Source organism: Paenibacillus endophyticus (assembly GCF_014192395.1).
Classification (GTDB): Bacteria; Bacillota; Bacilli; order Paenibacillales; family Paenibacillaceae; genus Pristimantibacillus; species Pristimantibacillus endophyticus.
This window is the reverse complement of sequence record NZ_JACHXW010000001.1, coordinates 403,700-461,370: the sequence shown is the minus strand read 5'-3', so window position 1 is coordinate 461,370 and position 57,671 is coordinate 403,700. Positions and strand designations below refer to the sequence as shown.

At 49.7% G+C, this 57,671-nt stretch carries 42 protein-coding genes, 1 pseudogene and 1 riboswitch (2 of these 44 running past the window's edge); of the genes and pseudogenes, 3 read left to right on the top strand and 40 right to left on the bottom strand.

Translation table 11 applies throughout. The features are described 5' to 3' along the window. From FHS16_RS31550 to FHS16_RS01920, 13 genes and pseudogenes are all read right to left on the bottom strand, one after another. Positions 1-144, bottom strand: the 5' portion of a protein-coding gene (locus FHS16_RS31550; RefSeq protein WP_312890748.1) for an IS3 family transposase. The gene continues 132 nt to the left of window position 1, outside the view; 144 of the gene's 276 nt are visible here — the first part of the coding sequence; it begins with the start codon at positions 142-144; its stop codon lies beyond the left edge, outside the window. A gap of 704 nt (positions 145-848) precedes the next feature. Beyond that, a pseudogene (locus FHS16_RS01975) lies at positions 849-1,694 on the bottom strand (formylglycine-generating enzyme family protein). Between the two features lie 184 nt (positions 1,695-1,878). After that, positions 1,879-2,415 (bottom strand): chromate transporter, encoded by a 537-nt coding sequence (locus FHS16_RS01970; RefSeq protein ID WP_312890746.1) that lies wholly within the window; start codon positions 2,413-2,415, stop codon positions 1,879-1,881. Between the two features lie 11 nt (positions 2,416-2,426). Beyond that, a complete protein-coding gene (locus FHS16_RS01965) occupies positions 2,427-3,080 on the bottom strand; it encodes a chromate transporter (RefSeq protein WP_183558120.1) in 654 nt (217 codons plus the stop codon). Between the two features lie 524 nt (positions 3,081-3,604). Then, the gene (locus FHS16_RS01960) at positions 3,605-3,952 is read right to left on the bottom strand and encodes a hypothetical protein (RefSeq protein WP_221226229.1); all 348 of its coding nucleotides are present in this window, start codon (positions 3,950-3,952) and stop codon (positions 3,605-3,607) included. A gap of 78 nt (positions 3,953-4,030) precedes the next feature. Continuing rightward, complete coding sequence (locus tag FHS16_RS01955) at positions 4,031-5,002, bottom strand: ABC transporter permease (RefSeq protein ID WP_183558118.1); 972 nt, start codon at positions 5,000-5,002, stop codon at positions 4,031-4,033. Continuing rightward, positions 4,995-5,906, bottom strand: a complete 912-nt coding sequence (locus FHS16_RS01950; protein ID WP_183558115.1) for an ABC transporter ATP-binding protein — start codon at positions 5,904-5,906, stop codon at positions 4,995-4,997. The genes FHS16_RS01955 and FHS16_RS01950 overlap by 8 nt, the downstream gene beginning before the upstream one ends. Next, positions 5,903-6,697: a GDSL-type esterase/lipase family protein gene (locus tag FHS16_RS01945; RefSeq protein WP_183558113.1), complete on the bottom strand. Its 795-nt coding sequence runs from the start codon at positions 6,695-6,697 to the stop codon at positions 5,903-5,905. Before FHS16_RS01945 ends, FHS16_RS01950 begins: the two co-directional genes overlap by 4 nt. A gap of 33 nt (positions 6,698-6,730) precedes the next feature. Beyond that, entirely contained in the window at positions 6,731-7,459 is a 729-nt protein-coding gene (locus FHS16_RS01940; RefSeq protein WP_183558111.1) for a uracil-DNA glycosylase family protein, read from the bottom strand. A 29-nt stretch (positions 7,460-7,488) separates the two neighbouring features. Further along, entirely contained in the window at positions 7,489-9,270 is a 1,782-nt protein-coding gene (locus FHS16_RS01935) for a glycerophosphodiester phosphodiesterase (protein ID WP_183558109.1), read from the bottom strand. A 251-nt stretch (positions 9,271-9,521) separates the two neighbouring features. Beyond that, on the bottom strand, positions 9,522-14,093 hold the full coding sequence (locus tag FHS16_RS32180) for a rhamnogalacturonan lyase family protein (RefSeq protein ID WP_183558107.1): 4,572 nt from the start codon (positions 14,091-14,093) through the stop codon (positions 9,522-9,524). Positions 14,094-14,354: 261 nt separating this feature from the next. Further along, positions 14,355-16,496, bottom strand: coding sequence for a right-handed parallel beta-helix repeat-containing protein (locus tag FHS16_RS01925; protein WP_183558105.1), 2,142 nt, complete (start codon positions 16,494-16,496; stop codon positions 14,355-14,357). Positions 16,497-16,717: 221 nt separating this feature from the next. Continuing rightward, positions 16,718-20,431, bottom strand: coding sequence for a DUF4430 domain-containing protein (locus FHS16_RS01920; protein WP_183558103.1), 3,714 nt, complete (start codon positions 20,429-20,431; stop codon positions 16,718-16,720). Between the two features lie 152 nt (positions 20,432-20,583). Next, positions 20,584-20,784, bottom strand: a riboswitch (cobalamin riboswitch). Positions 20,785-20,886: 102 nt separating this feature from the next. On the opposite strand from FHS16_RS01920, the gene FHS16_RS01915 reads away from it, so the two are divergent. Beyond that, positions 20,887-21,213 carry a YnfA family protein gene (locus tag FHS16_RS01915; protein ID WP_183558100.1) on the top strand — a complete coding sequence of 109 codons (327 nt, stop codon included), beginning with the start codon at positions 20,887-20,889 and terminating at the stop codon, positions 21,211-21,213. A gap of 11 nt (positions 21,214-21,224) precedes the next feature. On the opposite strand, the gene FHS16_RS01910 is transcribed toward FHS16_RS01915, so the two are convergent. The 16 genes from FHS16_RS01910 to FHS16_RS01835 all read right to left on the bottom strand — a co-directional run bounded on the left by FHS16_RS01910 (position 21,225) and on the right by FHS16_RS01835 (position 43,869). Continuing rightward, on the bottom strand, positions 21,225-23,210 hold the full coding sequence (locus FHS16_RS01910) for a methyl-accepting chemotaxis protein (RefSeq protein WP_183558097.1): 1,986 nt from the start codon (positions 23,208-23,210) through the stop codon (positions 21,225-21,227). 530 nt (positions 23,211-23,740) lie between these two features. Then, a complete protein-coding gene (locus FHS16_RS01905; RefSeq protein ID WP_183558094.1) occupies positions 23,741-24,436 on the bottom strand; it encodes a PepSY domain-containing protein in 696 nt (231 codons plus the stop codon). Positions 24,437-24,558: 122 nt separating this feature from the next. After that, positions 24,559-25,254, bottom strand: coding sequence for a PepSY domain-containing protein (locus FHS16_RS01900; RefSeq protein ID WP_183558091.1), 696 nt, complete (start codon positions 25,252-25,254; stop codon positions 24,559-24,561). Between the two features lie 135 nt (positions 25,255-25,389). Then, positions 25,390-26,748, bottom strand: a complete 1,359-nt coding sequence (locus FHS16_RS01895; RefSeq protein WP_183558088.1) for a sensor histidine kinase — start codon at positions 26,746-26,748, stop codon at positions 25,390-25,392. Further along, positions 26,745-27,443 carry a response regulator transcription factor gene (locus tag FHS16_RS01890; RefSeq protein ID WP_183558085.1) on the bottom strand — a complete coding sequence of 233 codons (699 nt, stop codon included), beginning with the start codon at positions 27,441-27,443 and terminating at the stop codon, positions 26,745-26,747. Before FHS16_RS01890 ends, FHS16_RS01895 begins: the two co-directional genes overlap by 4 nt. Positions 27,444-27,701: 258 nt before the next feature. Then, a complete protein-coding gene (locus FHS16_RS01885; protein WP_183558082.1) occupies positions 27,702-29,066 on the bottom strand; it encodes an ABC transporter substrate-binding protein in 1,365 nt (454 codons plus the stop codon). Between the two features lie 353 nt (positions 29,067-29,419). Beyond that, on the bottom strand, positions 29,420-30,403 hold the full coding sequence (locus tag FHS16_RS01880; RefSeq protein WP_183558079.1) for a carbohydrate ABC transporter permease: 984 nt from the start codon (positions 30,401-30,403) through the stop codon (positions 29,420-29,422). Further along, positions 30,400-31,293, bottom strand: a complete 894-nt coding sequence (locus tag FHS16_RS01875) for a carbohydrate ABC transporter permease (RefSeq protein ID WP_246431532.1) — start codon at positions 31,291-31,293, stop codon at positions 30,400-30,402. The genes FHS16_RS01880 and FHS16_RS01875 overlap by 4 nt, the downstream gene beginning before the upstream one ends. Further along, complete coding sequence (locus FHS16_RS01870) at positions 31,293-33,521, bottom strand: DUF5696 domain-containing protein (RefSeq protein WP_183558076.1); 2,229 nt, start codon at positions 33,519-33,521, stop codon at positions 31,293-31,295. The genes FHS16_RS01875 and FHS16_RS01870 overlap by 1 nt, the downstream gene beginning before the upstream one ends. Beyond that, entirely contained in the window at positions 33,514-35,529 is a 2,016-nt protein-coding gene (locus tag FHS16_RS01865) for a YIP1 family protein (RefSeq protein WP_183558073.1), read from the bottom strand. The genes FHS16_RS01870 and FHS16_RS01865 overlap by 8 nt, the downstream gene beginning before the upstream one ends. Before the next feature lie 27 nt (positions 35,530-35,556). Further along, a complete protein-coding gene (locus FHS16_RS01860) occupies positions 35,557-36,414 on the bottom strand; it encodes a carbohydrate ABC transporter permease (RefSeq protein WP_183558071.1) in 858 nt (285 codons plus the stop codon). A gap of 3 nt (positions 36,415-36,417) precedes the next feature. Further along, positions 36,418-37,392, bottom strand: coding sequence for a carbohydrate ABC transporter permease (locus tag FHS16_RS01855; RefSeq protein WP_183558069.1), 975 nt, complete (start codon positions 37,390-37,392; stop codon positions 36,418-36,420). Further along, on the bottom strand, positions 37,389-40,355 hold the full coding sequence (locus tag FHS16_RS01850) for an extracellular solute-binding protein (RefSeq protein WP_183558066.1): 2,967 nt from the start codon (positions 40,353-40,355) through the stop codon (positions 37,389-37,391). The genes FHS16_RS01855 and FHS16_RS01850 overlap by 4 nt, the downstream gene beginning before the upstream one ends. After that, positions 40,352-41,482, bottom strand: a complete 1,131-nt coding sequence (locus FHS16_RS01845) for an ABC transporter ATP-binding protein (RefSeq protein WP_183558063.1) — start codon at positions 41,480-41,482, stop codon at positions 40,352-40,354. The genes FHS16_RS01850 and FHS16_RS01845 overlap by 4 nt, the downstream gene beginning before the upstream one ends. A gap of 277 nt (positions 41,483-41,759) precedes the next feature. After that, entirely contained in the window at positions 41,760-42,614 is an 855-nt protein-coding gene (locus FHS16_RS01840) for an NAD-dependent epimerase/dehydratase family protein (RefSeq protein ID WP_183558060.1), read from the bottom strand. 31 nt (positions 42,615-42,645) lie between these two features. After that, positions 42,646-43,869 (bottom strand): enolase C-terminal domain-like protein, encoded by a 1,224-nt coding sequence (locus tag FHS16_RS01835; protein WP_183558057.1) that lies wholly within the window; start codon positions 43,867-43,869, stop codon positions 42,646-42,648. 264 nt (positions 43,870-44,133) lie between these two features. Here FHS16_RS01835 and FHS16_RS01830 point away from each other — a divergent pair, with 264 nt between their 5' ends. Continuing rightward, positions 44,134-44,373 carry a thioredoxin family protein gene (locus tag FHS16_RS01830; RefSeq protein ID WP_183558054.1) on the top strand — a complete coding sequence of 80 codons (240 nt, stop codon included), beginning with the start codon at positions 44,134-44,136 and terminating at the stop codon, positions 44,371-44,373. Between the two features lie 99 nt (positions 44,374-44,472). Here the strand turns inward: FHS16_RS01830 and FHS16_RS01825 are convergent, their stop codons facing one another. Continuing rightward, positions 44,473-45,363 (bottom strand): LysR family transcriptional regulator, encoded by an 891-nt coding sequence (locus FHS16_RS01825; protein ID WP_183558051.1) that lies wholly within the window; start codon positions 45,361-45,363, stop codon positions 44,473-44,475. Positions 45,364-45,476: 113 nt separating this feature from the next. Here FHS16_RS01825 and FHS16_RS01820 point away from each other — a divergent pair, with 113 nt between their 5' ends. Continuing rightward, positions 45,477-46,175 carry an MOSC domain-containing protein gene (locus tag FHS16_RS01820; protein WP_183558048.1) on the top strand — a complete coding sequence of 233 codons (699 nt, stop codon included), beginning with the start codon at positions 45,477-45,479 and terminating at the stop codon, positions 46,173-46,175. A 13-nt stretch (positions 46,176-46,188) separates the two neighbouring features. Here the strand turns inward: FHS16_RS01820 and FHS16_RS01815 are convergent, their stop codons facing one another. The 10 genes from FHS16_RS01815 to FHS16_RS01770 form a co-directional block, all read right to left on the bottom strand. Next, the gene (locus tag FHS16_RS01815) at positions 46,189-47,247 is read right to left on the bottom strand and encodes a Ger(x)C family spore germination protein (protein WP_183558045.1); all 1,059 of its coding nucleotides are present in this window, start codon (positions 47,245-47,247) and stop codon (positions 46,189-46,191) included. Beyond that, on the bottom strand, positions 47,234-48,313 hold the full coding sequence (locus FHS16_RS01810; RefSeq protein WP_183558042.1) for a GerAB/ArcD/ProY family transporter: 1,080 nt from the start codon (positions 48,311-48,313) through the stop codon (positions 47,234-47,236). The genes FHS16_RS01815 and FHS16_RS01810 overlap by 14 nt, the downstream gene beginning before the upstream one ends. Continuing rightward, positions 48,306-49,640: a spore germination protein gene (locus FHS16_RS01805; RefSeq protein ID WP_183558039.1), complete on the bottom strand. Its 1,335-nt coding sequence runs from the start codon at positions 49,638-49,640 to the stop codon at positions 48,306-48,308. Before FHS16_RS01805 ends, FHS16_RS01810 begins: the two co-directional genes overlap by 8 nt. A 202-nt stretch (positions 49,641-49,842) precedes the next feature. Then, positions 49,843-50,499 carry an HAD family hydrolase gene (locus tag FHS16_RS01800; RefSeq protein ID WP_183558036.1) on the bottom strand — a complete coding sequence of 219 codons (657 nt, stop codon included), beginning with the start codon at positions 50,497-50,499 and terminating at the stop codon, positions 49,843-49,845. Positions 50,500-50,733: 234 nt separating this feature from the next. Next, entirely contained in the window at positions 50,734-52,887 is a 2,154-nt protein-coding gene (locus FHS16_RS01795; protein WP_183558033.1) for a carbohydrate-binding protein, read from the bottom strand. Between the two features lie 196 nt (positions 52,888-53,083). Next, a complete protein-coding gene (locus FHS16_RS01790; RefSeq protein ID WP_183558030.1) occupies positions 53,084-53,236 on the bottom strand; it encodes a hypothetical protein in 153 nt (50 codons plus the stop codon). 103 nt (positions 53,237-53,339) lie between these two features. Then, positions 53,340-54,890 (bottom strand): extracellular solute-binding protein, encoded by a 1,551-nt coding sequence (locus FHS16_RS01785; RefSeq protein WP_183558027.1) that lies wholly within the window; start codon positions 54,888-54,890, stop codon positions 53,340-53,342. Positions 54,891-54,946: 56 nt separating this feature from the next. Further along, positions 54,947-55,831, bottom strand: coding sequence for a carbohydrate ABC transporter permease (locus tag FHS16_RS01780; protein ID WP_183558024.1), 885 nt, complete (start codon positions 55,829-55,831; stop codon positions 54,947-54,949). A gap of 31 nt (positions 55,832-55,862) precedes the next feature. Continuing rightward, positions 55,863-56,789, bottom strand: a complete 927-nt coding sequence (locus FHS16_RS01775) for an ABC transporter permease (RefSeq protein ID WP_183558022.1) — start codon at positions 56,787-56,789, stop codon at positions 55,863-55,865. Between the two features lie 210 nt (positions 56,790-56,999). Beyond that, positions 57,000-57,671, bottom strand: the end of a protein-coding gene (locus tag FHS16_RS01770; RefSeq protein WP_183558019.1) for an ABC transporter substrate-binding protein. 672 nt of this gene lie beyond the right edge of the window; 672 of the gene's 1,344 nt are visible here — the last part of the coding sequence; the start codon falls outside the window, past its right edge; it ends in the stop codon at positions 57,000-57,002.

The window sequence follows — 57,671 nt, the reverse complement described above, 5'->3', positions numbered from 1 at the left end:
ATATGGATTTGCTTGTCGTACTTTGGCAACTAAGTTATATTTGCGCATAAGTCTTCGAATTTTCTTATGATACATGACAACATCATCTTCCCGTTCCAGATGCATTTTAATCGTGAGGGCACCCGCTTTAGCGTTAAGAGCCACGAAGTGTTCCTTAATGAGTTCGTAATCCTGCTCGTCCGCGTACTCACGATCTTGCCTTGACGGTTCCGCCTTTACCCACCGAGAGTATCCACTTCGGCTTACCCCTGCAAGGTTGCATAAATACCCGGTTAGGCCTTTTATATTGTAATTTCGAATAGTAGCTTCGATGAGCTCAAAGGTCTCAGAAGGTGTTAGCGATCGCGCTTCATCTTAGCTTCAGTACGTTTAAGCTTCTCTTCTGGGGTCAGCTCCTTAGAAGTGTGCCGGCCTGTACTAGCTCTGCCTCTGCGATCCATTAACAATCCCTCCTCTCCGTAGCTTCTTTACGAGCTCCTCCAACGGTTTAGTCATTTGTGAGGGTTATTTGTACCGATGACAACAACGTCAAATCCAGCATCAAGGAAAATTTGCATAGGTGCGCTGCCACTCTCGTAAGATTGGACTGCGTGAAGTTTAAACTCAGGTGTATATGAAATGGATTTCTCCGATACGTGAACGACATTGGGATTAGACTCAAGTAATCTCATTTGTGATGGTGTGAAACAGCTACGTTTAGTCATGATGTTAGTATCCCTCGTTCGATTTAGTAAATTTAATTTAAACACAAAAACCCGAAAGATGGGCACTTTTTTTAAAGTGTCTATCTTTCGGGTCACAGTTCAAGGTGGCGCCACTCTTATCGCTTGTTAATCATCCAGCTATCTTTAGATATCCATCACTACTCGAAAACCGCAATTCCCAGTCGAGCTGTCTGGCGTGTTTGAGCTTCGTGCCGCTACCCGATAACGGTTGCAATAGGAGCGATGGCACAAGTATGAACCGCCTCTCATCGACCGGTTGCCAGTCTCATGCAAGCAGCGGGGCTTAATGTTTGAAGTTTGCCTGTGATAATCGGGACTGAACCAATCCGCGCACCATTCCCATACATTTCCTGATACATTATACAAGCCATAACCGTTTGGTTCGAATGACCGTACAGGAGCCGTTCCGACAAAACCGTCGCTTGCATTGTTTTTAACCGGAAACTTCCCCTGCCAGATGTTGCACATATGCTTGCCGCCTGGCTTTAGCAGATCTCCCCAAGGATAGGTTTTGCCCTTTAAACCGCCGCGTGCCGCATACTCCCATTCCGCTTCCGTCGGCAATCTTGTACCCGACCATTCACAGAAAGCCGCTGCGTCATTCCATGAGACATGGACTACAGGGTGATCCAGCCGATTCTCAATGCTTGAATCAGGTCCCTCCGGGTGATTCCAACTTGCTCCCGCTACGACTAGCCACCATGGGACATGCTGCGGTACGTTCTTGATATTATTCAACGTTTCAACGGATACAAGCAGGTGAAACACAAACGATCATCCGAATTGCTCCGCTTCCGTACGGTAGCCGGTTGCCTTCACGAAAGCTTGAAATTGAGCATTCGTCACCGCGCACGTTGACATTCGGAACGAGTCAAGCTCGACGCTTCGAACCGGACCTTCCCCGTCACTTGGAAACCCTTCGTTTGCAGTCGTTCCCATATCAAAGCTGCCAGCAGGGATGACGACCATGTCCAAATTCAGACCCGATCCAGCAACGGCAGCTGATAATCCTTTTGGGGTCAGCAATTCCACGGTTTCTATGCGTTCCACGTCTACAAGCTGCCTATTTGCAGCGCAACAAGTTTTCAAATGATCCATTTATACCTAACTCTCCTCACAGAAACGAATTCAAACTTGATTCAGCCTCATTCTTTTAATATAGAATAATCCCTGCTGCACCTGCTGCAAGAAGGACAACAATCGGATAAAGCTTATACTTGAACATGGCATACAAACAGCCGAAGCATATCAAAAGCGTAACGAATGTCATCCACGTGAAGCCGGTCTCGTCCCCGCTCAGAAATCCAAAATTGAGGGCCGCATAAATGATGAGCCCCGTTATAATCGGCCGAAAGCCATAAAAAACCGAACGAAACCACTTGCTATTATTAAATCGAAAAAACATCGAAGCAAGTAAAATCACTGCGATGAGCGAGGGTAGAATCATGCCTAACGTCGTCACCAACGCCCCAGCTAAGCCTGCCGTTTTATACCCGACTAGAGTCGCGCTATTCGTTGCAATCGGACCAGGAGTCATGCCGGCAAGCGAAATCATTTCCTGCAATTCACTGCTCGTCATCCAGCCATGGGATTCGATTTCATATTGTATCATCGGAATAACGGCATACCCACCTCCAAATGAAACGGAACCGACCTTCAAGAAGGTAAAGAACAATTCCCAAAGCATCATCTAATCCCCTTTCAAATATAATATTCAGGTTCCAGCATGGTCTTCGCACTACTCCCTGCTTTCTCAGTGTTTACGCTGAGGCCGACCAACTCCTTGCCTCTTACGATGACCAAACCAATGACTAGTCCGAAAAGAATTACAAATAGCGGATTCTTGTGCAGCAAAAGCATGGCGAATAGCGCTGCGGCCATCACGCATGCTGTGGAAATGTCAAATACCGATATCTTGGCCATACGATAGGCTGCCATTAGAATCATAGCAATGACAGCAGCATGAATGCCTCTAAGCGCAGCTTCCACCTTAGGCTCATTACGCAAATAAAAATACGCATAGCTAATTGAAATCACAATAAGAAATGTGGGTAGTGTAAGACCTGCAATCGCAGCAACGGCACCTGTGATGCCCGCTTTCCGATAGCCGATGAGCGCAGCCGCATTCACGGCTACCCCTCCCGGGGCTATCCCTGCCATAGAGAGCATATCTGCCATTTCCACCTCTGTAAACCATTGGCGCTTTACAACGATCTCCCTTTCTATTAGAGGCATCATCGCATAACCTCCACCAAAACTAGCGGGAGCGATTTTGAAAAATGCAAAGAAAAGTTGAGCCAATCGACTAATTGCTGCAAGGAAAATTTTCACTATGACCGCCCCTTTCCCATTCATCTTACCACCTTTAACCCATTTTGGTATAAAGTTTTTTTTATGGCAGGGATTAATTAAATTTATTAATCGTTATGTATTAGTATCCCCATAAAACATTTATGTTTACTTACTATTGACCTTCAGTCTAGAACGATACACTGCTTTGCATTACGTAAAAAGGAAACGTACATCCCACTGTTTGCAGGTCATTTTCGTTCACTCTTTGCTTATGTCTCCAAACAAAAACGCGTATAAGCAGCATAAAATACGAATCGTTAATTCCATAAATCCCCACCTATTTAATAAGTTCTTTGAAAGAATTCGCTGGTTCGCTTGCCGTCATCAGGTTTCCGGGATGTACTCTCATTGAAAAAAGGGCGCCTTCGCCATCTAACGGCAAAAGCACCCTGCTTTTATTTTTTTAATATTCGTATTTATTCGTATTTACTCGTATTTATCCGTATTTATTCGTTTTTAATTCACTTTTATTCGTTATTAATTCCTTATTCATACACTCCAACTGCGCTTATACGCAGCTCATGCCCTTACTTCTTATCCACCTGAAGCAATCGCACGGTCTTCGTCGCGTACGTATCCTTTATCCGTTCCTCAGAAATGACATTCAGCTTGAGCAGGCTCGCGATTTTGGACGTATCGGGCTTCGACAGCATCCGCCAGAGCTCGGGATCAGGAAGCGCCTCATACAGTTTATTCTCATCGAATTCCTTGCGCTCCTGCACCACGATTTTAACTTTGTGGCTGCCGATCTCCAGCTCCCCTGCCTCCTGCTCAGTCAAATACGCTAAAATTTGATTGCGCAGGTCAGAGAGCTCCTGCTCTATTTCTTTTTGCTTTTGTTTTTGCTGATAATATCTGCGTACCGTCTTGTCCATGTCGATCACGCTCCTCTTCTATTACATGCATATGAAGAGAGCCGCCAATTTAGGACAGGACAACATCAGCAAATACGGTTAATAAATATCCTTTCGCATGAAAACGGTAAAGGAAACGAGCAGCGAGCCCAGCATCCATACTGCCAACACGGACAGCGAAAAGCCAAGCGTCATGCCCTCAATAGGAGGCGCCGAGCCGCTGACATAATCCATCAAGCCGAGATTGACCATAAACAAATATTTGGCCGACTCCCACGAGGACACCATATTGCTCAGAATAGCTCCTGATATTAAGCAAGCCAGCATCGTACCCATGCCTGCCGCACTGCTCCGCATCAGAATGGACAGCATGAACGACAGCGTGCCGACAACAACCGAAATAAACCAAGCGAGCCCGAACTGCTGGATAATATATTGCCACTGGGATACAAGGCGCACGCCTGAGATATCCAGCTCCCCGCCTTGCGAGGAGAAGCCCGTCAGTACGGGAGCCGCCCAGCCTTGGTTGCCGAACATGACGGCCGAAACGATGTACGAGAGGGAGCCGAATAAAAAAATAACGACCGAGACCGATAAAATAAGCGCGATATATTTGCTCAACAGAATTTTGAATCGGCTCACCGGACGGGTTAGAAGAAGCTTAATCGTGCCCATACTTCGCTCGGATGACACGATGTCTACCGCGATAATCATGACGAGCAGCGGCAGGAACAGCTCCGCGGAGTTTTGCACGAACCCTCTAATAAAGGTTGGAGCGCCCGGCTCCGAGGGATTCACGTCATTGTCCAAATAATACTGGGATTGCTTGATTTGAATCTGGATTTGCTCGCGCCACTGGCCCGAGCTGCTGAGCCGATTCTGCATATCGACGATTTGCTGCTGCAGCTCCGTGCGCCAGTCCACCGTGCCAAGCCGCTCCCGAATGGATTCGGCTTCCTTCGCCTGCGCGTATGTGAACATGGAGAGCAATACGACAATGATGACGGCAATAACCACGAAGCGGCGTTTCCCAACCAGCTTGGTCATTTCATTCTGAACCAGATTAATCAATCGATTCGCCTCCTGTCAGCTCAAGGAACAGATCCTCAAGCGCCGGCAGCTTGCGGTTCATCTCCAGCACGCTTACTCCGCCTTCAACCAGCCTTCGATTCCATTCTCCAACCTCATGCTCAATATACGGTGTCGTAACCGTATCCTCTGTCTCATTGACAATCGATGCAAGTTCCCGCAATATTGCCTTTCCTTGCTCAATCGGCTCTAACCGCCAGACGAGACGCTCTTCGCTCGACAATAGCTGTTGAACCGAATCGACGCGAATAATTTCACCCTTTGAAATAATCGCAACCCGGTCGCACATCAGCTGAATTTCATGAAGCAAATGGCTGGATACGAGCACCGTTAACCCTTCCTCTTCCGCCAAAAAGCGAATAAAGGCGCGCATCTCCCGAATGCCGGAGGGATCGAGTCCGTTCGTCGGCTCATCGAGAATGAGCACATCCGGCTTGCCCAGCAGCGCCTGGGCAATGCCAAGCCGCTGCCGCATGCCTAGCGAATACGTGCTTACCTTGTCATTCATGCGATCCTGCATGCCGACCAAGCGCACGACCTCATCAATCCTAGCCTGCGTGATTCCGCTAATCATCACCGCGAAGTGGCGCAGATTGTCCATGCCCGTTAAGAATGGATACAGCTCCGGGTTCTCGACAATGCAGCCCAAATGCCTCATCGCCTTCGTAAAATGCTTCGCAATATCCAGCCCGCATATATGTATCGTACCTGAGGTAGGCTTGATCAACCCGACCAGCATCCGAATCGTCGTCGTTTTCCCCGCGCCATTCGGCCCTAGAAAACCGAATACTTCTCCCCGTTTCAGCTCGAAGCTCAAATCCTTGATGATCGTCCGTTTGCCAATGACCTTCCGCAGCCCCTGCACCGATAATGTAATGTCGCTCATCGTTGTCCTCCTTCTCCGGCTCCGGCAATTAATGCGGCTACCCGTTCCGCCATTAGCGCGTATCCCTTCTCGTTCGGGTGGAAATGATCCGTAAACAAAAAGTCGTTTACATTCTGCTGGAATAGATCGTATGTAGGAACGTAAACGGTTTTCGCATCCTTGGCGAGCAATTCAGACGCTTTGAAATTCCAGCCTCGAACGACGCCGGACAACAGCTCGCCATTCTCAAATTCGACGAATGGATTGTACAAGCCAAGCAAATATACGGTTGCCTCCGTATTCACAGCACGCACGCCATCGAGAATAGTCTGCAGCTGCAGAAGATAAGCATCCTCCAAGCTAGTTATGCTTGCTTCAGAAACATCAGACAGCGTCTGTCCCCCAAGAAAAAGGTCATTGCCCCCAATGGTCATAAGGATAATATCCGCTTGTCCAAGCTGGCGCCCGATTTCCTTCTCCTTCATTTGCTCGGCGAGCAGCGGCGCGGTTAATCCTTTGATGCCCAAATTGATCAGAGATATTTCCTTGCCCGCTTCTTTAAGCCGGTCGCTCACATAGCCGACATACCCTTTGCCTTCAATATCGCCCGTGCCTCTCGTTAAGGAATCGCCCAACGCGACGATTTTCAGCGCGCCAGTCTCGTCAACCTGATCCTCCTCAGCGGAAGACAAGGGCGCCGAGCTAGGCGTGCCAAGCATATAATCCTTTAACGTCCAGCCTAATCCGAATAACCATAACAGACATGTTAATAGCGCAAAAACAGTTATAAAACGAACCCTTTTGCTGTGCATCCTCCATGATTCCCCGCTTTCAAATATGATCCTCTAGCTGCCAAACCAGTCGCTAACCTTCTGCTGCATCGTTGCCTTGTGCTGCTCGAACTGCTTTTTGCGGTGTCCGTTGGCACCGGAAGGATGCGGCATATCAAACAAGCAGCGTTCTCCGTTCAACCAGCCCTTTGAGACAAAAGCTTGTACAACCTCCGATACGGCTTTGCCGAGCGGTATGATCAGTGCATCCTTCACTTCCTGAAGCTCAGGCAGAAGGATGCTCTCGGCGTAGCGGTAGAGCAGCTCCGATTTCAGAATTGGCGGGCTATGCCCGGTATAGTTTTTTCCCTGCTGGAACACCGGATAGCGAATGGCAGAGGTCGTATGCAGCAAATCTCTCCGTTCCTCGAACAACGCGCGGCAGCTTGGTATTCCCAGGCGATCCGAGAGGGCGATCGCATCAAGCATTTCGATTAGGTTGCTTCTCATCGAGCCCGCAAAGCTCCCAAGCTTCTTGGCACGCTGATCAATGAGCGTAAGCGGCACTCCGCTAAGCAGATCGTCGCGCGCGCTTCGTATAGCGATCTCCATCTGGGTGAAGCCCGGCGTAATGCCGATGATCATGACCTTCGCTTCAGCATTCACATATTCATACGGCACGTAATAAATCGACATATTCGGCTGCTCGTCAAGGAGCAGCTCCTCCACAAACAGCTGCTCCTTAGTCAAGCTGCCCGGTGGGAGCGACATAAGGAACGCTTTGTATGTTTCAATTTGAGTCATCTGCCCCGCTCCCTTCCCTAATCTCGCCATTACATTTTAACCTCTACCAAATTATGGGCGCGTGCTGGATAATCTGTAATAATGCCGTCAATCTCGAATTTAAGCACTTCCCTTAAATTGCGCTCGCTGTTCACCGTCCACACCCATACCTCTCGGCCTTTTTTATGCGCGCGCTCAACAAACGCCTCGGTCAGCATTACCTGCTCAATCGTATAGAAATCCACATCAAGCAGGGAAAGATCACCCACTGCAAAATAAAGAATTTGTCCAATCTTGATATCCGGATTCAGTGACCTTATCTGCTGGAGCGTCTGCCGATCGAAGGATTGGATATAACAATCCTCGATCATATCGAATTGTTCGATCAGCGTTACGACCGCCTTAGCCAGCTCCTCGCCAGCGCCGTATGGCTTCAAATCCACGATCAGCTTCGCTTTTCCCTGCACCTCCGCCAACACTTCAGCCAGCATAGGAATCCGGTCTATTTCATCGCCTTCTTCGCTGCCCGGTCCGATGCTTAGACTTGCGACCTCATCATAGCTTAGCTCGCTCACCTGCTTCGACACGCCAGCCATACGCCGCATATTATAGTCGTGGTGAAGGACGACAACACCGTCCTTCGTTAGCTGGACATCGATCTCAACAGCATCGACGCCCTGTTCCACCGAGCTTCTGACTGCCCGAAGCGAGTTCTCCGGCGCAGCCATGGAATCGCCGCGGTGCGCCGATAAGAGCACGCTCCATTTGACATAAACCAGATTATCATTCGCTGCATAGCTGACTGCAAGGGCCAAAGCCAGATAGACAGCCGTTATGGTAAGGTATAAGACACGCGTGCGGCTTCTTCTCTCCAAGTAGGCGAACAAGCGCTTCTCTAGCGGTCCGAACCATCGGCTCTTATACAAGCGAAGCTGATCGAACGGCTTTACGCCAGGCTGTCGGTTGAACTGGTAATACAGCCTGGTCAGGAAAATCATATTAATGGGCACGAGCAGTAGCGTAAACATATAGGTAAGAACGGTCGAGAGCGTTAATGAATATTGATTCGTGATGAACTTCAACACATTGTTGTCGAGCCAAGAAGGCAAATACGCGATGGATGAGATGGTCATAAAGCCGAGTGAAAACACAAGCGCATTGAGCAGAAACAAATTGATGAAAATCGACAGCCTTTTGCCCTTCGTCAGCACTAGGCTGCTTCTGATTGCTGCGCGAATCGATTTATTCTCGATCATAATGAAGTGAAGAACAAAAATCCATCGCAGCACAGTGTACAGCCCCGCCAATAACAATGCGCCATACAACGCGAGCATCATCATCGATGAGCTCATAATACGGCTATTGAAGAAGATCGGTACGTTAAATTGGGCGTAAAGGGAAGATGAAAGCGGTGAATCGATGAACGGGAAAATAATCAGCAAGAAAAATACGAGCTGGATAATACCGAAACCAAACAGCTTGGGGGTTTGCCGAAGCGTCGTGAGAAGCGCGTCTGAGATGAGCACCTTTTTCCCAAAATAATGCTGCTGGGCGATCGTGATTATGACGCCGAATTCAATAAACAGCACGAGCATCGCCACGAAACAAATGGCAATTAATCCGCCGACGCCTGCATAGCTGAGGCCGATTTTGTAAAACTCGCCGTTCAGCACCGAGCCCGATCCGACCACCCGGATAATCCGGTTAAATATAAATGAGATAATCGGGATAATGACAAAGCTGGTAAGCAGCATGAACAAATATTCGAATACCAAATGTTTTTTGTACGTGTCTCGGAAATCCCGAATACTTCGCCCTAGACGTTGTAGCATGAACATTCATCCTATTCCTTTTGTTGTCAAAAGCACGGAGGCAAGCGGCATATCCAAATGTCTCCACTTTCTATTATAGCGATGACCCCACCCCCGCGTCGAATCGACCCCTGAATCAGCAAAAAGCATCCAGCTTCTTCGCATTGAAGAAGCTGGATGCTTGAACCTTTATTCCACTCTCATGACAGAGTCATGACGCTCTCCTCCAGGAAGCCGAGGAGGAGCAGTAGAACCGTGAGTGTCCGTTATTTCTACGAAATCGAAAGCTGAATCAGCTTATGAATGATGACTGCAGCCTGCGCTCGAGTCGCTGTATCCTTAGGAGCGAATAGGCGCTCGCCGACTCCTTGAATGATACCCGCTGCCTGCATAGCCTTAGCCGCATCCAAAGCGTATCCGTCGATGGCTGCTTCATCCAGGAATGCTGCACTCGGCGCCGTGCTGCCAAGTTTTAGCTGCAACTGCTGTGAAGCGCGATAGGCCATGACCGCCATATCCTGCCTTGATATTTTATCATTCACGCCAAAGCTGCCATCCGCTTTGCCCTGCACGATCCCAAGCTGCTGCGCGGCAGCAATCGAGCTGTAATACCAGCTTCCCTGCTGCAAATCGCTGAGCGTGCTTGTTTCATTGGCGTCTGCAAGATCGAATGCATGCATGAGCATTTTCACAAATTCCGCTCTCGTCACATGTTGTCCGGGCTTAAAGATTTCGTTCCCTACTCCATTAATAATACCTCTAGCAGCAAGCGATTCAATGCTGTCCTTCGCCCAGCTTACATGAGCGATATCCGAAAAGCCTGCTTTCGCGCTTGAAACCGTGTATTGGCTGAAATGGCTCGGAGCAAATACAACCTTGCCGGAAGCCTTGTCGTACGCTCCGTTTTTAACGAGATGAAGCTTGCCTTGCTCATCAATATGATACACCACGATGAAATTCGGATTCTCGCCGGATGCCAGCGCATAGTCAAGCTCCACTTTTACGTTGCCGCCGAAATCCTCGATCTTCTTGCCGTCCACAAGTAGATTCAGATCATACACAGGCTGCGAGGCAGCCGTACTATTGGCTTCCTCGGGTCGTGCAGCTGCTTCGATGATGCGAACCGACAGCTCGAGCTTTGCCGATTCGTTCGTCACGAGTGATTCGAACAGCTTCTTGTTGATCGTTATTTGGGCAAGGCCCAGCCGCACCTCGAACTGATCAATCGCCTTGGCGATGCTGTCCTTTAACGACTGTACTGGTATACTGGCTGTAACTGTCGTGGTTGCTTGGTTAGGCACAACCTCCAGCAGGAGCGACTTTCCTGAAGCCGTGTCCACAGCCTTTGCGATATCAGACGCTTTGAAGTCAGCGGAGGCTTTCCCGTTGTTATCCGCGGATACCGGCAGCTTCACATGACCGTTCCCTGCATTTGTCGTCGGCTGCCCGGTTGAACCGCCGCTTGGCGATTCCGTTACCGCATTTTTGATCGTGTATGTCCATTCTCCAGCAACGCCAGAGCCATCCTTAGCCTGCACACTGACCTTTACCTTGCCCTGTGCAGCCGCAATCAGAAGCCCGCTCTCCGAGATCGTTGCGAGTGTCGTTGCCGAGCCGTCTTCGTTGTATACGGACCAGGTTACCGACTGATCCGTTGCAGCAGCAGGCGTAAATACGGGTGACAGCTGAACTTGCTGCCCGACTGTCCATTCGCTGGATGGAGCGGAGATGCCCAGCTCCTCAGCCTTGATTGTATTCGTTCGAATATTCGGCTGAGATGGCGCTTCCATCTCCGTGCCTAAGAAAAAGCTCGTATGCGGCGGTTGGTTATACCCTGTATTCTGCCAAGCGATACCCGTACGATAAACAGGATCATGCATCAAGGTAGGGATGCGGTGCCCGGTCACATGTGTCGTCGTATAGATCCGCAGCGCGGAGCTATTCTCCGTGCGCACAATGACCTCTTCCCGCCAGTCGCCAAGCAGGTCGGCTTGAAGCACCGGGTTGCCCTTTGTATCATTATTCGAATAGGTTCCGTTGAACTTCTCGAGCGTTACAAGGGCATTATTCTCGTAATCCCACTTGTCGATCTTCGGTATGCCTACCCGCAGCGTATCGCCCTGCCATTCATGATCCAGCAGCTCACGGCTAAGATCGCCATCCCACCAAATCGCGAAGTTGGAGCTCGGAATTTGATTGCTTATTTTCTCCCCTTGCGCGGTGAACAAGCCGCCGGTTGAACTGTTCCATGCACCGTCGATAGCCCATGCTTCCGCGCCTGCATAACGCGGATCAACATCCGCCGACAGTCCCCTGCCCGTATCTATTCCTGTTTGCAGCTGTCCCCACAGCACTCTGCCCGTTCTAGCATCCTTGACGTCAGCCGAGTATTTGACTGAAGTATCCTCTTGCACGGCAAAGAGCTCAAGACCTAATCGATTCGGATCCAAATCGCCTAGATGCATGGCGTCGCCATGACCGAGCCGGGAATTCCACAGCCCTTTCCCATCATGGTCGATGGCCGTTGCTCCCGTAATGATCTCGTCTTTGCCGTCTGCGTCCACATCGGCGACACTAAGCTGATGATTGCCTTGACCTGCATAGCTTTCATTGCCTGGCGTTTTCGAATCGAACGTCCACAGCTTGGTCAGCTTGCCGTCCCTGTAGTTATAAGCTACCAGCACCATTCGGGTATAATAGCCGCGCTGCATAATAACGCTCGGGCGCTCTCCGTCCAAATACGCAATGGCGGCCAGGAACCGGTCAACGCGGTTGCCATAGGCATCTCCCCATTCCGCGACATTGCCTCGTTCAGGCTCGTAGGCTTCCGTAGCCAGCGCTTTGCCCGTGGCGCCTTCGAAGACGGTATGATATTCAGGTCCTGTCAGTATATATCCGCCATCATTCCGGAAATCCGCATTGGCATCGCCAATTACATGGCCTTCTCCGTCAATCGTTCCATCAGCGGTTCGGAAGGTTACCTCCGCCTTGCCGTCGCCATCCAGATCATACACCATCACGTCGAGGTAATGGGCGCCTGCACGGATGTTTTTGCCCAGATCAATACGCCATAGCTGCGTGCCGTCCAATTCGTAGGCGTCCACGTAAAAGTTCCCTGTGTAGCCGCTTTGGGAATTGTCTTTGGCATTGGTTGGATCCCATTTCAATACGATTTCATATTCGCCGTCTCCGTCCAAATCCGCGATGGACGCATCATTCGCTCGGTATGAATACGCCTCCCCTTTAGGCGTTACGCCATCCGCAGGCTTCTGGATCGGCACATCCAGTGAGTTCGTATCCCATACGTCAACGGATTCCGATTGGCGCTGCTCAGTGCCGTCTACGACTGCGCGCACGAAATACGTAGATGCTGAGCTTCCGCCCGCATCTTCGAAGTTCGTGCTACCCGTAATCGGACTCGCATTCACTTTGCTGCCGTCACGGTAAAGGTTGAAGCTGATCGAAGTTGGATCCGTGCCGAGCAGCCTCCAGCCCACATACACATGGCCAGCCTGCTGAACAGCCACTAAGCCGCGATTCAAGCTTTCCATTTGCCGCGCAGCATGCTTGATTGGCACTGCAGTAACCGTCTCCCCGCTGGACTCGGTTATTTCTTCGCCCTCATAGGCAAAAGCGCCTTTAATGACAAAGGTGTATGGCGTGTCATTGATTAAGCCGCCAATCGCCGAGATATAGCGTCCTTTTTCCACGGTGTCTACCAATACGAGAGATTGGTCAACGCTCTTGCGATAGATGCGTGTTTCAAGGTAGGCTGGATCCGCAGGCTCCTCCCACCCGAGCAGCACCTCGGCATCCCTGCCCTCCGCAGCGGGAAAGATCACGTTCGGTGACTTATCCAGCTTGTTGACCGTTACCTTGTACGTTTTGGCAATATCGCTATACGCATTGGAGGCTACGCTAACATTGAAGCTCGTGGAGCTGCCGGTTAAAGCAACTGCCTGTGAAGCCCCGCTTTCCAGACTTGCAGCATCCACCTGAAGCGAAACGCCGCTCGGGTTGCTTGCTGCTGGATTTACCATTACCTCCGACACGTTATAAGGAACTTCAAGCGTATAGCTGCTCACCTTCGGGTCAAATGGCGGTTGAAGGCTCGGAGCGTCATCGCCAGCTTGAATGTTCAGGCTATTCAGAGCCAAATCAAGTGCCGTGACCTTCATATTGGCTAAGTGAAATGCCCCGCCTGCATTCACAAAAAATCCGAAGCTGCTGATTCGCTCGCGCGCGCTGTAGAACGCGTCCGGCCAAACGACCGTCGAATTCGTCGTCAAATCGGTAATGGACACCGAATATTTTTTTTGCGGCGCATTAAACACCATTTTGAACCGGTACCAATGGCTCGAATCATATTGAATTTGATTCTGGGCAGCGGCGTTATGGCGCTTAATGATACCAGCATCCAGCTGATAGCGAAGCGCTGCCGTGTTGGTCGCATTGACCTTGCCTTCCATCACCCATAAGGTTCCGCCATTGTTCGATGGCATTCTCACATCGAATTCAATGACAGTCCCGCCGTCCTGGGCGGCAAATCGCTGTCCGAAATAAGATGAACCGGTAGTTGTATGATGAATAGCCGCATATGTGGAGCCCGTCACCGTATCCGTTTGGAACTGTACGGTGGGAGCCGTTCCTTCCTTTGTCCAATTATTGCCTACGCCTATCACGAAGTCCTCATTCGTGTAGCTGCCGAAATCATCGGATATAAGCGCCGTATCCGCGGCTTGAACGGATGCAAGGTGAAGCGGCATTAGCAGTGACATAACCAGCATACAGCTGAGAAGCTTGGAGAAGAGACGCTTCCCATTCCTTTTACCTGTGTTTTGCATTTCGAAATGTACCTCCCTGGAAATCTGATTGTGCGTTCACGTTTCAAATTCGGTTGGTTCTTTTCAAGCCCGCTATTGCCTCCTCCCTTGCGATGTAAGCGATACCCTACCAATTATATGGAAATCTATGAAACAAACCATTTAAAAACTAGGGCAAATTGTTTAAAAAATAGACTATTTTTCCATCCGCTCTTTTTCTCTCTATCAAAAAGCACAAAAAAGCCCCGGCGATAAATCGTCGAGGCTTTCATGGGAGCCGTTTTACGGCTTCAAACTATTATTTTTCAGCGTATCATTTTTTTTCTGCAGCAGCCTGGCCGTGTATAGCGTGTTGTTCTCGATCAGGTAAGCTGGGGCGCCTGTTCCCGCATATAATGTGGAAATGCCAATGGCGGCCACGTTCGTTTTTATCGTATTCCCTCTTATGGCTGCTTTGAGAATATCATGCTTCTCCGAGCGCTTCCAATAATCGTTGATACGGATTATTTCCAGCTTATTCGAGGTCAGCTTCTCCGCAACAATCGTATTGTTTTCCAGCAGTACATTTTTGGCAGACTGAATGCTGATAGCCTGCGCGTTGCCTAGCAGCTCGAATTTCGAATTTTTGACCGTCACATCTAACTTCGGATGATCTCCAAGCAGCATCGTATTCAGTGTTTCCGGGGATTGAAAGCTGCAGCCGTCGAATACATATTTGCCTGCTAGGGTGAGATTAATCGAGCCAAACTTCCCGCTGCTGGCTGCGCCTTCAAATACGCATTGGTTATAGGTAGCTGGCGGCAGCGATAATCCATAGTCCGTATTGAAACCGATTACCTTCAGGTTATCGAATACTGATCCCTCGGTTGCTCCACCAGTAACGACGCGCAGCTTGCCTTTTCCGTTTATCGTTACGTTTTTTAGACGAATGGGCTTGCCCCATATGGAGAGCCCCGAATCGCTTTTCCCATTATTATTAATCGTCACGTTTGACACGCTTACCCCAAACGCTTTGCTGGCGCTGATGCTAAACAACGAATCGGTAAACGTCATACCGTCGATGGTAATATTCGGTCCGTTAAACATCGTAGAGGAATCGTTCATTTTGTTGCCGATAAACACTGCGTCATGCGCAACAATAATACGTGATCCATCAAAATGGTTGTCTTTAATCGTCGCCCCCGTGAACGGCTCGGATATAGCGAGACCAATGACTCCTTTGGAAGCAAAATGGTTCCCTTCTACTATCGCATCTTTGCCATCATATAGAATGAGATCGTAGGAGGCATTATCATAGAAATGATTATTTCGAATCGTCACGTTGCTGTTGCGGTTTCCATTCTCTCCAAAGCCCCCTTCTAGGTCAATGCCTGACTGGGGCATCGTGCCTTTAATATGGTGAAGCTTATTGTTCTCTATGAGCACGCGGTCCGCTCCTCCAACAGTAATGCCTTGTCTGCGGTTATAAGCGAACTCTGAATTTTTCACTACGACATCCTTGCTCACAGACCGATTCCAAAACTCCATATAAGCGTTTTTCTTGCTTGCTTGCTCGAAAACGAGGTGGAATTGCGTCGCTCCTGCGGGAATTTGAATCAAATCTCTAATTTTGACCTTTTTTAGTTTCTTAATAAATGTACCATTCGATTTATAAAAAATAATATCGAAATTTTGGGGCAGCTTTATAGCATTGGTGAGCTCAAACGTGGTTTCCGTTTTGAAAATAGCGTTTGCGAAGGTCAGCGGCTTTTTCGTGCGAATTTTCTTCGAATTAGAGACGTTTTTCCCTTTATCGTCAATATCTCCGAATATGAAATGTCCTTCGTACAGGTCTTGGGCAAGCGTATTTTTCCCGCCAATTATGAGTCCGTCTCCCGTGAAATTAATCGCTTTGACGCCGTCTATCGTAACGTTTTCAGCACCTTCGGTTAGAATGCCATACCCGCCTTCATGCGTGCCGGGCGTATAGCTGTGTTCTTTTTTGGAGTAGTCATGCGTCTCTTTATCTCCGGCATACGTGCCGCCTCTCAGCGTCACATGATCAATGCCATAACCCAAATACATAAGCGTATAGCTCTCTTTGGCGTTCGTTTCCTTCTGCAGCACCGCATCCATTGGAAGCTCAAAGACCATATGACTGACCATATTGATTTGACTGGCTTTATCGATCAAATAAGTTCCTGGCGGTAGGGACGTTGTGGTTTTTCCGTTCTGGGCTGCCCATTGCAGCGCTTTATTAATCCCTTTCGTCGTTTCTACCGGATGAGTGCCGTCATTGTGAATGCCAAACTTGGAAAGCTCAATTAAATAATAGGCTTGCGACTCGGGCGCGGCCTTCTCTGCGTTTGCCGTGTTCGTTCCGGCAGGCAGCAGCGACAGCGGAATGCTAAGCAGCAAGGTCAGCAATATTTTGACTATGTACAAATCTAACCACCTCGTTTCAGTTAAAAAAGTTCATTCCCGGAAAATGGATCACTATTCCAATCTATTAAATATACCATTATCGATATTCTTAATAAAGAACATTTTTGACGCAATCGTTCGTTGGGCTGAAAATAGTTCTAATTTCCCAGGTAATAAAGCGTTCTTTTTAATCGCAGAAAAAAAGCTGCCCCTCAGCTAAAATAGCTGGAGACAGCTTTCCTTTATTTCAATTCATGCAGTCTAATGATCGTTACTGCTGCCATTTCTCTTGTAACTAGCGCTTGAGGATTGAACATGCCTTGGTCGCCAGTCATTAATCCTTTTTGATAGGCTACGTTAACAAATGGAATTGCCCAAGCTGATACAGCATCTTTATCTTTAATCGCTGCTTGCGGTGCATGATCGTCAACCAAGTCTTTAAGTCGAACAAGAACGGCAGCCATCTCTTGTCTAGTAATCGGAGCATTAGGAGAAAATGTCGTACCGGTCACACCTGACATCAAGCCCTTTTCTTTCGCCGCCGCTACATAGCCATAATACCAATTCTGTTTCGTAACATCCTTGAAGCCGGAATCCGCCTGTACCTGTTCAGCACCCGAATATTTCACAACAAGAGCTGCGAATTCAGCTCGAGTCAACTGCCGTTTAGGCTCGAATTTCGGATTAACTGTGCTTGTACCATTCATGAAACCGAGCTCAGTCGCTTTCGTTACAGCTTCTAATGCCCATGCAGAAATTTCCGTTTGATCAGAATATTCCGTTGGTGTCTGTCCAGGCTGTTGTCCGCCATTCTCCTCTGAGGCATTAGGTGCTCCAAGGTCCTCACCTAAATTTGTTGTGTATTGCCAACGCAACACGTCACCATTCTTTAATGTGTATACGCCTGCGCTGACTTTCGGAAACACTCCGTTTACGGAGTACATCCATCCGCTACCGGCGCCTTTATCGAATTGCGCAAGGCCTCCGATTGCTTGCACATAAATCGTCGCACCAGTACCCGAATAATTCAAAGACAGGCCTTTTTGGTCTAATGCTTTCTGGAGAGCCGCAAACGCTGTGTCGCCTTCTGCAATTGTGAATGCATACGGCGTAACGAAATCGGCTTCATTTATTGAACGTTTCTCTACCGACAGCGTTATGCTTTGCGCAATCGGGAGACCGCCTCCGCCACCAGTCGATAGAGCTGAGGTTGTATAGGCAAGGAACTCAGTAAAATGTTTTGTTTGAATGATTAGATCGCCATTTTGGCTATATGCGTAAACATCATCGGTTTGCACCGTTGAATCGGCATATTTTTTTATTGGCGTAAATACTCCCGCATGGTCAACGAAACCCGCCTCTTTGCTGCCTTGTCCCTTGATCGTCAAAGTCACGTGCTGGCTGAATTGGATATCTCCATTACCGCCTATTTGCAGGCGAGCATCTACGGAATCGATTTTCTTGTTGCTTGAAGCCAGCACCGTATTTAATTTCGCATTTAAACCGCTGTCTTCCATGTTCAACGCTTTTGGAAGCAATAGCTCTTTATTCCATATCGATGTGACAGCTGTATGTGCTGGAATTTCAAGCCGTGTATTCCCTCGTTCGGCTATGATTTTCGGCAAAGCAGCTGATTCGAATGTTAGTTTCACATTGTTTGTCAACATTCCTGTACCTGAATCCGTAACAAGCACTGCGTTTTCATTCTCATTTATCGCAATGGTTTGATCATCATTGCTGCTAATGACGCGGGGAACAATAACAGATATTGATTCACTGTCATTCCCTCCTACTAACGCAGCACCCAATGCTTTTATGGTAACAGCTCCACCTTTAGCCGTACCGCCCAAAGCAATGGTAACTTTGTTGCCGTCTTTAACAAGTGAGCTTACTTGCAGCTCCGTACTGCCAATGTTAATGTCCCAATTGGCGATATCATCAGCTGCTGCTGTAAATTCATCCCCTACTAGTGTCACTTCAACGGATGGGTTTGTTGCCCCGTTTACGATTTGAGCAGCCGTCGAAATGGCTGGCCATCTGCTGTAGTAAAAGCGCACAACATCATCGTTTTTCAGCTCATATGCTGATGCACCGACGCTTGGAGCCACGCCATTGACTTCATACATCCAGCCGTCCCAACCGCCAAACGTGCCTGCTGCTTCCCCATTTATTGAAGAAACATAAGCACCGAAACTGCTGTCCACGATTTTATAGTTGATTTTTGGAGCAGCTTGATCAAGTGCTTGCTTTAACAAATCCAATGCTGTTGCTGGTTCTTCTGTATTTTTGATCGTAACCATCTGTTGATTGAATATTGAACCAGAAATACCATCAACTTGCAGCTTAGCTGCTATCGGTACTCGAATCGATACGATATTGCTGTCTTGCTTTCCTTCCAATGCCATTTTCAAAGCTTGAATCTTGAACGATTTTCCAGATGCTTGCCCAGAGAGATGAATTGTTGCTTGCTGAGCATCGACTTTTTCAATCGACTGTACCGTTAACCCTGAGTCCTCTGCTACAAATGACCAGTTTCCTGCCTCATTCGCTTGTTCTGAAAATTCATCACCAACGAGAGTAATATCGACTTGAGGATCAGTTTGTCCAGCTTCTATCGTTGCCGATGTGGAGATGGCGGGATAACGGCTGTAATAGAATCTGACCTTATCGTTTGGTTGAAGCTGGTAAGCACTCGCTCCAACATTGGGAGCAACGCCATTAACCTCATACATCCAGCCGTCCCAGCCGCTGAACGTTCCGGCTTCTTCACCTGCAATGCCTTTTACATAGGCTCCAAAGCTGCTGTCCACGATGTTGTATTCTACTGGAGGCACTGCTTGATCAAGGGCATTTTTCAGCGCATCAAGCGCAGTCGCTGGTTTCTTGATTTGTGGTACGGTTGTTGCTTGATCAGCATAAATGACATCTGAGATGCCATCAACCTCAAGGTTTACTGTAATAGGCTGTTTCGTTTCAGCGAAACGGTACCATATACTTTTCTGGTATTTGATGTCATTTAATGCAATGAGCGCTTGATTGGTAGCCATTGGATTAGCATCAGTACCCGATTCCATCCATTTAAAAGAACCGTTCTGCAGTTGAAACGCAGAATAGGAATCAAGTACGCTTTTCCCATCAACCATCCATTCATTGGAGAGAAGGTCTTCGCCAACCGCCATTAAACCCGAAACAACTGCCGACATGCTGTTTGAATTATCTCCGTACATAACACGTTCATTGTTTAACTGTTTCGTCTTCAAGAATGACTTTATTCTTGCAATGGATTGCTGAACGGCGCTGTCATTCTGATAATTCCCGAGTGCAAGCAGCCCCATACCTGTCATGTCTGGATCTGAGGTGGAGCCAAAAAATGCAAAGCCGCCATCAGCAAGCTGTTGATCAAGCAAGAAATCGATCGCTTTCTGCTTAGCATTTGCATTCCAATCGCCAACATCGCTTCCTAGCTTTTCGCCTGTTTCAAGGGCATGCATGGCCCACATATGTTTATTAGGTGTGCCAAAGGCGCCCGTACTAGTGTTTTGCTGCGCAGCCAGCTCCGCATAGAGATTACGATCACTCCCCCATGCATGTGCCGGATCTTCACCCATAGCAAGCAGCGAATAAATATAACGAATATGACCAGTATCCGATTCATTCGGATCCAGCTTAGATGCACCAGTTGGTTCTGTAGTTTTCCAGCTGGGAAGCTTCCAGACCCCATCATTCAAATTTTGACCTGCACCCCAAAGAGCTACGATATCCATCCAGGAATCTAATACTTCATCTTTAGCTTTAGCTTTGTAATAATCCACTGTTCTAGCAATCATCTCGTTCAGAGATGCGTTGGCATTATGATCAGCCGCCTTGCTTACTTGCGGTGACCATACGCTGAAAATTAAAACAAAACTTAAAATGACAGGCAAGCTTTTTCTCATAAACTTTTTTAATGTTAGCACTGTTTTCTCTCCTTTTCAGTTCCGTTTTTTGACAACAAAAAAACATCTTTCGCTTCTGGAAGGATGTTTGGGTGGTTATGCGTATAAGTAAGCATAGGTCTAGACCTATCGCCGAAGCACAAATAAACATCTCCCTCCCATCCTCGTGAGAATTATAGAGCACTATTATGGCAGGTCTCCTGGCTTCGCTTCATTGCTGTACGATCTCCTTCCCGTCCAAACCAGACAGTGGATAAATGAATCGTCAGCTCTGCGTTACAGTGGCGGGACCGCGTCGGATTTTAACCGAACTTCCCTATTAAGTTGCCTATGAAACTTCTGTTCACGGCAGCACCATACTAGCTATTCTATGAAATTATATGTTGTTGACTTGTGAATTGTATCAAAAAATTGATGATTAGACAAAGGTTCTGTTAAAATTTATTCATACTTTTATTAAAAAGGAGAATACCCTCTTGCTCATCACCATCGTTCTCTTCATCCTCGCCGGTCTTGCCGAAATCGGCGGCGGTTATATGGTTTGGCTGTGGCTCCGCGAATCAAGGCCGCTTTGGTTTGGCGTTGTCGGGAGCCTCGTTCTTATCGCATACGGCATCATCCCCACCATGCAGAGCTTCCCTTCCTTCGGACGGGTGTATGCTGCCTACGGCGGTGTTTTTATTATACTGGCTGTTTTTTGGGGATGGCTCGTTGATAAAAAAACGCCGGATGCTTACGATTGGCTGGGAGCAGCAATCTGTATCATCGGCGTTTCCATTATGCTTTGGGCTCCTAGGAGCTAAGCCCCTTTTATTCATTCCAACTTAAATCGACCAATCGACTCCCTAAGCTCCGCAGCAAGCTCGCTAACCGATTGTGCCAGTTGCTCGGTCTCGATGGCAAGTTCGTGCTGGCGGTTCGTACCCTCAGCCGATTGCGCAGCATGGGAAGAGGTGTCCCTGGCTACCATCGCCATCGTTTCAACCGATGCACTCACTTGCTCGCTGCCTGCCGCCATTTCCTCCGTAGATGCGGATACATCCTGCACCTGCGAGGATACGTGGCGAGATTCCTGCCAGATGAGATCAAAGGACTGCTTCAATTCATGAATGATGGTCATCCCTTGCTCCATTTCCTGTTCGCCGTTCCGTACAGCCGTTACCGCTTCGGAAGTAGAAGTGAGCACATGGTTGATCGTATCTGCGATATGGCGCGCATTGTCGGATGCCTGCTCGGCCAGTTTTCTAATTTCACCTGCCACGACGGCAAATCCGCTACCATACTCTCCGGCATGCGCTGCTTCAATTGCAGCGTTCAGAGCAAGCAGATTCGTTTGGCTTGCTATTGCCGCAATCGTTCCAGCCATTTCTTGTATCTGCGCGGATTGTTCATTAAGCTGGCCGATCACTTGCGCTACCGATGAAGTTGCTTCGCCAAGTCTCTCCATCTGGGCAACCGCTTGCTCCGACTTTTCATTGCCTACCTCGGCCGCATGAAGCATATCGCCTGCTGCCTTTGACATAATCGAGGAAGAAGCGGCGATTCTACCGACGCTTGCCGCCATTTCTTCCATAGAATGCGCGACCTCGGCAGCCCCATCTGCTTGATTCTCTGCCCCAGCTGCCATTTCATCAACGGAAGAGGCTAGCTGGAAGGACAGCTCTTTGCTCTGATGGGAGCCTTCGCTAAGCGTTATGGAAAAGTCAGATACGGAAGCCGCATTGCTTCTAATTGTCCGCATTAAGCTTTGCATATGCTCGATAAACCGATTGATTTCAAGGCCTAGTATTGCAATTTCATCTGTGCCCTTGTTCACGATGCGATAGGTCAAATCTGCTTCGCTGGAATTTAGATTCACGGCTGCCCTAACGATTTCCCTAAGCTTTCTGCCTAACATGATTTGCGAGAGGAAAAACAATATAACAAGAACAACCGCTACCAATGATCCAAGTTGCAGCAGCACTTTCATTCTTTCTTCAGCAATCCGTGCTTCGGCCTTCTCTTTGGACAATGCAACTCGAACGGCTCCCCAATGCTCGCCGTCAATAATAAGCGGATAGGACACGTCCCATGTTTCAACGGTCTTCCCATCGATGATCCGATCATACTTCTGCAAATACACGTCATCCGTATTTACATTCATGACCGCATTGTAACCTGTTTCATCATTAAATATGCGGTTCGCTCGATAGTTTTGGCTGAGGAACCCTTTGTCGCCCCAAGCGTCGGCAGATTGTTCCCCTTCCGGACTATAAATGCCGTTATGCGTAGCTATATAGCCAGCCCAGTTTGGATTATCCGAGTATGCGGCAGCCATGGCGTAAACTACGTTCTCCTCGTTCAAAAAGCTATCGATAATGCCTTGCCAGCGATCATCGGTATATTTATCATATGCGCTGTCATATTTCAGCTCATATTCGTGCAAAGGTATCGATTCACCGTTATGTAGGGTTATTTTTTTTGTTGCATAATCGGCGTCCTGAGCCCGCGTCTCAGCCGCCGCTATGCTTTGCGCATTAACGGTCAGCTCGTCATGAAAAAGATCATTCCGCAGCTGGTCCCCAGCCCATTTCGTTCCGTCTTGCAATACAACTCCCGTGTTCAAGTCCAGTTCCGTCAAATGCTCAAGCGTATGGGCGAGTGACAAGGAAAGATCACGCCCTTTATCCAAGAGTCTTTTCTCTACATCCGTTCGGATAGACTGCCATTCAAAAACCATAATAACGCTAACAATTAAGATTAAAGCAGCAGCCATTACCAACATGAATTTATTTGTTAACGAGCTTATCCCGACCTTCATATGCAGCAACCCCCATTGCAGTTTTATCAATAGTAAACCAGAATAAGTATTCAGCGTGTGATTTAAATCACATTAGTGAAGATTTCATTCTTTTTGTAAAATAAAGTGTCAATTCCGTTCAATATTTTTACAATAATCCATTCGCTCTTAAAGAATTAATGAATTATTTTATTGCAATGCGCCAAAAAACACCCTAGCCATTAAGGATTCGGCTTCGCGTGTTGAATGGTCTGCTCCTTCATAGCTAGCGGTATGGCGCGCAGACCACGAAGCACTAAAAGGCTGTACTTGTTTAGACGTACTTGTTTAGACGTACTTGTTTAGACGTACTTGTTTAGACGTACTTGTTTAGACGTGCTTGTTTAGCTGTATTTGGTTACCTTCAGTCGGGCCATACCATTGGTTTATTGCATTAAACAGCGAAATACCCTCTGGGACCGCGAAACTAAGGTCCCAGAGGGTATTTTAAATGAGATTAACAGCAATGTGATGGAATGATTCCAATCAAACATTCCTTAAATTCTTCGTTATTAGTCACGGTCATCATCATCGTAATCATCATCATCTTGGCCGTCGTGGCCGTCGTGGCCATCGTGATCGTCGTTGTCGTCGTCGTAGTTGTCATCGTCATCATTGCGGTCATCCTCATAATCAATATCGAGCACTTTCCCGTTTGCAGCAGCAATGTCTACTTCAGCTCTGCCTGCAGCTGTTTTCAGCTTGACCTCGTACTTTTTAATGCCGTCGTCCCAGTCCGTTTCCACTCGGATGATGTCACCTTTCACCTTCTGCTGAGCCAGCTTGCCTGCCTGCTCTTTCGTAATCGACTTTGTACTTGCGCTTGTTGCGCCAGTCGAGTTCGAGGCTGCCGCTTCGCCTGCAGCTGCGACGGCGGCATCGTTAGCTACCGGAGCAGGGGCCACATGTGCTGTATAATTATCGTCATCATTTTTAATGCTCAGCACCTTGCCTGATACGGCCTCCACATGGACATCAACCTCCTGGAAGGTATCTTTGCGATCGATATCCACCTCATAGTATACCGAGTTACGCTTATGCTCCAGTTCAATATCTGTTACGCTACCAGGCGCTGCTAATAGGGCAATTTGCTTCGCTTTATCCTTGCTGATATACGAGCTAGCCGCCTCTGCGGCTACGACTGCACTCGTTCCTCCAAGTGCCACTACAAGTCCTAATCCGATAATCCAGCCTTTTTTATTCTTCATCTTCAACATCTCCTTTAAGATTCTCTTGTTTGTGATCTGCAGGTGCCTTTGCTGCTATATCTATAACTTACACCTGAAATCTAAGAGAACCATTACAGAAACATTAGAATTTGATGATAAACCTAATCATCGTCGCTTTCATCGTCCCATGTGACGGATACGATCGCGCCAGATGCCGCATTCAGCTGAACGTCCGCCTCACGACCATCATTCGTTTCAATTTCAACAAAAAAGTACCATTTACCGCCCTCATTTTCCATATCGATATCCTTAACCTTGCCGGGGATTTTCTTGAGCGCCAGCTCGGATGCCCGCTGTTCGGAAATAAGTATAGTTGGGTTAGTTGTCGGCTTGACCGTCGCTGCGGGTACGGCAGGCTTAGGCGTTGATTCCGGCATCTTCGTCTCTGCGGGTGATGCCGCTGGTTTATCAGTCGGTAATTCCGTGGGGTTCTGGGACGGTTCATCGCTAACCACCCCGCTGTCCGTTGGCACAGGCGATACCGTCCCTGGTGACGCAACAGGATCGCTAGAGCCGAACCGCTCCAGACTTCGAATGTCTGTGATCCCCGCAGGCTCAACCGTCAGCTCATATAAACCCTTCATCGATCGGAGCTGTAGGACATACCCCTCGCCATGCTCCTTGCTGCCAACGATTTCTCCCTCATATTGCCCGAGCACCTCTTCTTCCGCCGCAGCCAGCGTCATTCCATGGGAACGGTCAGCTCGTGACAGGGTGATATATGTCGCCCATGCAAGGATAACGCCTATTGCTATTACTGCTGCAACTACGCTTATTCGCCATTTACGATTGTGCATGGTGTCCCTCCACTTGTTCTTATCCGTCTAGCTTTCTAGTATAAATGACGATTCTTACAATTTGCTGAGAACAATCGGCTGAACTTGCCGATCTGTATGCTTGCGTCATTTAGAAGACAGCGCCATCGACATCCTTCATGGAATCCGAATCGTCGCCGTCGTTCCTTTGCCTTGGATACTTTCCAGAACGAGCTTTACCCCTATCGCATCTGCCAGCTCTTTCCCAAGCGATAGACCGAGCCCCGTACCGCCTATTGGCTCCTGATCTCTGCTGCGGGATTTATCCACGCGATAGAAACGTTCGAATACTTTCGAGAGCTCCTCTGCCGGAATGCCGATGCCGAGATCCTTCACGCGTAGATAACTATCCTTGTCTGCACGCCCCAGTTCGATCTCGATCCTGTCATTGCTGTATTTGCGCGCATTGTCCAACAAGATAAAGAGCACCTGCTTCAGCTTGTCTTGATCGGTCATAACCGTCACACTATCTTCCCCCTGCAAGACCACATGGATCTCACGCCCGTACGCACTTCGGAAAAATGCGACAGCCTGCTCGGCGAATGGCAGCAAATCAAGCGGTTCCCGTTCAATCTTCCACTCGCTGCGCGGCATGGCAAGCAGCAGCTGTTCCGTCAAGCCTTTCATCCGCACGGCCTCCGAATGAATCGCCTCAATAGATTCCTCTAGCAGCTCCGGCCGATCGCGCAATCTTCGCTTAAGCAGACTGGCATAGCTTTCGATAATAGTTAACGGCGTCTTAAGCTCATGTGAAGCATTCGATACGAATTGCTCCTGTCTCATGAAGCTCTCCGCAAGCAAACCGATCATATCATTGAAGGTTTCACCCATCTCCACCAATTCATCACGTGACTTGCCCTCCTGCTTCAACCTCATAAATTGACCGCTGCGGGTAATTTGGCGCATCGTCCGCGTCATAGCCGAGATCGGGCGCATGACAATCCTGCCGAGCAACCCGCTGGAAATAAGCACGGGTACAAGCACCGCCGCCGATACGCTGACTAGAACAAGACGCAATATTTGAAGCAGCTCCATGAGCTCCTCAAGGCTCTCTGTCGCCTGTACATTGGCCACGTCTCCGTTTGCGCCAATGATCGGAATAGACACAAAGCTATAGCTTTTACCTTCTATTTTCAATCGCTTCTGCGTTTGCTCCGCAGAATAAACCGCTTTCTCATTGCTCAGATCTGTCTCCGAGGCAGAGGTTACAAGTATGCCGCTGCCATTCTCGGCCTCAGGCACCCATTGAAGCATGCCTTCCAGCGGCACATAAGCGCGGAGCAGCTCTGTCGTTGCAGCAGGCTGGTCTGCCAGACGCAATGCGGCGGCAGCCTGCTTCGTTTCCGCAGCTAGCTTATCCAGCTCGCGCTCCAGCATCATTTTCGAGAAAACCGTATATACCGTCGCATTGGCAATGAGCAGCAATACCGTAAACAACACCGACGAGTAGAGATGAATCTTGCTGCCCAGCTTCATGTCGCATCCTTAATGCAATAACCGATGCCGCGAACCGTATGGATGAGCTCGGCACCAAAGCCCTCGTCCACCTTTTTCCGCACATATCGAATGTAGACATCCACGACATTGGTATTGCCCGCATAATCGTAGCCCCATACTTCAGCAAGCAGCTGGTCGCGGCTGAGCACCAGTTTTTTGTTGCGCAGCAAATAGGTGAGCAGGTCGAACTCGCGCTGCGTCAACGCGATCGCTTGACCGGCTCGCTCTACTTCGCGTGTACGTTCATTAAGCCTCAAATCGGATGCGGTCAACCACTCGCCAACATGCTGCTCGTCGCTGGCGCGAGCCGATCCTTTGCGGAATGAGGCCCGAATGCGAGCGAGCAATTCCTCCATCTCGAACGGTTTCGTCATATAATCATTAGCTCCAAGATCGAGACCGGTAACTTTGTCCGATACGGTGCTATTCGCTGTCAGCATAATAATTGGTGTATCGCTGTCTACGGCTCGTATGCGCTGCAGCAAATCCAGCCCGCTAATTCCCGGAAGCATCACATCTAATATAATAAGTGCAATTCCCCCTGCTTTATACTCGCCCCAGCCGTCTACGCCATCAGATGCCAGCCGCACCTCATAGCCCTCGCTTTCGAGCTCAATCTGGAGCAGACGAGCGATTCGACGCTCGTCCTCTACGACCAATATCGCCTCATTCAATGATTGTTCCCTCCCGGTATGCGACTTCCTTCAACTAAGCATAACGAAAAGAACATCGTACGTCTAATCGGCAGGAACGATCATGCGGATGATTAGTTCTTAACAAAAAAACACCCTAAGCGATAAAAGCTCCCGCTTAAGGTGTTTGGGTAACTGCTTTGACTACTATGACTAGAAGTCAAGTATTTCGTTCTGTGACTGCTATCATTAGGAGCCCTAGATGCTTTGATGGTAGCTTTGAATAGAGGACCCGCTCTGTTATTTCAAAGACTCGCGAACCTCAAGCGTCCGTTTATTCCATTTCTCCGTTTCCGGAATAAGGCGGTTAATATCGGCTCCATCAAAAATAATTTCGTTCAAAATATTGTTCCAGTTGTATTCGGACCAAGCCGGGACAGTAACACCAGGCTGAATCTTCGCGTTTTCTTTGGCGATTTTTACTGCCTCTTTGTTTTTACCTTCCCACATTGGCGTCTCATCGTAATAAGCTGTCAATTCCGGATCAATGACTGAAGCATTCGCGCCTTGGTCGATTTTCCACTTCTGCGCTTCCTTCGAGAACTGGAAGCTGATCCATAAGAAAGCTTCTTCCTTATGCTTCGAACCGCTTAGCAAGGAAAGCGGTCCGTAGATGCTGTATCCAGGCTGGCTTACTTTTCCTCTTGGGAAAGGCAGTACATCCCACTCGAATTTAGCGTCCTTCTTAAGGCCAGGCAGCACCCAGTCTCCGCCGATTGCGAAGCCAGTCTTGCCGTTGATGAATTCTCTTGTCACATCGCCTGTTTCAGCAGCTTTCGCATTGCTTTGCATGGAGCCGTCCTTCCAAACGAAGTCCGACAGCCATCTTACATCGTTCATAACGTCAGGCGTGTTCAGCAAGCTTTGCGTCAAATCCTCATTCATATAATGGATGTTAGCCGCATGGCCATCCGCAATCGCTTTCGTGCTCAGCACGCGCATTTGGAACTCAGGCTGCGTGGTCAAGCCGTACTCTCCCGCTTCGGGATCCGTAATTTTTTTGGCAACCTCACGGAAGTCGTCATACGTCCAATCGTTAGCAGGCATTTCCACGCCATGCTTGGCGAGAAGGTCTTTGTTGACTAGAATCCACATTGGTACGTCTACAAAAGGAACGGCAAGCCTCTTCTCCTTGTACGTCATCGTATCGAAGAAGCCTTCAGGAAGCTGAACGTCTTGGAACGTCGGATCCTTGTCAATATAAGGCGTTAGATCCTCGACAAGACCCGCTTGGTCGAAGGTAATCAAGTCGCTGTCGATCCACGTTAAATCGGCAGGCGTTCCCGCTGCTTCGAGCGAAGCGATAATTTCCATAATCGGCTGGCTGTTAACCGGCACCTGCTCGATCGTAATCCAAGGGTATTTTTCGTTGAACTTTTTGTAAAGCTCCGTGTAGGAATCCGACCAGGAAATCAACTTCAATGTAACCGGCTCTTTGTTCTCTTCCGGCGCTGGCTGGTTATCCGTCGTTGCCGGCGGATCGGTCGCTTCGGCTGCATTGCTTGGAGCGTTGGTGCCCCCATTATTGCCTGAGCATGCTGTAAGAATAACCGAAAACATAAGTACGATACACAACATCCAAGTAAAGCCGCGTTTGTTTTTCATTCTTTTAACCTCCCAAAAGTTTTGTGTTACAAATACTCATCACATGAGTATTTAAAGCAAAACTCACCTCGTAAGCATGAACCTCGTTTTGTGTTACAAATACTCATCACATGAGTATTTAAAGCAAAACTCACCTCGTAAGCATGAACCTCGTTTTGTGTTACAAATACTCATTACATGAGTATTTAAAGCAAAACTCGCCTCGTAAGCATAAACCTTGTTTTGTGTTCTGCTTTCGTAAGCGCTTACCGCTTCTCTGTCAAGCAAACGCTGCTCCATGAGCCTTCCCCTCGTGTTTCCATGCCGCTTCGAACCGATCTCCGCCGCATCACCTCCTCAACATTCCGCATTCCCTACTCGACAATGCCCGTTCTCTCAATTCCGCTTACGAACCAGCGCTGCAGAAACATGAATACGAGAATCGGCGGAAGAATAATGAAAAATGCAGCCGCCATTTTGGTGCTTTCCGTAATTGGATTCACAATGGTGCGCGTGTTGCCGAGCAGCGATGGATTAAGCACTTCCTCCAGCATGTCGAGGCGAATCGACAGCGGCGTAAAGCCTTTGCTCAGAAACATCGACGGCTCGTAATACATGTTCCAATACCAGATAAACGAGAAGAGAAAGACGACAAGGCAGGCCGATCTCGCAAGCGGAAGCATAATTCCAAAAAACAGTCTTGCCGTCGATGCGCCGTCGAGCTTCGCCGCTTCCTCCAGGCTTGGCGGCTGCGCCTTGAAAAACTGCCGGAAGATCAGAATGAATAGCGCCCCCTTCAGCCCTTGCCCGAATAAGGCTGGAATAAGAAAGACAAATAGTGAATTCAATAGCCCGAGCTTGCTGAAAATGACATATAGCGGAATGATAATGACCTGCGGCGGAATCAAAAAGGTCAAAATGATAAGCGCGGTGAAAAGTCCCTTGAACGGCAGAGCCAGCCTAGCCAGCGCGTAGCCCGTCATAGCGCAAATGATGACTTGCACGAGCGAGCAGGTAACCGAGATTAACGCCGTATTGCGAAGCGCCTCCGGATATTGCAGCCCTTTGAGCGCTTTCGAGATGTTCTCCCAGGTAATTTCACGCGGAATCCACTTCACGGTCGGATCGAGCAGATCGCTCATATTCTTGAACATCGTGCTGACCATGTACAGAATTGGCTGCAAATACAGGTAAGCAACGATGGACAGCAGCAAATAGATGACAAGCTTGGCGAGCAAGCCGTCGGAGAGGCTTCGGCCGAGCACAAGCATTTTCGTTTTTTGCGCCTTTCGGCTCCAAAGCACGCCTCTTAAGCTGCGGCTTGCCTTGGACAGTTCTGACTTCATTGCAGCAATCATGAATGCGCCCTCCTAGTCTTGAGGCTCCGGCTGAACAGCCATAATACGATGGCGATCAGCGCGAAAATAATGCCAAAATAAATCCACGCGAGCGCACTGGCGTAACCATAGCCGGTATCGACCTTAAACATATTGTCTTTGATGTGCTTCAAAACCGGATTAAGCGGGAAGGTGAACAGGTCGATAATCGTATACAGCACATTCAAGCTGATGAACGGTACGCATGCCGGCAGCGTTATTTTCCAAAAGCTGTCCCAAGGCGATGCGCCGTCGATGCGTACAGCCTCGTATATGGTCGGCGAAATCGTCTGAAAACCTGCGATAAAGATAAGAATTTGCACGCCTGAATACCACAGAATAAGAATTGCTTTGCCGAGAACAGCCATAACCGTTTCCGCGAATTGCTTGCCGACATACTCCTCAACCAGCGGCAGCAAATTGTACTGCTCGAGAAACGGAATATCGCCAGCGCCCTGCAGGAACAGCTCGGATAGCACCTGCCCTGTCGCGAAGATGACCGGCAAGAAAAACAATGCCCGATATATGAATCTGCCCGGAAACTTCTGGTTGAGCATCAAGGCGATCAGCAGCGCGAATATGACGATAATCGGTACCATCAGCAGCATTTCCTGGATATACGTTATCAGCTCTATCGGGAAAACATTATCCTTGAGAAACGCGTCGCGGTAATTGCGCATGCCGATCCATTCATATTTGAAGCCGCCGACGGCCACTTGGACTTTGTTGAAGGACATGAACAAGGACCAGCTGATCGGGATGAGCACGAACAGGGCAAACCCGATGATCCACGGCAGCATGAACAGCAGGCCCATGCCGTAGCCTTTCCACAGGTAGAGACGCGCAGCGCGTCCCTTCGCTTTTGCTTGCATTAGGCGCCCGCCCCCTTCTCCACCGTGAATGTGTTCGTACCGTAATCGACAACGACGCGCGTGCCGTCCTCATAAACCGTCGCGAATCTAGACTCCGAAAGCTTCTCATGATCTATGATCGTCTGTGAGAAAACAGGCGCAAGGGAATCGAAATCCGCATATTCCTTCAGAATACGTGACGTCCACTTCTCATATTTGCTGCTGAACAGGAAGCTCGCCGACGTGTACTTCAGCGTTCTGGAATCCTCATGGGTCAGAAAGAAGGAAGGTATCGCGCCGTACTCGATTGCTTTCAAAAACTCGGCCTCCACATCGTTTCGCAAATTTCCGTCGCCGAACGAATACGAAACATAGCCATGCAGCGCAATCGGGTAAAAGGGTACCGTCTCGTCAACCATGAAATCGTAGCTGGATTCCGATGGAAGCCCGGCAATATAGTCGGTCTGGCCGACTGTATAATCGTTGCCGCGGTATACGCCTGCCGAGCCCAGCGTCTTCTGCGCATAAGCGAGCAGACCGTCATACACAGCAATGGTATCCTCGCGGGTTGCAATGCCGGACGGGTCATAATCATGGAACACCATTTCGCCCAAATAATTGAACAGCATACCGGATACGCCTATTTTTTTCAGCTTCTCCATCGTCTGGTAAGCCATCGCAACGGTCCGTGCCGGCTTGCTGATGAACCAGCCTTCGTCGATAAACACTGTCTCATCAATGCCGCGGATGCCATTCGTCTTGCCGGATAAATCCGAGTTTTCCGAATCGATCCATACGAAGTCGTCCTCGAACAGCACATCGACGCCTTTTCCCTTCATCTCGGCCAAGAAATCCTTCGCTGCCGCTTCGCCGCCAAGTGATTCCTCGATCGGAAAACGGTCATACAAATCGTATTCCCCTTGGTTTTGCCAGCCGTAGTAGACGACCTTCATATTAGCGACGCCTTCCTCGCGAAGACCGTTGACGATGCGGGCCGCCTGCGCGAAGGTCGTTGCCGTCATATACTTGATTTTGCTAAAAGCTTCGGTATAGCTGCCTCCCATAATTTTCAGGTAGAGCGGCGTATGCTCCACTGGCTTCAGCTTTTCCTTCAGCTTGCCTGTTTCCGTCAAATAGTCGCGATAGGCTGTCGCCATGCCCACATAATCGGCATCCTCGCCGTTCAGGAATCGATATTCGATTTCCCTGTCCGTTTGCAGGCGCTGCTTTTGCACCGCTTTGAGCGGCGCCGCGAGCCTGCTCATCCGGTACAAATACTCCTCGCGGTAGATCTGATTGGTGTACACGTTGTATAGCCCCGATTTAAGTCCGGGCGGCATCGCGGCGATGTTCGCGGAATCGCCTCCCTTAGTCAGCACGGCCATAAAGGCATTGCTGCCCCGCTTCATGCCGAACACGGGATACGCGATGTTCTCCCGTCTCTCCCCCGAACGGCTCCAATTTCCGGAATTGGTCAATTCAAGGCCGTATACTTGATGGATATAACCTCTGGATACCCCGGCACGCTCACTATCGAAGCGAATCAGCCCGCCTGGGCCGTCCGGCACGAAGATATAACCCTCTTCCTCTGTGGTTGCTGCACCGAAATACGGGAGCAAGTCAACCGTAAAGACCGAATATTCCCCTTCTTCCTTAATGCCCTCGCTTGGAATACGAGCTTTCAGCCCCTGCGGCGTAAGCTCGTATTGAATCGTAAAGCCAAGCTGCTTTTCCGTGAACAGGTAAGAGACCTGCAGCCCGTTTTCGTTTCTGATCAGCGTCGTTTGAACCTTGGGATCGCCGGCGTTAAGCACCTCGCGAATCGTCTGGTCCTTCCCCTGCGTCCTAACGTAGGTGAGCACGAACGGCGATTTCAGATTGGCCAGCAATACCCCCTTAACCGTTTCACCGTTAAGCTGCTCCTCGGCAGGATTGCTGCTCCATCTATACCCGCTCCGTTTGTCTACCAAAGCAATCTGCGTGCTGGCAGGATGGATATAAAGCGCGAAATCATCGTTTTCCAGCGCTTCAGCGAAGCCGTCCGTTTCCGGCTCCGGCTTCCAGGCTTCCCCCTCATAGAGCGGAGATAACGTGGCTGAAGGCTCCTCGATTCCAGCAAGCTCCAGTGCCTTGGCAGGCGACAGCTCGTTGCTCTGAAAAAGGACGATAACCGTTACGATAAGAAGTAAAAGAAACACCGTTGCGGCAAGCTTTACCCGAAGGGAAGTGCGCTTGATGAGCTCAACCATAGAAGGTCACCTCCTTGTAAAGCTGATAGAAGAAATCGTATAAATTGTAAGACAGGCCAAACACGAGGAAAGCAAACAGCCATATCGTGCCGATTGTGAATACGGTAATCGCGATATTTTTGAGCGTCTCCAAAAAGTCGAAGTTATGGATAACCTGCGTCATCACGATCAGCATGACGCCCATCCATAGAAACATGACCGTATTCAGCGAATCAACGATAACCCGCTCGTCAAGCGTGACCAAATTGGATAGGATCAATGCCGGAATGGAGAAGAACAGATAAGGTGCGAGCGCATACGTGCTGCCTTGGATAACCTCCCTGAATTTCCCTTCCCCGTCCTTCACGCTGCAAACCAGATAATTGGCAATAATCCAGGTCAGCCAAGGAACCACGAACAAGCCAAGGCTTCCCCATATATTGATTTGCGACAGCTCTACGGGATGGAAGAGAAAGCCCGTAAGATAAATCGTTCCGACCTTCACAGCAATTACGGCCGCAAGAATGAAGGCAATGATCCAAGCAGATACTTTAGCTTCCTTCAGCTTGTAGAAGCCTTGATAGGGATGGAGCATGACGAACCATAAGTTCCGAATGTCGGCAAGCGGTCGCTGCCATGATTCAGGCAAGGGACGCCGCTTGAACTGTTTGCGGATAGCCTTAACGCCATACTTCAACAAGAGCAGAACCGCAGCGATAGCCGCTGCCAGCCCAATCAAGTGCTTTTGCAAATAATCCAGCCGAATTTCCCAGAAAGCCTTGGAGTAGCCTTTCGTATCGAATGCCGTCTTTAGGAAAGACAAAGCAGCCTCATGATTGTTATCATGCAGATAGACCTTGCCAAGCCCTTGAAAGACTCCATTGTACATATCGTTGCGGGCGTAGACGCGGTCCCAATAAGGCTCGCTTTGTTCGTATTTGCCTGCCAAATACAGCGTGAGTGCCTGCATCACGTCGCTCCCGAACTCGGTCCGAACAAATTTATGGATGGTTCCCGTACGGCTGTCGGATATCCATACGCCAAACTTGGAATCTACGCCAATGCTCGTCGGATATCCAAGTACGCCGTATTGCTGCGTTTCATTGTCGATGAAACCGAAGGCGAACAGCGCTTCCGCATTCTGGTCATAAATGTTCACGCGGCCTGAGTCCATATCCACGTTGTACAAGAAACCGTTCGAATCGCTAGCGACGTCAACGATGCCATGCCCATTAACGAGCGTTTTGTTCTTAAAAGCGTCAACGCCTCCTGCATTCAGCTTGCGGATAGCGCCTTGCCCGAAGCCTGCCGCCGTAGCCGTGAAGATGAATCCGTCTGAATCCAGTGCGACATTCGAAATGGGCCGAGGAAGGCTGGCAAGCTCTTTGGCGAGCTGTTCTTTGTTAAGAATGAGCTTCTTCAGCCAGTTCAACACCGTTTGCTGAGCCTTATTAGCGCCAAAATAGCCCATAAATTCACCTTCGCCATTCATCCGCAATAAGCCCTGATAGGAGGAATTCAAGCTGATATACATGACTCCGCGGCGGTCAACGACCAGCTTGACGGGTACGAAATGCTCCTGCTCCAGAAACGTCGACGCAGGCTTCTTGTAGTCGCGAACGAACTTGCCGTCTGCGCCGAATACGGCAATGCGCTGGTTCCCCGAGTCCGCTACGTAGATAAGGCCTTCCGGTGTTACGAATAGGCCTTCAGGCGCGCTAAGCATGCTCTCTCCCTCTTCAGCGCCGATGGAGAGCAGCAGCTCGCCTTCCGGACTCAGCACGGCGATCTTGTTCGCGCCTTTGTCCGCCACATAAACCTTGTCATCCGCTCCTACTTGCAGGTCAACCGGCTCAGAGAACCGCGGACCCTTCGTCTCCGCCGGCGCATATACCGGCTGAATGCGCAACCAAGCCGCTTGATTGCTGTCATAGTAGGAGGTCCGGTACGGGAGCTCCGCATAAATCGCTTCCGGCGCGGCAAGCATGCAGGTCGCCGCAAGAAGCAGGAATAGTAGAAATCTCTTCATCGTTACGACTTCCTTTGCTTAATGGAATTACTTGATGCCGGAATGAACCATCGTCTCGAGCACTCTTCGCTGGAAGAGCAGGAATATAATAAGGTTGGGCACGAACATGAGCAGTCCAGCGGCTGCGGCAACATTCTGGCCTGATACGCTGTTTTGAAGCCCGCTCAGCAAGCTGTTGACATAGAAGGCCAGCGTCCTCATCGTTTCCTCCTGCATGAACAGCGTGGAGGTTTCCACGTCGCCCCACACGCCTTGAAAAGTGAAAATGGAGATCGTCGCTATGGCTGGCGTGGACAACGGCAATACGATTTTTGCGAATATGCCGAAATGGCTTGCGCCATCAATCTTCGCTGCCTCCAGCAGCTCGCCTGGAATTTGGGATATAAAGCCGACCAGCATGAACACCGCGATCGGTGAAGCCAGTGCGGGCAGGATATGGCCGAAATACGTATTGTTAATGCCTAGCCCGCTTATGATCAAATACCGCGGTATACCGACCGTCTCCGGTGCGAACATCAAGGATAAAGTAATGAGCGCAAGGATCAGCTGTTTGAAATGGAACTGATATTTGGCTAGCACGTACCCCGCCATCGTGCTCACGATAATGACAGCGCCAAGCGTTAGCCCCGCAACGATAAGACTGTTGAACAAATACCGCGTGAACGGAACCGTGGCATTCGACGCATGGAGAATGAGCGATTCGAAATTGCGCATCGTCGGATTCTGAACGAGAAACTGCGGCGGGAACAGGAACAGCTCATTTTGCGGCTTGAACGCATGGTTGAGTATGAAGACGATCGGCAGTGACATGAATGCGGCAAGCGCGGTAAATACGGTCACGAGTATGACTTGAAACGGCGTTATGTTGCGAAATTTCCGAAGCATCGTTTACAGCTCCTCCTTTGATCCGAACAGCCGGTAAGCGAATCTCATGGCGAAATAGCTGAAGATAAGCAGCATAACCGAGACCGCGGATGCATAACCGAGCTCGAAACGGATAAAAGCGTAATCATCGATATGGTTGATGATCAAATGCCCAGAGTAAGAGGGCGTAATCGCCATCCCCGTAAGCTGGGTGGAAATGCCTCCTGCCTTCAGCGTGCCGACGATTGACATAACGGCGCTGAACAGCATCTGCGGCTTCATCGACGGGATCGTAATGTAGAACACTTCCTGCAGCCTGCTGGAAATGCCATCGATTCGCCCTGCCTCATACAGCTCGCGGTTCACCGTCTGAAGTCCGGCCAGCATGGCGAGAAAGCCGACGCTGAAGCTTACCCATAGCGACACAATGATCATAATGTTGAGCAAATATTTCGGGTCCTGCAGCCAAATGACCGGGCTGTCGATCCAGCCCATTCCGAGCAGGAAGTTGTTGAAATAACCGACGCGGTCGCCGCTGAAGGCAGCGATCCAGACGACCGACAAAGCAACTCCTCCCGCCATCGAAGGGGCATAGAAGGCAAGCGTGTAGTAATCGCGAATGCGGATCGGCAGCTGGTGAATGAGCCATGCGAACACAAAAGCCAGAATATAGCCGCCGGGTCCAACGATCAGCGCGAACAGAAACGTATTCGGAATGGCCTTCGTCAGGAAAATGATATCCTGCGTGAACAAGCTGATATAATTGGCTAGCCCGATAAAGTGCAGCGAGCCGAATCCGTCATAAGACGTAAAGCCGAGCGTCGCTGCCATAATGACCGGAATGACGATGAAGAGCAGGAAACAAATGAGGAACGGCGCAAGAAACAAATAAACAAAGGCATCGCGCCGCATCTCACGCCAGAACCGATTCCATTTGGCCCGTATCGCCGTCGCTTTTGACTTCGGCCTCTCTAGGCTGGGAGCAAGCTGCGTATTCATTTCTGCGGTTCCTCCCATTCGTAAGGTTTCGTAATTTGCGGGATATGAAGATCATCGCCGGCCTTAATGCCGAAGTTGCCCTGCCTCCGGTCCATTTCCCGCTGCAGCGACAGCTGCGCCTGCTCCAGAGATTCCTGCGCCGGAATTCCCTCCATTACGGTTCGGTTCCATGCAAATTCCATCTCGCGCGTCAGGAAGTAATAGCCGGGTACGTAAGGCATGTTTTTCGCCCACCTTGCCTGCTCCTGAAGCGCTGCCAAGTCCTCGCTCGGCCAGGTTAGCGCTCTCATCGCATCGGTATTGGCCGTGTTCCATCGGAACTCGATGCCATAAAACGATTCGATGTCCTTCGCATATTGGGACTGTACATTCTCGGATGTCCACCACTCAAGGAAGGCCCATGCATCGTCCTTCCGTTCGCTTTTCTTCATCATCATCGCTGCGGAGATGCCCTGCGGCGACCAGCGCGCCACTTCGCCGTCGCTCTGCTTCATGCCCGGAAGCGGCGCGATCTTCCAATGCCCCGTAATTTCCGGAGCTGCAACGAGCAGCTGCACGTACGTATTGAAGTCCGAGATGCCGATCGGGATATCGCCGTCGCGGAAATGCTGGAAAAACGCCGGAATATCGATGGGCAGATTATATTTGCGGTAAAGCTCGGTCCAGCGGTTGAACGCCTGCTGTCCGGCATCGCTGGAAAGCGTTCCCTTGAGTCCATCCGGCGTATAAGCCTCTGCCCCGTTCTGGAAATATAGAGTGGAGTAGTCGCTTTTCGGATAGTTCATGGTCATTCCGTTTTCCTGAAGCGTCGGCAAGATGTCGAATACATCCTCCCACGTATCCGGCGCCTTTAAATGCAGGCCCTCCAATATATCGGTCCGATAAAAAAGCATTTGGAAGTTTTGCACTTCCGGCAGACCATATATGCCTCCGTCATAGCTAAGCGAGCGGCTTACTCCAGGAATAAACCGATCAAACACTGCTTCGAAACCGGGAAATCCGGATAGCTCCTGCGCGGCATCCCTCATGGCAAAGTCGGCTGGCGTCGATTCACCCACGCCAAGTGCAAGATCCGGCACATCCCCGGCTGCATTGCCGAGTATGAGCATATTGGGATTCGTCATCAGGTTAATATTGACTTCAATCCCCGTTCGCGGCGTGAAGTCCTGATCGACCATCTCGCGCAGCAGCTCCACGTAATCGCGACCGCGCTGCACCCAAATGGTGAGCGCCTCTTTGCGGTTATGCTTGCGTGTATCGTAATCCATGTAGAAGGAGCGTCCGAAATCGGCAATCGAATAAGGGATGCGGGACAGCGTGCTTGCCGTCTTAAGGCCCGTCTCCGCTTCCGGCGTACGCACAACGATGTAATCCAGCAGCAGCGGCTGCTGCGTCAGCGTCGCCATCCAAGTTCCGATATTATTCTGAATCGTAGAGAAGTCATTGATTTTGTTCGGAATTTCGTTGACATCCTCGAGCATTTCCTCAAGGATGGCGACGGAGCCCTTAATCGCTTCCGCCAAATCGGAATCCTTTTTGTTCAATCCGTTTATATAATTGCGGATATCGGTGAGCTGGGTCACAATGCCTGTCATCTTCTGTTCGACATCCGGTTCAAGCCTGCGCATATCCCATGTCCGCGTTGAATCGGTATTGGCATCAAAGCCCGATTTGCTGTAATTGCCCGTCAACAGCCGGATATGGCGGTCGAATGCGGCAAGCTGGCCCAGCGTCTCCTTCAGCGCCAGATAGACCGGCTGGACCATCGAGGAATCGACTGTCATGCGAAGCGTGTGCGATCCCTTTTCGAGATAAAAGCGAAATGGCGTCCCTTCCTCGCTCGCAAGCGTTCCGATTACGAATTCTTTTTCTGTCGGAATGCCGTAATGAAGCAGCTCTTTGAAAGGTGTTTTTCCGTCGATCGAGATCGTCCGGTATGCCTCGAAGCCGTTTCGATAGTTTTGGAACGTTTTGAGGTCCAATTCATACCAGCCGTCGCCTGGCACATTGAGCTCCCATTCGACCCATTCTCCCGGCAGCCGCCATCTTTGCCCGCCAAGCACGTTATAGGTAATCCGTCCCTTTGGGTCAGGCGAAATGTACGGCTCCGACCAAAAATCCGTCTGGATGGCCAAGCTAGACTTCTGCTTGAACTGCTCCGCTTCAATAACGCTGGACCAGCCTGCTTGCCCTGTACCCGCTGCCTGCGTTTCTTCGTTTGGATGTAAGCGCTTGTAGGTTTCGTAATCCGGTATGCCTTCCTTCGGCTTGAAAGTGATCGCTCGTAGGGCAACCGGCTCTCTCACGCCAACCAGCCGCAAGCGATGCTCGCCCTGCTCCAGGCGATAGAGCAGCGGCTCCGATGACGCGGATAGTACGCTTGCCGCCTTCATGCTCCACCCTTCCAGCTCTTGCTGAGGCGGTCTAATTTGCTGGCCGATTTCATTGCGGTCATACGGGAATTTCGAATCCTTCCACAGCCGTTCCAGCTCGATGCGACCAGATTCGACGAACGGATATTGCCCGTCAATCTGGACGCCGCGTACGACGGAGGCATTCCCTCCCGCAAGCGGCTTGTAATCGAAATGCAGCTCATACCAGCCGGACTTAGGCGCCTGGAAAGCCCATTCGATCCAGCCCTGCTCATTCTCCCATCGGATAGCTCCCTGCTCCTCGGCATCCTTATGGAGAACCGCCTCGTCCGCCGCCGCTGCAAACTCCGCCGCTTCGATCGCAATCGGTTCCAAGGCTTCATCGACCGCTGCTGCATCCGGCTGCTCCAGCATCAGCTTCGCGTAAGGCAGCTCCTCCGGCTTGCTCTCGAAGGATAACAGCTTCTCCGTGCTGACGGAGGTTGCATGCAGGACCGGCTCGCCTGCCGTTATCCAGCGCAAGCCTGCGAATAAGAGCGCTAGAGCCAGAGTCAAACGAAGCAAGGTGCTCAGCATCCTCATCCTCTTCATGCTTCCGTTCCTCCAGCAGCCAACGATACTCCGGTTTCCTCATCGAAAAAGTGAACCTTGTTCATGTTGAAGCCGATGACCAGCTTTTCTTCCTTCTCATACACGGTCTCGGGCTCCGTTCTCCCGATCACGGTCTTCTCGCCAACCTTGACATACACATAGGAGTCTGCGCCTGTTACTTCTGTCATCTCGACCAAGCAGCGCGAGAACGCATCTTCCTGCATTCCCTGCTCCTCGCGCTTCAGCTGCACATGCTCCGGGCGTACGCCCATCACGCAATTGCGAAGCGAGCCCGGCTTTGCTGTGAAATGTCGATAATACCGTTCAGGAACAAGCAGCTTCAGCCGTTTGTTCAGGAAATAATAGCTTCCTTCCTCCCGCACGAGACTGCCTTCCAAAAAATTCATTTGCGGGGAGCCGATAAATCCGGCTACAAACAGGTTGGCGGGCTCATCGTAGAGCTGGCGCGGCGGTGCAACCTGCTGGATGACGCCGTCCTTCATGACGACAATCCGCGTCCCCATCGTCATCGCTTCCACCTGGTCATGCGTCACGTAAACCATCGTCCGCTTCAGGTCGCTTTGAAGCTTGATAATCTCTGCACGGGTTTGGGCGCGCAGCTTGGCATCGAGGTTGGACAGCGGCTCATCCATGAGAAACACCTGCGGTTCCCTGGCAATGGCGCGTCCAAGCGCCACGCGCTGCTTTTGCCCGCCTGACAGCTGGCTTGGCTTGCGCTCCAGCAGATGGGAAATCTCTAATATTTTGGCGACGCGATTTACTCGCAGCTCGATTTCATGCTTCGCCGTTTTGCGGAGCTTAAGCCCGAGCGCGATATTCTCGTATACGGTCAGATTGGGATAAAGGGCATAATTCTGAAATACCATCGCAATGTCCCGATCTTTAGGCGAGACGTAATTCACGAACTTCTCATCAATGTACAAGTCGCCTTCGGTTATTTCCTCTAGGCCCGCGAGCATTCTTAGTGTTGTCGATTTGCCGCAGCCGGACGGACCGACGAGCACCAGAAACTCTCCTTCCTCAATCGAAAGGTGGAAATCGTTGACCGCCGGACGCGACTCCCCTTTATAGTGCTTGTAGACATGGCTGAACGTAATGCTTCCCACCCACACTCACCTCTCGTTACTTTTTTCTTCCTCTTGCTACCACTAATGTTAACGCATCGCGCTTGCGGCAAATATGAGGCGATATTTTCTTTTACAGTCAAAATTTAGCCTGTAAAGGTTAATTGTCATGATCTTGCGCCCGTTTTAAGTAAGCGCTTACGTATTAGCTTGATTTGCATTTGCAACCTATCATAAATAACGATCACGACCACGTTGCTCCTCCAAGCACAAAAAAAGAGGAAAAGGCAGTCTTGCTTGCCATCTCCTCCTATTGCTTCTAAACCTGCTGACTTGGTTCTGCGGTATCTGCCCAAGAATGCTTGGGACGCCAGCCGAGCACGTCCTGCGCCAATCGATTGCTCACAATGGCGGTCCGCCCCTCAAAGGAGCTGCGAAGATCCGCAACCTCTGGATAAAATTTCTCTAGCAGCCGCAAAGTTTCCCAGTCGCTAAGCGTATCGCTGCTCGTAATATTGAGGCTGATCGCCCCGCGGTCCTCGACTTGCAATGCCGCGATACATGCGCTTACAGCATCACGTATATCGATATAGCTCCACATAATATTTTTAAACGCTTCCGGCTTCCTGACCGAAAGATGCTTGTAATCGTCAGGCTTCGTTATCATGGAGAAGCGAAGCGAGATCGTCTGCAGCCCGTTTCTGCGGTCGAACATCTCAGCGGTCAGCTCGTTCACTACCTTGGATAAACCGTAGCATTCCTGCGGCTGCTGGGGGTGTTCCTCATCGAGCGGCAAATAATCGGGATCGAAGGGCTGCGGAGCCCAAGCAAAGCCATAGGAGGATTCGCTTGAGCCCATGACGACCTTGCGAATGCCGAGAATCGAAGCCGCTTCCAAAATATGATAGCCCGCAATCGTATTGTTCGCGAAGATATACGGGGTAGTGTGAAAGAGCGGCGCGGGAATAGCCGCCAAATGAATGATGGCATCCGCACCATGAAGCGCAGCCACGACCTGCCCGAAATCGCTCATCTCTACCTTTACCTGCTTGCAGCGCAGCTCATTCGATCGCTGGTTGTCCAAAGACACAACCTGATAGCCCTGCTGCTGCAGCGATTGAATAACCGCGAACCCAAGCTTTCCGCTTCCACCCGTTACTGCAATCGTCTTCATGCTGAATAACCCCTCCGTATGTCGCTTATAGTTACGGACGTACCAAAGTGCCGTCCGCCTTGCGGTCTAGATGATAAGGATTATGATAGGCTGACCGGTTCCAGTCTTCGCCGACGAGCAGCCGTGCTTTCAGCTCATCCAGCTCTATGCCAAGTCCCGGCTTGTTGGAAGGATACAAGTAACCGCCTTTCCTTACGACATGCCCTTCGAAGGCATCCAGCTCCTCCGGCTTGAAGTGGTTGACCTCTTGGATTCCGAAATTCCAGATCGCCATATCCAAATGCACGGCGGCTGCTTGATTGACCGGATCGTTCTCCCCGCCTTCCTGCCAGGCTGTCCGTACGCCAAAAGCTTCGCATAGCGCAGCAATCTTACGGCACGCACTGATGCCGCCAGCCTTGGAGACGCGGACTCGGATGAAGTCAATGAGCCGCTCCTTAACTAGCTCTGTCCACTCCTGCGGATTAACGAACAGCTCGCCTACCGCCTGCGGCGTCGCGCTTTGCTGACGCAACTGCCGGTACCAGCCGATCTGCTCGGGAGCCAGCGCGTCCTCCAGAAAAAACAAGCCATACGGCTCGACGCGCTTTGCCAGCTGAATGGCATGAATCGGAGAGAGATGCTCATGCACGTCATGCGTGAATTGGATGCCCATCCCGAATGTTACCCGAAGCTGCTCGAACATAGCCGGAATGGCATTCAAATACGCATGCTCGTCAAAGACAGGGCCACTCGTCCATGGACGCTCGGGAAGATTCGCTTTGTCAGCGCCAATGAAGCCGCCTCCCCCGTAGCCGCCCATTTGAACGCGAATAACCGAATAACCTTCCTCCATATACCGCTGCACATCTTCCTTCAGCTCGCTGATATCCGAACCTCCAGCATGCCCGTAACAGGCAACAGCAGCACGGCTGGCTCCCCCCAGCAGCTGATAGATCGGCAATCCCGCTTCCTTGCCTTTAATATCCCATAAAGCCATATCGATGCCGCCGATTGCAGTATGCAGAATCGCACCGTTCCTCCAATAGCCGCTCATATACATCGTCTGCCATAAATCCTCAATATTAGCTGCGTCCTTGCCGATCAGCAGCGGCGCCAGCAATTGCTCGATAACCTGTACCACGGCCTCGGGATTGTAAACATCGGAAGCTGATCCGATCCCATATAGTCCGTCTTGGTCCGTCTGAACCTTCACGATCGTCCAAGTGCCGTTTTTACGCGTGCGTATGCAGGAAATTCCCGTTATTTTCGCCATGCCCTCACCATCCCTTTTTTGTATCACGTATAGTGTAAGCGAATGATGAAGCGTTCCAAATGAGGCATCCTTAAACTTTCTGTCCTATTATTAGCCATTACGTTACAAAGTCAGCTTCGCCTTCTCCCTCTCCTTGCGAATGATAGGCTCAGCCTATCGTTATCATACGATATTAGGAATTGTTGTCGCTTTTGCATCGCTATATAATCAGACATGTAGCAGCGCTGCAACAACATACACACAAACAAAAGGAGAGGTTCTATTATGTCAAAAGCAACTTTTTATCACGCAGGATGTCCCGTTTGCATCGAAGCCGAGCAAACCTTTCTCAGCTACTTGGATGTGAATAAAGTTCAGCCTGAAATCGTTCATCTAGGCACGCAGCCGGATCGCATCCGCGAAGCGGAGGTAGCAGGCGTTAAATCCGTGCCCGCAGTCGTCATTGATGGCATCGTATACCATATCAACTTCGGTGCTAGCATGGAGGACGTTAAAAAAGGCTAATCGCAGCATAGGCGAGCCTGATGACCATCTTTTAGCTGCATAGCTTGCTTAACATATAAACGGCAGCCTCGGACCGATAACGTCCTTGGCTGCCACTGTTTATATCGCTGCGATCGCTGTAGATGAGATCTGTTCCATAAACACCTTGCTCGCTGTGCATAAATATTTGTTGCGCCGGTGAGCAATTCCGATCTTTACCGTCATTGACGGCTCCGCGAGGGGAATCGTTCGGATAGCGTTTTGGTTCAGCTGGTTCAAATAGGAGGAGGGCAGAATAGCCGCTCCCGCCCCTTCGCTCACCATGCTGATCAAGCTGTCAAACGTGTTCAGCTCCATGACGATTCGAGTTACCATATGATTTTGCCTGAATAGCTGGTCCAGGTACTGCCTAAGATAATAGGCTTGCTGCAGAGACACCATCGGAATGTCGGCAAGATCCTCCAGCTTCGCTTCCCGCAAGCTTGCCAGCGCATGTGCTTTGGGAACGACAAGGGCGAGCCTCTCTTCGTACAGATAGGTCATTTGCAGTTCTTCATGGGATACCGGATAATAAATGATGCCCAAATCCAGCTCATTATGCAGCAGCTTGTCGATAATTTCTCCATGACGAAGACCAGAGAGCACGAGTTCGACCTGCGGATAGCTGCGGTGGAAAGCCATAATGGCAGGCGGCAGCAAGCGGTTCATGACGGAATGCAGCGCGCCGATTTTCAACAATCCTCTTTTCAATCCTTGAAGCTCACCGATTGCCAAACGTGCCTGATCGAGCTCATGGAACAGATTATAGCAGTGCTTCAGAAGGATATGGCCGGCTTCGGTAATGACTGTTTTTTTGCCGATCCGATCAAATAAGGGCAACCCCATTTCATGCTCAAGAATGCGAATTTGCTGGCTCAGTGAAGGCTGCGAGATTCCCAGCTTCTCTGCGGCTCTTGTGAAATGCAATTCCTTGCATACGCCCATGAAATATTCTAATTGCTTCAAGTCCACGTCTCTCGTCAGCTCCCGATTGTTATTAAGATCTGGCATCTCGATTTTGACATGAACGATACTATGTTCGAGAGAAAAAATCAACCTATAACGTTATCGCAGGAGGGAATTCGATGCAATCAACGCTCGCCGATACAGCTGCCATTCTATCGTTAAATGTAGGCCAACCTATTGTCGTGGAGCATAAAAATAAAGATGTCCGGACAGCCATCTACAAACACCCCGTCCTTCACCATGCCTTTTTATCAAAGCTGAACTTCGAGGGGGACGGACAAGCGGATTTGGAGCATCATGGCGGTACGGACAAAGCAGTCTGCGTATATCCCATCGAGCATTATGCATATTGGGAGAGCGAGCTCGGAGCCCAGCTGAGCCCAGGAGCTTTTGGCGAGAATCTCACAACAAAGGGCATGCTTGAATCCCAATTATGCATAGGAGACATTTTCCGATTAGGCGATGCGATCGTCCAAGTGAGCCAGCCTAGGCAGCCCTGCTTCAAGCTTTCCATTAAATTTAATATGCCCACTCTCCCGCTTTTGGTTCAAACGACAGGTTTCACCGGTTATTATTTCCGCGTGCTTCAAGAAGGCTTCGTACCGAATCAAGCAGAGCTTACCTTAATCGAACGCCATCCAGACGCTTCCCTAACGGTATCATTCGCGAACCGCATCATGCACATGGACAAGCAAAATAACGAAGGCATTGATCAACTGCTTGCAAATTCCGCACTATCCGCAAGCTGGAGGAAAACATTCACAAAGCGCAAAGCTGGGCAGCTTACGGACAGCTCGGCCAGACTGAACGGCAAATGACAGGCATCCCGCATCAGCTTAGCTCGAGAAATCCCGTATTCTCAATAATTGTCTGCACTTGCAGGTCAAGCTTCAGCTTGGGATAAAACGCCGTACGCCAATCCTTCAGCTCTGATCGTGGAATTTTGCTGCGGAAGTATTGCCCTGTCCCTAGAATATCCGCTCCGCTGCCTTGAAGCCTAGCAAACATATGATTGAACTGATGAGTTAGTCCTTCGTTAAGCTCTTTCATGATCATGTCGCTTGTAGGATGCTCCTTCGTTTCCAATATAACGACCTTTAGCTTGAGCTTGCATCTGAGGATCGGAGTCTGGCCATCCATTTGACTATGCACCTCAAGCGAATTGCCGATCACAAGGACACTGGCGTGATGCATGACTTCTATTTTCCCTTGTGTACTCTCGCGTTGAAAAGCGTTAAAGAGCAGCGTCTCCTCCGAATTAATCTGACTGACCATTTTGCCTTTTCTAATAACGGCGGAGCCGATGTGCTGAACGACTGTGGTATCTCCAGATCGTATGATCGGAACCGCTACGTCGCGCGTATACGAGTGAATGCTGCGGTAAACCTCCCAAACCCTCGTTAGCGCAATTTGCGGGTTCCAGCCTGCGTTTTTTTCAAAAAAATCATACAATGTTGTCCCTTTGGGACCCATTTTCTTTTTGACCAAAGAAAAAAAATGGTCCATATCCTCATCGCAGATCGTCACAAGTGTCTTGGGGGAAACATCTCTGCCTCTCATAAAGTCGGAAATAGTATCCTCTAAGCCTGCTTCTGCATATTTTTTATCCAGCACGATGACTTTGACATGGAGCAAATCGACACGATCCTCCAGATTGGCGCTAATATCATCCACGGCATGATTAATCGTGCTGCCTTTTCCCTTCACGATTTTGATCTGCGTCGTGTTCTGCATCGGTTCGGGAATTTGCAAATAAATTAAGTATTCGCCGTCATGCTTGGATACGCCCATCACGACTGGCAATACGCGGTGGTTAATATCGATATTGTCCCAGCACCCGCTGAGAGTAATAACCATCATCGCAGCGGCCAGCAGCTTAAGCGCCCTCATCTTTAATCATCCTTTTAGCACGAATTCCGAGCAGCCAAATGGAGCATGGAATGCCAACCATCACAAAAAATCGCAGCATCGTGTTCCACATCACAAGCGATTGAATCTCATCCCAGTTTGTAATAAACAGGCAGCCTATGAAATTAGCAGCGGCAATCGCAATGACGAAATAACTAGGCTTTACCTTTGGCAAGCAGCGATGCAGAACCTGGCTGAGCTTCCATAGCACCATCGAAATAAACAGCATCGTGAAGGTGACTAAGCAAAGGAGCAAAAACATCGTAATCCGGTCAAACATCAGCCAGTTGATATGTATCGTGCTCATGAGCACAATAAAGGGAAATTTAAATGTCGAGGCTGTTGCTTGCCCGAACGTAAAGAGCGGGACGTACACCGCAATGAAATAAAAAGGGACTAGCGCGGCTACCGTCATTAATACATATTTGGGACGGTAAGCTACATAAGGCTGTATGAAGCCGAGAAACAGGAAGCTCCCAGCGAATGCGGCGAAGCTATGCCAATAGGGAGGCCTGGCCAGAAAAGAAAACTTTTCGTCCATGACCGGGAAGAAATAGCGGAAGTCCACGTTTTGAAACGAGATGCAGATCGTGAACAAAATGACTGGCAGAAACAATATAGCAAGTAAAACGCCCGTTCGAAAGATGGACTCGACGCCATTAAGCGCAATATAACCTGAAAGCGTGATGATAAGCGCCATAATCGCCCATAAAGGCGTGTTGGCAAGAAAGACGAGCGTAATCACCTCCGAGAAAGCCCGAATCGTGATGATATTGGTAATGAAAAGGAAGAAGACAAGCGGCAGAAGAAATAATACGGCCGCCCACTTTCCTACCGCACTATAAATGCTTATAATGTCTTGCTTCGGGAAATAACCAAGCCCTTTCATATAGAGCCAAACCATAACCAAGTTGAGCACGAGACCTATAACGATGGCTAACCAATGTCCCTCAGTCGTACTGGAAATGATATCTCCGGAGTAGAAGAAAAAGATAAACCCAAGCTGAGTCAAACCATACATCAAAACGACATGCAAGCTTTTATCCATTTCCCGATTCACCCTTATTCATGCTTATATTCAAATAGGAAATACCGAAGGTGCTCAAACTTGATAGATAAGCGCATATCAGCACCAGCCCCGCGAGCAAGCCCAGCACTCCATACATCGCGGACATAATGACGATTACATATTTAAATAAGCGAATGGCCAACGAGTTCTGAAAACCGACCACTGTCGAGTTCGATATCGTCGTAGCCGCCAAAATTATAATCAACAAATTGCTGACCAGCTTGGCCGTTACGACCGCTTGGCCGAGAATAATGCCTCCGACCATGGTGATGGTCGGTCCGATGCTTTTGGGCAATCTCGTGCTCGCTTCGATAATAAGCTCCAGGATGATAAGCATGAATATCATCTCCACGATAGCCGGATAAGGCACGCCTTCACGGCTTTGCGCAATCGTTAACGCCAGCTCGATCCGAAGCACCTCCGGATTTACCGCTACGAGCGCAACATAGAGTCCCGGTGCAATCAGCGTCGTAAGCACCCCGACTACGCGGAGAAGCCGGATAACGATCATGAGAGGGAGCGGGTAATTACGGTCATTTTCCAGCGAGAACATATCCCAGATCAGGTTAGGCAATATAAGACCGAACGGCATGCGGTCAATAAACAGGATGACCCTGCCCTTGATCAAGGCGCCTGCAACCTCTTCCGGCAATTCGGTCGTGTTGAATTTGGGAACGGATGACCATGCGGATAGTCCGAGTGCTTTCGTTAAGTTTTGCAAATTATTGATTTCTTTGTCGCTGCTGCTTTCGATTTGTTTAATGACTTTCGCCACCAGCTTGGAATCCGCATGGCTCTCATCATAAACGAGGGACAGCTTTTTATGGCACAAAGAGCCTGCCAAGAAGCTTCTCACCTTGACATGTCGAGAAACGATTTGTTTCCTAACCATACCGATATTGGTGTCGATATCCTCGATAAACGAGCTAATTGCCCCTTGAAGCACGTTCTCGTTCGTAGGCGATTCCACCGCGCGATTCAGCAGGCTCGGATAGGCTTCTGCCAAAACCAATATGCGCTCACTCTCAAAAAAGACAATTAATTTACCGTCCATGAACATCGTGATCGCTTCGCTCAGATCCATTTCCCTAACTTCTCCGATAGCCTCCATCATGGATGAAGCATCGTCTCGATCCGGTTTCCAATTGTCCATATTAGCGTGAAGCGCTTCTTTCGTTCTAGTCAAATCAATAAGCGAAATGAAACCCATTAAGATGACGCTGGCTCTGCCGATCTTCTCCTGCTGGAAAAAAAAATCGTCATTGTCGCCAAGTGAATCTCTTATTTCCTGTATGAATGAATCCATGCTCGCTTCTCCTTCTATGCCTATTATCCTCTTACGATTGTCCCCCTCTGCGTGCTTTATATACGCCAAAGAAGCGTTCCCTCGCGAAGGAACGCTTCTTTGGCCATTTGTTGTTAGGAATATGATTGGCGGTTAATCCGATTTAAGCGGAATGATTCATTGTCCATATCATGACCCTCGAACAACTAAAGCTGAACTGCAATTATTGAGCTTGTGACAAAACAAATGCCTGAAATGCGCCAATGTCACTGAATATGCGCTCCGGTTCGACAAGGTAATGCTTGTCCTGCACAATCGACATCCACTGCGCTGCGAAGGTACGCATGCCTGCTTCTTGGCCAGCCAGCATATCATCATTGCTGTCGCCAACGAATATGGTATGTTCACGCGACCAGCCGAGCTTGTCCAGTATACGATGAATGCCTTCCGCGGAAGGCTTGCGCTTCTCGACGTCGTCACCGGTAATGATATGGTCGAATTCAGTTTCCCAGCGCAGCTTTTCGAGTGAAATGTCAAGCGTTCTCCGCGACTTCCCAGTAAACAAGGCTAAGCCAAAGCCTGCTTCCCGCAGTGTGCGCAGCAGCTCCGCAATCGCCGAGCTGCGTTCTACCAGCTCATCGTGATGCTGCTCGTAATCCGTCAAAAATTCGCTGACTGCAGCCTTGACCTGCTCGCGATTGCGAAGATGCGTTTCGATAATTTGCAGCTCTGTCGGCCCAGCCACGGCATAAATATCCTCAATCGATATTTCGCGCCTGTCATGTCGGCGGAATACGCCTGCAACAGCCATATACATAACCGGCCAAGTGTCCGCCAGCGTTCCGTCAAAATCAAAGATGATATGCTTGATCGTGCCCATGTAATAGCCCCTCTCCGTCAGTTCTTACTAGTATATACAAGAAGAAACGGCTTCGCCATCCTCTGCAAGAGGAAGGTATCCGCTTCTCGTAGAAATAGGAGAATGCTTTATCGTGTGAAACAGATACGTTCATATATATTTGAAAAAAAGGCGTTCCTGCTAGAGGCTGCTGCAATTGAATGCATTGCAACAGCCTTAGTTAGGCACGCCTTTTCATGTAACTCGAGAGTCTGTTTATTGGTGGCTGGTCGGGTGATTCGCGGTAAGCGGTATTTCATTGCTGAACAGCCTTGCAATATCGCCGGTTAAGCGCAAATAGAAATCAGACGATACGGCAACGCCGTCGGCATCAAGGGTAAGAAAATATTGGTTGTTCGGGATCATCGAGCTGTTTGCCGCCGCTTTGGCAATGGCAGTCGCTTCGTCATATTCGTCGAACATCGCAATATACCCCGTATTGACGCCTAGACTTTTTAGATTATAAGCCTGGCGCCACATGAAATCCCCGTGCAGCCTAGGAATTTCGTTGATCGGCCCGTTTTTCATATTCTTCCACGCAAAGCCAGGCCAGATGACAGGCTGATAAACAATGCCGTTCGCCTGCGTAAAAGCAAAATCCGGCTGCCATTGATTCGTTTTGTAATGATCCGCTCCTGCTAGTTGGCTAAATCTGCCGACAAACCACGGAGATAGCATATCCAGTGATTTGTATACGTCTAGGAAACCAGGCTTCGAGTCTTCATTCCCGTTGCGCCAATGAGTAGGAACACCGCCAATGACGTAATAACCTTGGTTTTTGAACCATCCTATGAGCTCAGCCGCTTCGGCTGCTGTACCGGGACGATCGGTAAACCCGATTCCCCATATGCATATGACGGGCTTTCCATCTTGCTTCGCGTATGCGGATGATGCAGTCAAATTCATCGTCCCCACTACATTGTTCGTGAAGTCGGTTTTGACGTTGTTCACCCACTGGGTCGGACTTAGGTCCGTAATATCGTACATCACATAAAATTTCCGTCCGTACGACTCCGCTGCGTTCTTCACCTTCACGGCAACGCTGTCGCGGTTCTGCCTCCAGGTGTTCGGAGCGCTGCTCGCGTCCGCGCCGAATCTTTGCAGTGCGGCGCCGCTTATGTTGTACGTCTGCATCCATTCGAAATGCTTGTTGACCGTTTCCTGGTCATAAGAGGAAAATAGCTTGGCAGGCTGTCCATTGCCCAGATTGCCGAGATTTGTCTGATACAGCTTCGTATACTCGCTGATATCCGGATACATCTCGACGTTTACGTTCGAATTGGGAGACAGATTGTTATTGTTTTTGGACCAATGCGTCCAATTGTTGAGTGGCGAGCCATCGCCCCCAGCAGTGAACCAGCCTTGGTAGCCTGCGAATATTTTGCCGACCACATCGCCGCCAGTCGCAGGTGCTGTGAATTTGAACCAATGTACATTAAAGAGATTTCCGGTTCCGCCTGTAAATTTCAAATACAGCTGATGCACTCCGCTTATCGTATTTACAGAGCAGTTCTTCGTCGTCCAGGACTGCCATCCGCCCGTACCCGTTACGGCGCAGGTTCCCGCCAACGTTCCCGTGGCGCTGTCCAGCCGAATTTCAATATTGCCGCCGCTCGTTTGGCTTGCTACGCGCAGGGAAACCGATGATGCGCCGCTGCCGAAATCGACGTTGTTGAATGCGATATAGTCGCCGTTGTCTACGTAAGCGACATTTTGCCCACCCTCGCTGGAGGATTCCAGCTGGATGCCGAATTGGCTGTTGTAGCTAGAGGCTGCGGTTTGAACAAAGGCCGATACCGCATTTGGCGCAGCCGTTGGAACAGCCGTCGGGGCAACAGTAGGCGATGGTGTAGGCGTCGATGAAGGCCCATATACCTCCAGCTCCGAAATCTGGCCGCCCGTCGCTCCGGTATTCGCCGTCACGTTTACCTTCCAATATCTCGCGCTTGTGCTTGTGAAATTAATCGTAACCGTGTTCGAGCCTGCGCTAAAGGCGTAGTCCGCCGATGCTGCGACTGTTGTATAGCTCGCATCGTCACCGCTTTTTTGAATCGATAGCGTCTGCGTGCGTGAGCCCCACGATACCGGCAGCTTAAGCACGACCTGATTGACCGTCTCGCTGCTGCCAAGATCGACTCTCAGTCCATTCGGATAGCTGTTTGCTGCCCCCTCCCAATAAGTAGCCTGATTCCCATCCGTTGCGTTGGCAGCCGCATAAACCTGCGTGTGACTGCTTGCCGTGACGGGCTTATTAAGTGCTAAGTTTGAAGCGGCGGAAACCTGGGATGGCGAGAATGACAGCTGCGTGGAAATGATCACGAAAGCGAGGGAAATAATGAGCCATATACTTTTTCTGCTTTTTGCGAACATGCTTTTCCTCCTTTAATTGTTATGGCAATCGCGTAACAAGCTAATATTGACGATCCTACCACCTCCTCTCTCCTTTTTTGAAGTCATTGCACGGAGCAGCAGTAAGTCTCTGCCCTGTTCAGAGGCTCGTTAAGAAGGCTCGTTAAAAGGCTCATTGATTAAAAAGAGCCTGGTCCCTGGGGACCAGGCTCGCGGATTAAGGCTGCTGGTTATACATACGATGCAGGAGTAAGGCTGCTTCTTTGCGAGTTGATCCGCCTTTCGGCTGCAGCCTGCCATTCGCGCCTTGGAACAGCTCCGTCTCCACCAGCACTGTTCTTGACGAGATGCGCATACCTTGGGCAATCAATCTGCCCAATCACCAGCTTTCAACAATGTATTCGCTTTCATTTCATTTAAAAGAAGAAGCCTTCCTTCATTGCTTCAGGTCGGCTTCTCTCGTAGGTCAATGATTATTTTTTGGTTGCAAGGAATGCGTCAATTTGTTTTTGCGTTTCGGCAATAATGACATCCAGACCGTTCTTCTTCTGTGTCTCGATATAATCCGCTACAGCCTTCTCCACATCCTTCACGACGCCGAATTCAATCGGTCTGTTCAACTCGTCGCTTGCGGTATCGCGTTTGGCGATCTCGTTCTTCATATTGTCCTCTGCGATAAACAGACCGTCGATCGGAGAGTTCACATTGTTCGGCTTGCTTGCGAACTCCGCTTCCTTCACCCAGAAATCAGGTCCATACGTCATGGTCGGACGCATGAATTGCGGTTTCCAGAATGCCCATTGGCCGCCCCACTCCATGTAGTTGCTCGTCGTCGTTTCCATGCCTTCCGGATACTCCGCCGTTTCACCGTTCAGCACATAGGTTTTGCCTTCAATCCCGTATTGCACAAGGTCATAAAGCGTTTTGTCTGTTTCGATCATATCCAGAAGGCGAAGCACGCGCTCCGGATTTTTGGAATTGCGGTTGATCGCAACAACGTTAGCAAGCGCCGTACGGTTAACAAAGCGTTTGTCTGGATACAGTTCAGCCGATTCCATTTTGAATGCTGGATCGGAGAAGCCTGGATTCGCGCTTACCCATTCATGGGAAGTAACCGTAAACAGTTTTTTGCCGTTTCTCCACTCAGCCGCTTCGTCTGACTTATCGATCATTGCGTCTCTATTAATCAGATTATCGTCATACCACACCTTTGCCAGCTTTGCCGCCTCCAGGTAGAAAGGCTGCTGTTCCACCGCTTGTACCGTAATTTTGTCGTCAGCCAAGTAGAAGCCGAGTCCGTGGAAGTTAAGATCAACCCACTCGTCGCGGATCATAATGAGCGATACGGGCGGCGTCCGTGAAATTCTCTCGTTCGGGTAAGCCTTCTTCAGCTCGCGCAGCAAGCGGTCAACGTCCTCGATTGTCTTAATCGAACCAGCCGGAATATCAAGGCCAGCTTTTTCAACAAGGTCGGAGCGCCAGCCAGTGAACTTGCGCTCGTTCATCTTCATCGTCCAAGGGAGGCCAACGATGTTGCCGTTTACGGTAGCGGCAGCAAGCGTGCCCTGCTCCTCATATTTCTTCATCAGATTAGGCGCAAATTCCGGAAGCAGATCATTTAGCGCCATGTACGAGCCCTTGGCAGCCATCTGCTTGTACGACAGCCAATCGCCGTCGAAGTTCATATCCCAGTTATCGCCCGAAGCAGCCATAACGAGCATTTTTTCCTTGAAATCACCGAACGGGATAAAGTTGATGTCGAACTTCACGTTCAAGCCCTTCGCCTTTACGTATTCGCTGACTTTGGACCATACCTCGTCCGTAGCCGCTTTTTTATCCCCGCCGAAATAGAACTTGAGCGTCACCTCATCCTCCAGCTTCTCGCCGGATTCCCCGGAAGGCGCGTTCGTTGCTTTGCCGTTGCTTGGCGCATTCCCGTTGTTCGAGCTGCATGCAGCCAGTATTACGGTAAGCAGCATAACGGCAGCCAGCAATAACGGCAGCTTCGCTTTTCTTTTTTTCATCTGAATCTCTCCCCTTAGCTTGTGATTTATATACTACACGGCTGAAGCCGACATAGTCATCCTTTTACGGCGCCAACCATTAAACCCTTTACGAAAAAACGCTGAACGAACGGATACAGGAAAATAATCGGCCCGATCGTGATGACCGTAAGCGCCATTTTAATCGATTCGGATGGAATTTGCGCCGAAATGCGCTGCATCGCCGAAGCGTTGCTTGAGCTCTTGAGAAACTCCACATTGGAGATGAGCGTTCGCAGCAGCAGCTGCAGCGGCTGAAGCTCTTGCTTGTCGACGAACATAAGGCCAAGAAACCAGTCATTCCAATAGCTTAGGGCAACGAACAAGCCAACCGTGGCAAGCACGGGCATGGAGAGAGGCATGATTAGGCTGTAAAAGATTTTGAAGTCGCCTGCCCCGTCCATTTTGGCCGATTCGTTCATATCCTCCGGAATCGACAGCATGAAATTGCGAATGAGGAACATGTTGAACGCATTGGCCAGCATCGGCAGGATGAGTGCCCATAACGTATCTTTCAAATCTAGGTATCTGACGCAAATGATGTACCAAGGGACAAGCCCTCCGTTAAAAAGCATGGTGACGATAACATAGATGGACAATATGTTTCTATACTTGAATGACCTTCTCGCCATCACGTAAGCGCCCATGCTCGTGACGAACAAGGAGAGAACCGTACCGACTATCGTTACGAATAAGCTAACGCCATAAGCGTCGATAATTCGGGTGGAGCCGAGAAACAAAATCCGGTAGGAATCGAACGTTACCGTCTTCGGCCAGAGCGTGTAGCCATAGTCCATAATGTCCTTCTCCGTGCTGAGCGAGCCCGAAATGACCATTATAAATGGGAACAGGCAGGATAGGCTGAATAGGGAGATGGCGATCATGATGACCAATTGCGAGATTGAGATTTTTTTGGCTAGCATATAGGTGAACCTCCTTGATGTGAAAAGGCGTTTAGAAAATCGCCGAATCCTTGTCGATTTTGCGGGCCGCGTAATTGCTGCCGATAATGAGCACGAAAGCGATAATCGACTGCAGGAAGCCAGCGGCGGATGCCATGCCGATATCTCCCGATTTGCGCAAGCTGCGGTATACGAAAGTATCAATGACGTCGGTAGTCGGGAACAATAGGGACGCATCTCCGACCATGGCGTAGAACATGCCGAAGTCCGCGTTCATGATTCGACCGACCGCAAGCAGCGTCAGTATAATAATCGTCGGCCTTAGCATCGGAATGCTGATATAGCGAATCTGCTGCCAGCGCGTGGCGCCGTCAATCGAAGCCGCCTCGTAATAAGAATTGTCGATGGAGGTTAGTGCTGCCAAATAGATAATCGTGCCGTAGCCGGTTACCTTCCACCTCACCGCAATCGTCAGGATGAGCGGCCACAAGCCCGCTTCGCTATAGAAGTCGATGGGCTGCATGCCGATGTTTTCAAGCAATCGGTTAATGGCGCCGCTCTCGAAATTCATCAGGTTATAAGCGAAGACGCCAACGACGATCCATGAGATAAAGAATGGCAGGAACGTAAGCGACTGCGTAACCCGTTTGAAATATTTGTTCCGAATCTCGTTAAGCAGCAATGCGAACCCTACCTCGAACAGCAGGCCTACCATAATGAACAACGCATTCAGCAGGATCGTATTGCGAATCGCCCGGAATGCGGTGGAGGAAGAAAACAAGTACTCAAAGTTATAGAGCAGCGGATCCATCCAATCGCTTCCGAATATGCCTTTGGCGAAGTCGAAGTTTTTGAAAGCGATGACCAGCCCTGCGAGCGGCAAGTAATTAAATAGAAAAAGGAGCGTCGCGACGGGCAGGAACATAAGCAGCAAGGTGCGGTTTCGAAGCAATTCCCGAATGACTCCATTTGATTTCATATCGATTTCCCTTTCCCATATGTGATACTTTTATTCTAAAGTAGCGCCATTTGGCTTGCTATGAGTCATTCTTATCCTTTGTTGTTTTGTTTTATCCTCCTCTTTTCTTCTTGGGCTAATAGAGAAAAAGAGCCTCCTTCCAGCAAGTGAATCTGCTGGAAGGTGGCTCTTTGCGGTATGGTTTGGTTTCAAAGGCGGGCTGCTCCGAACCTAAGGCTTACGTCTCAAGCTCTCTCGGAGCTCCATTGTTTTTTTGTTCCAAGCTTCGGTTTCCGGGATAATGCGGCTCACGTCATGTCCTTGAAAAACGATATCATTGACGACATTGATCCAGTTGTATTCAGAGAAGCCTGGGATCGTTGCACCTGGCAGCACCAGACCGTTATCCTTCGTCATCTTGACCGCCTCGATGTTCTTCCCACGCCAAAGCGGAACCTGATCGATATAGGCCGTCAATTCCGGATCGATGACCGAAGCGTTGGCCCCCTTCTCGATCTTCCATTTCTGCGCTTCCATCTCGAATTGAAAGCTGATCCATTTATAGGCCTCCTCTTTATGCTGCGAGCCGCTCAGCAGCGCAAGCGGTCCATTGATATGGAAAGAATATTGATTAACCTTCCCCCTCGGGAAAGGTAGAATATCCCATTCGAACGCCGCTTCCTTCTGCAGCCTCGGCAGCAGCCAGTCGCCGCCGATCTCGAAGGCTGTTTTGCCGTTGGCGAATTGCCTCACGACTTCGCCGTTAGCAGCGGCAGCCTCCCAGGACAGCATGGAGCCATCCTTTGTGACGAATTCCTGCAGCCAGCGCACATCATCCATGATATTCGGCGTGTGCAGCAAGCTCTGGGTCAACCGTTCATTCATATACGCCAAATTAGGCGC

Coding starts and splice junctions, on each gene's coding strand:
- FHS16_RS01970 (WP_312890746.1), bottom strand. CDS start 2,415: ATGATGCTTTGGGAATTGTTCTTTACCTTCTTGAAGGTCGGTTCCGTT.
- FHS16_RS01965 (WP_183558120.1), bottom strand. CDS start 3,080: ATGAATGGGAAAGGGGCGGTCATAGTGAAAATTTTCCTTGCAGCAATT.
- FHS16_RS01960 (WP_221226229.1), bottom strand. CDS start 3,952: ATGGACAAGACGGTACGCAGATATTATCAGCAAAAACAAAAGCAAAAA.
- FHS16_RS01950 (WP_183558115.1), bottom strand. CDS start 5,906: ATGAGCGACATTACATTATCGGTGCAGGGGCTGCGGAAGGTCATTGGC.
- FHS16_RS01945 (WP_183558113.1), bottom strand. CDS start 6,697: ATGCACAGCAAAAGGGTTCGTTTTATAACTGTTTTTGCGCTATTAACA.
- FHS16_RS01940 (WP_183558111.1), bottom strand. CDS start 7,459: ATGACTCAAATTGAAACATACAAAGCGTTCCTTATGTCGCTCCCACCG.
- FHS16_RS01935 (WP_183558109.1), bottom strand. CDS start 9,270: ATGCTACAACGTCTAGGGCGAAGTATTCGGGATTTCCGAGACACGTAC.
- FHS16_RS32180 (WP_183558107.1), bottom strand. CDS start 14,093: ATGCAAAACACAGGTAAAAGGAATGGGAAGCGTCTCTTCTCCAAGCTT.
- FHS16_RS01910 (WP_183558097.1), bottom strand. CDS start 23,210: ATGAAGGTCGGGATAAGCTCGTTAACAAATAAATTCATGTTGGTAATG.
- FHS16_RS01905 (WP_183558094.1), bottom strand. CDS start 24,436: ATGAAGAATAAAAAAGGCTGGATTATCGGATTAGGACTTGTAGTGGCA.
- FHS16_RS01900 (WP_183558091.1), bottom strand. CDS start 25,254: ATGCACAATCGTAAATGGCGAATAAGCGTAGTTGCAGCAGTAATAGCA.
- FHS16_RS01895 (WP_183558088.1), bottom strand. CDS start 26,748: ATGAAGCTGGGCAGCAAGATTCATCTCTACTCGTCGGTGTTGTTTACG.
- FHS16_RS01885 (WP_183558082.1), bottom strand. CDS start 29,066: ATGAAAAACAAACGCGGCTTTACTTGGATGTTGTGTATCGTACTTATG.
- FHS16_RS01880 (WP_183558079.1), bottom strand. CDS start 30,403: ATGATTGCTGCAATGAAGTCAGAACTGTCCAAGGCAAGCCGCAGCTTA.
- FHS16_RS01875 (WP_246431532.1), bottom strand. CDS start 31,293: ATGCAAGCAAAAGCGAAGGGACGCGCTGCGCGTCTCTACCTGTGGAAA.
- FHS16_RS01870 (WP_183558076.1), bottom strand. CDS start 33,521: ATGGTTGAGCTCATCAAGCGCACTTCCCTTCGGGTAAAGCTTGCCGCA.
- FHS16_RS01865 (WP_183558073.1), bottom strand. CDS start 35,529: ATGAAGAGATTTCTACTATTCCTGCTTCTTGCGGCGACCTGCATGCTT.
- FHS16_RS01860 (WP_183558071.1), bottom strand. CDS start 36,414: ATGCTTCGGAAATTTCGCAACATAACGCCGTTTCAAGTCATACTCGTG.
- FHS16_RS01855 (WP_183558069.1), bottom strand. CDS start 37,392: ATGAATACGCAGCTTGCTCCCAGCCTAGAGAGGCCGAAGTCAAAAGCG.
- FHS16_RS01850 (WP_183558066.1), bottom strand. CDS start 40,355: ATGAAGAGGATGAGGATGCTGAGCACCTTGCTTCGTTTGACTCTGGCT.
- FHS16_RS01840 (WP_183558060.1), bottom strand. CDS start 42,614: ATGAAGACGATTGCAGTAACGGGTGGAAGCGGAAAGCTTGGGTTCGCG.
- FHS16_RS01835 (WP_183558057.1), bottom strand. CDS start 43,869: ATGGCGAAAATAACGGGAATTTCCTGCATACGCACGCGTAAAAACGGC.
- FHS16_RS01830 (WP_183558054.1), top strand. CDS start 44,134: ATGTCAAAAGCAACTTTTTATCACGCAGGATGTCCCGTTTGCATCGAA.
- FHS16_RS01820 (WP_183558048.1), top strand. CDS start 45,477: ATGCAATCAACGCTCGCCGATACAGCTGCCATTCTATCGTTAAATGTA.
- FHS16_RS01815 (WP_183558045.1), bottom strand. CDS start 47,247: ATGAGGGCGCTTAAGCTGCTGGCCGCTGCGATGATGGTTATTACTCTC.
- FHS16_RS01810 (WP_183558042.1), bottom strand. CDS start 48,313: ATGGATAAAAGCTTGCATGTCGTTTTGATGTATGGTTTGACTCAGCTT.
- FHS16_RS01805 (WP_183558039.1), bottom strand. CDS start 49,640: ATGGATTCATTCATACAGGAAATAAGAGATTCACTTGGCGACAATGAC.
- FHS16_RS01800 (WP_183558036.1), bottom strand. CDS start 50,499: ATGGGCACGATCAAGCATATCATCTTTGATTTTGACGGAACGCTGGCG.
- FHS16_RS01795 (WP_183558033.1), bottom strand. CDS start 52,887: ATGTTCGCAAAAAGCAGAAAAAGTATATGGCTCATTATTTCCCTCGCT.
- FHS16_RS01785 (WP_183558027.1), bottom strand. CDS start 54,890: ATGAAAAAAAGAAAAGCGAAGCTGCCGTTATTGCTGGCTGCCGTTATG.
- FHS16_RS01780 (WP_183558024.1), bottom strand. CDS start 55,831: ATGCTAGCCAAAAAAATCTCAATCTCGCAATTGGTCATCATGATCGCC.
- FHS16_RS01775 (WP_183558022.1), bottom strand. CDS start 56,789: ATGAAATCAAATGGAGTCATTCGGGAATTGCTTCGAAACCGCACCTTG.